This window comes from Ancylomarina salipaludis (assembly GCF_004122035.1).
Taxonomy (GTDB): Bacteria; Bacteroidota; Bacteroidia; order Bacteroidales; family Marinifilaceae; genus Ancylomarina; species Ancylomarina salipaludis.
In genome coordinates this window covers 1-57,671 of sequence record NZ_SAXA01000012.1, presented here as the reverse complement: position 1 = coordinate 57,671, position 57,671 = coordinate 1, and the positions used below count along the sequence as shown (strand labels likewise).

The 57,671-nt window shown below is 35.5% G+C and carries 40 protein-coding genes (1 of these 40 running past the window's edge); 3 read left to right on the top strand and 37 right to left on the bottom strand.

Features of this window, described 5'->3' with window-relative positions; all coding sequences use genetic code 11:
* The 13 genes from EO244_RS12805 to EO244_RS12745 all read right to left on the bottom strand — a co-directional run.
* Positions 1 to 726, bottom strand: partial view of a serine hydrolase gene (locus tag EO244_RS12805; protein ID WP_129255080.1) — the 5' portion only. The gene continues 579 nt to the left of window position 1, outside the view; only the first 726 of its 1,305 coding nucleotides appear in the window; it begins with the start codon at positions 724 to 726; its stop codon lies beyond the left edge, outside the window.
* Positions 723 to 1,166: a MarR family winged helix-turn-helix transcriptional regulator gene (locus EO244_RS12800; RefSeq protein ID WP_164977494.1), complete on the bottom strand. Its 444-nt coding sequence runs from the start codon at positions 1,164 to 1,166 to the stop codon at positions 723 to 725. The genes EO244_RS12805 and EO244_RS12800 overlap by 4 nt, the downstream gene beginning before the upstream one ends.
* Before the next feature lie 303 nt (positions 1,167 to 1,469).
* Positions 1,470 to 2,831 (bottom strand): redoxin family protein, encoded by a 1,362-nt coding sequence (locus EO244_RS12795; RefSeq protein WP_129255078.1) that lies wholly within the window; start codon positions 2,829 to 2,831, stop codon positions 1,470 to 1,472.
* A gap of 3 nt (positions 2,832 to 2,834) precedes the next feature.
* A complete protein-coding gene (locus tag EO244_RS12790) occupies positions 2,835 to 3,968 on the bottom strand; it encodes a TlpA disulfide reductase family protein (RefSeq protein WP_129255077.1) in 1,134 nt (377 codons plus the stop codon).
* A 281-nt stretch (positions 3,969 to 4,249) separates the two neighbouring features.
* Positions 4,250 to 5,740 carry a RagB/SusD family nutrient uptake outer membrane protein gene (locus EO244_RS12785; RefSeq protein WP_129255076.1) on the bottom strand — a complete coding sequence of 497 codons (1,491 nt, stop codon included), beginning with the start codon at positions 5,738 to 5,740 and terminating at the stop codon, positions 4,250 to 4,252.
* 19 nt (positions 5,741 to 5,759) lie between these two features.
* The gene (locus EO244_RS12780) at positions 5,760 to 9,275 is read right to left on the bottom strand and encodes a SusC/RagA family TonB-linked outer membrane protein (RefSeq protein ID WP_164977493.1); all 3,516 of its coding nucleotides are present in this window, start codon (positions 9,273 to 9,275) and stop codon (positions 5,760 to 5,762) included.
* 166 nt (positions 9,276 to 9,441) lie between these two features.
* Positions 9,442 to 10,641: a FecR family protein gene (locus EO244_RS12775; protein WP_129255074.1), complete on the bottom strand. Its 1,200-nt coding sequence runs from the start codon at positions 10,639 to 10,641 to the stop codon at positions 9,442 to 9,444.
* A 225-nt stretch (positions 10,642 to 10,866) separates the two neighbouring features.
* Positions 10,867 to 11,433, bottom strand: a complete 567-nt coding sequence (locus EO244_RS12770) for an RNA polymerase sigma-70 factor (RefSeq protein ID WP_164977492.1) — start codon at positions 11,431 to 11,433, stop codon at positions 10,867 to 10,869.
* A gap of 804 nt (positions 11,434 to 12,237) precedes the next feature.
* Positions 12,238 to 14,646, bottom strand: coding sequence for a TonB family protein (locus EO244_RS12765; protein WP_129255072.1), 2,409 nt, complete (start codon positions 14,644 to 14,646; stop codon positions 12,238 to 12,240).
* Between the two features lie 314 nt (positions 14,647 to 14,960).
* Positions 14,961 to 16,544, bottom strand: coding sequence for a reverse transcriptase domain-containing protein (locus EO244_RS12760; RefSeq protein ID WP_129255071.1), 1,584 nt, complete (start codon positions 16,542 to 16,544; stop codon positions 14,961 to 14,963).
* Positions 16,545 to 17,160: 616 nt separating this feature from the next.
* Complete coding sequence (locus tag EO244_RS12755; RefSeq protein ID WP_206734561.1) at positions 17,161 to 17,760, bottom strand: 7-cyano-7-deazaguanine synthase; 600 nt, start codon at positions 17,758 to 17,760, stop codon at positions 17,161 to 17,163.
* Entirely contained in the window at positions 17,748 to 18,959 is a 1,212-nt protein-coding gene (locus tag EO244_RS12750; RefSeq protein ID WP_129255070.1) for a nucleoside 2-deoxyribosyltransferase, read from the bottom strand. Before EO244_RS12750 ends, EO244_RS12755 begins: the two co-directional genes overlap by 13 nt.
* Positions 18,960 to 18,965: 6 nt before the next feature.
* Positions 18,966 to 19,280: a hypothetical protein gene (locus EO244_RS12745; protein ID WP_129255069.1), complete on the bottom strand. Its 315-nt coding sequence runs from the start codon at positions 19,278 to 19,280 to the stop codon at positions 18,966 to 18,968.
* Between the two features lie 500 nt (positions 19,281 to 19,780).
* Between EO244_RS12745 and EO244_RS12740 the strand changes: the two genes are divergently transcribed.
* Positions 19,781 to 20,146, top strand: coding sequence for a lipocalin family protein (locus EO244_RS12740; protein WP_164977491.1), 366 nt, complete (start codon positions 19,781 to 19,783; stop codon positions 20,144 to 20,146).
* A 5-nt stretch (positions 20,147 to 20,151) separates the two neighbouring features.
* Positions 20,152 to 23,259 carry an AsmA-like C-terminal region-containing protein gene (locus tag EO244_RS12735; RefSeq protein ID WP_129255067.1) on the top strand — a complete coding sequence of 1,036 codons (3,108 nt, stop codon included), beginning with the start codon at positions 20,152 to 20,154 and terminating at the stop codon, positions 23,257 to 23,259.
* Positions 23,260 to 23,586: 327 nt separating this feature from the next.
* On the opposite strand, the gene EO244_RS12730 is transcribed toward EO244_RS12735, so the two are convergent.
* From EO244_RS12730 to EO244_RS12645, 19 genes are all read right to left on the bottom strand, one after another.
* A complete protein-coding gene (locus EO244_RS12730; protein ID WP_129255066.1) occupies positions 23,587 to 24,042 on the bottom strand; it encodes a DUF4625 domain-containing protein in 456 nt (151 codons plus the stop codon).
* A 261-nt stretch (positions 24,043 to 24,303) separates the two neighbouring features.
* Positions 24,304 to 25,419, bottom strand: coding sequence for a PLP-dependent cysteine synthase family protein (locus EO244_RS12725; protein ID WP_129255065.1), 1,116 nt, complete (start codon positions 25,417 to 25,419; stop codon positions 24,304 to 24,306).
* Positions 25,420 to 25,637: 218 nt separating this feature from the next.
* Complete coding sequence (locus EO244_RS17150; RefSeq protein WP_262707920.1) at positions 25,638 to 25,769, bottom strand: hypothetical protein; 132 nt, start codon at positions 25,767 to 25,769, stop codon at positions 25,638 to 25,640.
* A complete protein-coding gene (locus EO244_RS12720; protein ID WP_129255064.1) occupies positions 25,770 to 27,098 on the bottom strand; it encodes a TlpA family protein disulfide reductase in 1,329 nt (442 codons plus the stop codon).
* A gap of 99 nt (positions 27,099 to 27,197) precedes the next feature.
* A complete protein-coding gene (locus EO244_RS12715) occupies positions 27,198 to 28,088 on the bottom strand; it encodes a S1 family peptidase (protein ID WP_129255063.1) in 891 nt (296 codons plus the stop codon).
* Between the two features lie 85 nt (positions 28,089 to 28,173).
* A complete protein-coding gene (locus tag EO244_RS12710; RefSeq protein ID WP_129255062.1) occupies positions 28,174 to 29,268 on the bottom strand; it encodes a TlpA disulfide reductase family protein in 1,095 nt (364 codons plus the stop codon).
* Between the two features lie 131 nt (positions 29,269 to 29,399).
* Complete coding sequence (locus tag EO244_RS12705) at positions 29,400 to 30,365, bottom strand: hypothetical protein (protein WP_129255061.1); 966 nt, start codon at positions 30,363 to 30,365, stop codon at positions 29,400 to 29,402.
* Positions 30,366 to 31,874: a RagB/SusD family nutrient uptake outer membrane protein gene (locus EO244_RS12700; protein WP_129255060.1), complete on the bottom strand. Its 1,509-nt coding sequence runs from the start codon at positions 31,872 to 31,874 to the stop codon at positions 30,366 to 30,368. It abuts the gene before it with no gap.
* Between the two features lie 23 nt (positions 31,875 to 31,897).
* On the bottom strand, positions 31,898 to 35,437 hold the full coding sequence (locus tag EO244_RS12695; protein ID WP_164977490.1) for a SusC/RagA family TonB-linked outer membrane protein: 3,540 nt from the start codon (positions 35,435 to 35,437) through the stop codon (positions 31,898 to 31,900).
* A gap of 216 nt (positions 35,438 to 35,653) precedes the next feature.
* The gene (locus tag EO244_RS12690) at positions 35,654 to 36,850 is read right to left on the bottom strand and encodes a FecR family protein (protein WP_129255058.1); all 1,197 of its coding nucleotides are present in this window, start codon (positions 36,848 to 36,850) and stop codon (positions 35,654 to 35,656) included.
* Between the two features lie 337 nt (positions 36,851 to 37,187).
* Complete coding sequence (locus EO244_RS12685) at positions 37,188 to 37,766, bottom strand: RNA polymerase sigma factor (protein WP_129255057.1); 579 nt, start codon at positions 37,764 to 37,766, stop codon at positions 37,188 to 37,190.
* 530 nt (positions 37,767 to 38,296) lie between these two features.
* Entirely contained in the window at positions 38,297 to 38,770 is a 474-nt protein-coding gene (locus EO244_RS12680; protein WP_164977489.1) for a protein-disulfide reductase DsbD domain-containing protein, read from the bottom strand.
* 291 nt (positions 38,771 to 39,061) lie between these two features.
* Positions 39,062 to 41,032, bottom strand: a complete 1,971-nt coding sequence (locus EO244_RS12675) for a fibrobacter succinogenes major paralogous domain-containing protein (RefSeq protein ID WP_129255055.1) — start codon at positions 41,030 to 41,032, stop codon at positions 39,062 to 39,064.
* Between the two features lie 126 nt (positions 41,033 to 41,158).
* Positions 41,159 to 42,559, bottom strand: a complete 1,401-nt coding sequence (locus EO244_RS12670; RefSeq protein WP_164977488.1) for a DUF4302 domain-containing protein — start codon at positions 42,557 to 42,559, stop codon at positions 41,159 to 41,161.
* A 30-nt stretch (positions 42,560 to 42,589) separates the two neighbouring features.
* Positions 42,590 to 43,594: a substrate import-associated zinc metallohydrolase lipoprotein gene (locus tag EO244_RS12665; RefSeq protein WP_129255053.1), complete on the bottom strand. Its 1,005-nt coding sequence runs from the start codon at positions 43,592 to 43,594 to the stop codon at positions 42,590 to 42,592.
* 10 nt (positions 43,595 to 43,604) lie between these two features.
* On the bottom strand, positions 43,605 to 45,101 hold the full coding sequence (locus tag EO244_RS12660; protein ID WP_129255052.1) for a RagB/SusD family nutrient uptake outer membrane protein: 1,497 nt from the start codon (positions 45,099 to 45,101) through the stop codon (positions 43,605 to 43,607).
* Between the two features lie 13 nt (positions 45,102 to 45,114).
* On the bottom strand, positions 45,115 to 48,777 hold the full coding sequence (locus EO244_RS12655; protein WP_206734560.1) for a SusC/RagA family TonB-linked outer membrane protein: 3,663 nt from the start codon (positions 48,775 to 48,777) through the stop codon (positions 45,115 to 45,117).
* 93 nt (positions 48,778 to 48,870) lie between these two features.
* The gene (locus EO244_RS12650; protein WP_129255051.1) at positions 48,871 to 50,067 is read right to left on the bottom strand and encodes a FecR family protein; all 1,197 of its coding nucleotides are present in this window, start codon (positions 50,065 to 50,067) and stop codon (positions 48,871 to 48,873) included.
* A 348-nt stretch (positions 50,068 to 50,415) separates the two neighbouring features.
* A complete protein-coding gene (locus tag EO244_RS12645) occupies positions 50,416 to 50,991 on the bottom strand; it encodes an RNA polymerase sigma-70 factor (RefSeq protein WP_129255050.1) in 576 nt (191 codons plus the stop codon).
* Positions 50,992 to 51,959: 968 nt separating this feature from the next.
* Between EO244_RS12645 and EO244_RS12640 the strand changes: the two genes are divergently transcribed.
* Positions 51,960 to 52,538 carry a hypothetical protein gene (locus EO244_RS12640; protein ID WP_129255049.1) on the top strand — a complete coding sequence of 193 codons (579 nt, stop codon included), beginning with the start codon at positions 51,960 to 51,962 and terminating at the stop codon, positions 52,536 to 52,538.
* Positions 52,539 to 52,990: 452 nt separating this feature from the next.
* Here the strand turns inward: EO244_RS12640 and EO244_RS12635 are convergent, their stop codons facing one another.
* From EO244_RS12635 to EO244_RS12615, 5 genes are all read right to left on the bottom strand, one after another.
* Positions 52,991 to 53,953: a hypothetical protein gene (locus tag EO244_RS12635; protein ID WP_129255048.1), complete on the bottom strand. Its 963-nt coding sequence runs from the start codon at positions 53,951 to 53,953 to the stop codon at positions 52,991 to 52,993.
* A gap of 221 nt (positions 53,954 to 54,174) precedes the next feature.
* Positions 54,175 to 54,669 (bottom strand): hypothetical protein, encoded by a 495-nt coding sequence (locus EO244_RS12630; protein WP_129255047.1) that lies wholly within the window; start codon positions 54,667 to 54,669, stop codon positions 54,175 to 54,177.
* 238 nt (positions 54,670 to 54,907) lie between these two features.
* On the bottom strand, positions 54,908 to 55,582 hold the full coding sequence (locus tag EO244_RS12625; protein WP_129255046.1) for a hypothetical protein: 675 nt from the start codon (positions 55,580 to 55,582) through the stop codon (positions 54,908 to 54,910).
* A gap of 210 nt (positions 55,583 to 55,792) precedes the next feature.
* Complete coding sequence (locus tag EO244_RS12620) at positions 55,793 to 56,422, bottom strand: porin family protein (RefSeq protein WP_129255045.1); 630 nt, start codon at positions 56,420 to 56,422, stop codon at positions 55,793 to 55,795.
* A 639-nt stretch (positions 56,423 to 57,061) separates the two neighbouring features.
* Positions 57,062 to 57,475 carry a hypothetical protein gene (locus EO244_RS12615; protein WP_129255044.1) on the bottom strand — a complete coding sequence of 138 codons (414 nt, stop codon included), beginning with the start codon at positions 57,473 to 57,475 and terminating at the stop codon, positions 57,062 to 57,064.
* Between the last annotated feature and the right edge of the window lie 196 nt (positions 57,476 to 57,671).

Here is a 57,671-nt window from a genome sequence, read left to right as displayed (position 1 = left end):
ACTATACACACCATCGTGACCAATATTAAAATTCCAGTTTATATATGGATTCTTTATCAATTTATTGTCTTTTAAATAATACGTTTTGGCCAATTTAGATACGATTGAATCGTTTGTACTAATGCCTGTATTGTGCATCATCGACTTATTAAATAAGTTGGTTTTTAGATAAGCCGCATAAGTCTGATTCGAAACGTTTTCGATGATGCGAGCAAGTAAATAATAGCCAATATTACTATAGGCTGTCTTGGTGCCTGGTTGAAACAAAAGCGGTTTTTGCATGATATAATTAGCAACAGAATCTTTATCTAATGATGTTTTTGCCAAATACAACTCATCATAGTCCATTTGAAATCCGGCATTATGAGTCAGCATCATTTTGATTGTAATCCTGTCTCCATTCGGAAAACTGGGGTAATACTTCGTCAGCTTATCTTCAAGAGAAATTTTGCCTTGTTCAATGAGTTGTAAAATAGCTACAGCGGTAAATTGTTTTGAAACAGAGGCTAAACTAAATTTGGTATCTATTGTATTGGGTATTTGCCATTCATAATCAGCCAAGCCATAGGCTTTTTTGAGTAAAACCGAATCGTTTTTTGTGATTAATACAGTTCCGGAAAAATGATTAACGCTCGCCTGAGCATCCATATAACATTCCAGCTTTGACTTATTTTGAGAATGGGCCAGGCTTGTTATAAACAAAATTACAAGTGTAAAATATTTCATTTCTTGGGGATTTGACAATTTTGAGTGATTTTACTTAGGATTTTATGCAATTGCTCTAACTCCTTATCTGTTAAAGCATTTAATGCAGTTTCTCTGTTCAGTTCAATCATGGGGTTTAATTTTTCTATGATTGCTTTTCCAAGTTCAGTGATTTTTAACTTTGTTTTTCGCTTGTCATGATCATCAAGTGCTTTGCTTAAATAATTTTTATCAATCATCAGCTTAACAATTCGAGTCATTGAGGCGTAATCTTTAAATACCAGATCTGCAATTTCAGATTGACTCATATTATTACGGTCAATAACAATTAGAATTAAAGCCTGGTCTACCGTAATATTAGGTACCACTTTAGAAATATTCTGTTGGCATAATTTACGGTAAGCTTTTACTGTTTCCTCAATTGAGTAAAGTACTGTGGTGGTTGGTGTGTTGAATTTCATATTATTTGACATATCAAACAAATATACAGCATTTATTTGATATATCAAATAATAATTTAAAATCAGATGTTAGTTCTAAACCGGAGCAATTTTAAAGAGGATAACTTATAACATGTATTTTTGATCTGACTAAAAACTAAAAGACCAGCCCTATTGCATACATTAGCCTTACCTTAATAAGGCTTTAAAATCGTAATCAATTTTCTAAACTTAGGTGAACAAAAAAACCACCCCCAAGCTGGAGGTGGTAACAAACAAAATTCATTATATGAACTCTAAAATTCTAATAATCAAAACGATTTCTTACAAAGATCTTTGTATCAATTGCTTAAACTTTTCATCCGAGGGACGGGGTGCAAAGGCATCAATAATTTTCCCATCCTTGTCGAATACCATAAAACGAGGAATACCATTAATCAGATAGTTTTGAAACTCTGATCTATCGGCCATGTATTGCAAAGACGTTTTTTCATGTTTTTCAAGATATTTCCTCCAAACTGACTCTTTGCTATCTATACAAACTGATATAAACGTAACCTTATCATAGGCAAACTCTTTAGCCAATGCTTCGAAATAAGGCGATTCGGCCTTACAAGGTCCACACCATGTTGCCCAAAGGTCAACGACTAATATTTTACCTTTGAAATCTGTTTTATTTATCGATTTCCCCATTAAATCAGTTATCTGGAAATCAGGGCCGTCTTTACCTGGAAGCAAGGTATTGTACTTTTCAAATGCTTTATCCAATACTGATTTATAAGAATCAGTTTTTAACTCCTGAACAAGCTTTACTTTTTCATTCAACACTTCCTGTACAGGTCCACGAAAACCTAATTGATTAATGATTTGATAAGCTTTAATAAAATCGTCTATTTCCGCTGTAAACTCTAGGTCTTTTTCATTCCATAACCGTTTAAATACAACATCACGAAACTCTTCCAACTGCAAATATTCAGGATGTGCTCCTGCCAAATCCACATACTTTTTAAAATCGTCCTTAACACTTGCTGCCGCAAACTCATAAGCAGTCTGACTTTCCTCCTTATTTTTAAATTTACCTGCAAAACGCAAATACCCTGGGTAAGCATTAAAAGAGATGGCTGCACTTAGGTAATTTCGTGTCTTCTCTAATTCTACAAAACTTTTAGGCAAATTCTGATAAACATTTAACGAATCCATAAATTCAGTCATCTTTTTCTCAATTTCTGTCTTTATAAATTCATACGAACGATTTGATTTTATCAGATGACCAGCTCGTAAAAAAGAGCCTGCTTTTGGAAAAGGTTTGTAAATAAGATACCTGTTAGGTTCAGCTCCAACCCCCTTAAATTTGGCATGAGTAGGATAATCTTTATCAATGTAAACCTCCAGGTTATAGCCCGGCTGCAAGTACAATGTATTCCTGCCTAACTTAAAATAAGTCGGTTTTTTTAGATTTAGTTCAATTTCAAAACGGTTGGAATCACTCAAATGAATCTCCACTCCTTCCTTTAATAGAATTGCCTGTGGATCTTGACTCCCCATCTTAATCGTTTTGTCAAAATTTACCAATTGCCCTTTTAGTTTTACTGTTTGCTTTTGTGACTGTACACAGCCAACCCATCCAAAAATAACGAAAAACAGAGCAATATACTTTAAATAATATTTCATATTTTGTGTGTTCATATCTTAATTTTCTATGTGTTTTTGTACTGCATTAATAATTTCTTCTCCTCTGAGTTCTCTAGCCAATATCTTTCCTTGAGGATCAAGCAAAATAATATGAGGAATCCCACTAAAAGCATAAGCATTCTTAATTTGGCTCATCTCCTCTTGTGAAACCAATAATTGATTCCAATGACTGCCATCTTCTTCAATGGCTTGTTTCCAACTATTTTCTTTACTATCAAATGAAACCCCCACTACAGCCAATTGATCTTTGTCAAACAAATCGATGGCCTTTTTAAAATAAGGAGTTTCCAATCTGCACCAATAACACCAGCTAGCCCAAAAATCAACCAAAACGTATTTCCCCTTGAAGTCACTCAATCTTTTGGTTATCCCTAATGTATCGGTTCCTGAAAAATCGGGAGCCATTCTCCCAACAACGCTGTTTTCGAATCGTGTTAAGGTTTGTTCAATTTTTTCAGACCATAGTGACACTAATGCTTTTGCTCCTAAACTTTTATAATTATGACGAATTTCATCAATTTTTTCCTGAGTATAGAAGTTTTTAAAATAGACGAACCGTTTATAAAACAGGTATAAACCAAAAGGAGAATTCTGATTTTTTTCAATCAATTGCTCGGTTTTACGATTAACCATTTGCCAATATTTGTCACTGAGGCTCCGACATTCTTTATTTAGTTGGTCTCTCAATGAATCATTGCTGTTTTGTTTTGCTTTCTTTATTTTTTCCTCACAAAACTTCAAATCTTTCAGCTCTTTTGATTCTCTCAAACCCTTATTAAACTCTTCAAACATGACATGCTCAGGAGATCCGGACACTTCCATTGAAATCTTTCCGTTGGTAATATCTAATGATGCTTTAATGGGAGCAGGAACAATAAATAATGGTACGGTATTCCTATCCCTTCCGATATAACAGATTTGGCTTTTCAGATTTTTCGTATCTATTTTAAACCGATCATCTCTAACAACAGCTGAATCTAATGGTTCCTTACGACTTTCAGAATATAAATAAATTTTCTCCCAGTTCTCACCAGAGATGGTTCCTTCTATACAAGGACTTTTTTTGTTACAAGAATAAAAACAAATGAAAACAAATGGTAGCACTAATTGTCTAAGATACTTTCGTTGCATAATTAATAAATTCAATGATTATATACCTGATCAATTACAAACGATAGTCAAAGCCTGCATGATCGATTTGAAGAATACCATAGTCGTTTTAATTAACGTCCCGTTAAGGAAGACGACCAGGTAAATTTGGATTCTAAAATGTCCTTACCAGACAATAGTTTAGCAGCCTATTAAAAAAAGCAGAACAATCCCATTTGCTGCCATATCATTAATGATACAGTAGCATGAGTTCGGTAGAACTCCATTGGTAGAAAAACCGAGAACTACCGAACTTTTTCTTTCTAATAAGTGTTTTGTTTGATTTCGCCTAAACTTGACTCTACTTCAGTATTTGGAATTGGTCTGGCCCATTTTCTGTCCCCTTTTTTTAGTTCATAGGTTACAAGAGGTTCTCCATTCAACACCGTTGAACTGTTATAAGGATAAAACTCTCTTGACAGATTCACATCATCGTAATCTACTTCGTTCGTATTGTAACGTCTGTAATCGTACCATGTGAAAACAAATGGTCTTTCTATTCTTCTTTCCTTCATAATAAGTTTAACCGCTTCTTCTTGTGAATTGGCAGTCAACTCAACATACTTGTTCGAATCGATTCTCTTTATACGTAATTGCTCCAACACATTCATGGCATCCTGCCAATTGCCGGTTCTGGCCATGGCTTCGGCTTTTATCAAAATCATTTCAGAAGTGGTTGGTCCGGAAGGGATATTATACATTCCCATAGCAACGTATCCGGGATAACTGATTCCAGTTCGATCACGAGTATAGGAATAATTTTCCACAAAATTATACTTGTATCTTAAATCTGTATCCTTATCGTACAAGCCCATTAATGTTTGACTTGGGACATACCATGCGTAGCCGTGATAAGACACTCTGGCGTAATAGAATTCTTTGTATGAAAGAATATCCGAAGTGGTAAAATTATATGTATCAGGGTAATTTACCTCGACCTCTTCATTGTTCACAGTTACGGTTGACTCATAAAATGCCATTTCGCTATTGTAATCGAATAGTTCGGAATATTCACCTAAAGCGGCATTGGCATATTGCAAGGCTTTCGTATAGTTATTCACACTTAAATAATAGCGTGCAGCAAATGCTTTCGCCGCTGATGAATTTCCTCGCCAAGGTCTGAAAGTTCCTCCTTTTACAATTGTACTTTTCAACTTAAGGGCTTCCTCAAGGCAATTTTCAATCTCAATGTAAGTCTCTTCAAGAGTACTGCGTGCTATCGATTCCTCAAAAGAAACTGAATTCTTTAAGGATATTCCCAATTCATTCTTTGTTGATTCATCGTATGGCAAGCAAAAATTATTAACCAACAACCAATAACTGTATGCCTTAATTAAGTATGCTTCAGCTTTAAGTTCTGCCTTTTGCTCTTCCGATCCGGTTACAGCATCCAAATAATATAAAACCATATTGGCATAAAAGATTTTAGTATACTCACCACTCCAAAGGTATTCTCTTCCATCATAGGCTGTATTTTCCACATCCCATGTTGAAACCTGAGCGATTTCCATAGATCGGTATGCAGATCCATTGTATCCGTCATACAAAGATTTGGACACTTCCCAATCATCAGTACACAAAACAGCGTTTCGACTTCCATCTTGATAGAAATAAGAGTAATTCCCAAGTAAAGCATCCAGCTGTTCTATGGTCTCAAGTGGCAAGTTTGTTGACTTTGAAGGCGCCTCCTCCAAATATGAATCGCATCCCCAAAGGACGTTCATAACAAACAATATATATATGTATTTTTTCATTTGTTTATCATTTTATCAGTTAAAACCCAACATTAATTCCAAAAGTAAATTGAGCTTTGGGTTTATATGAACCCAAAGGATACTCCGGATCTTCGTTATACTTATTAGCATATATTGAAAACACATTATTAACCTGCGAATAAATTTTCACACTTTCCAAACCTGTTTTCTTTAAAAACTTAGAAGGAAGATTATAGGTTAAATTCACTTCCTGCATCCTCACATGATTAGCACTTTCTGTCAGGTAGGAAAAGGATTTCCAAAAACGATCCCAAAAATAGTAGCGGCTTTCATTATCGTTCTGAGGCAGTGGCATCATTTCATCCGAATCAGCATTTAACACCTCTGAGAATCTTGAATTTGGAATCAATTCGTTATAGTTGTATGAGGTTCTTCTAAACACATGCCCAAATTTACCTGTCATAATACAAGACAGATCAAAATCGTGAATTTTAAATCCAAATGAAAAGCCCATCACCCATGGAGCCACTGTTGTTCCCTGAGCATAAGCATAATTCATCACATCATCGGCAGGCCAGGTTCCAAACCCATACAATGTGCCATCTTTACCAATTATTTGTGGTTGCATATTTGGGTTTGTTTCTGTCCCCATATTATGCATGCCGGCATAATGACTGCCATAAATCGTATTGGCATTTTTACCTTCTACATAAGATGTGCTTGCAGTTGACCCATTCCAAGGCAACAAATCGGAGTGACCAAATTTGGCATTATAAAGTTTCGTTACTTTATTCTGGTTATACGATACATTTAAGTTGCCATAAAAAGCCAGCTTGTTTCCTGAGATTGGCAATCTGGTTCCAACTTCAATCTCAATTCCTTTATTGATCATGTCGGCCACATTCATCTTTTGCGATGCAACACCATTAACTGCAGGAATGGAAACACTTGCTACAAGATCTTTTGCTGATTTATGGTAGACATCCACTTTACCAAAGAACTTCCCTTTAAATAACGAATAATCAATCCCTAAGTCCAGAGTACCGGTTTTTTCCCATCGTAAAGTTGGATTTCCATAACTTGATATACGAGCATATGGCTCATTTGTGTAGATATTATTAGTCGGATACATACTTATTAAAGGCAAGAAAGAAGTAGAACGGTCAACATTTCCATTGTAACCATAGGTAGCACGCAATGCCAATCGATCTACCCACATCACATCCTTCAAAAAGTTCTCTTTTGAGATTTGCCAACCTCCCCCAATTGACCAAAAAGGTGAATAGCGATAAGCGGGATCATCAGTTATTAAATTTGAAGCATCCGTTCGAGCACTTCCCGAAATTGTATATTTGTCGTCATACGTATAAGCTGCATTAAAATAAGCAGACACGTATTTATCGGTCATATACCCAAATTGATGAATCTTATTTTTGTATATGCTTGTTTTGTATCCATACCAACTATAAATCGCCAAATTATTATTGGTATAACTGCCTAAACCATTAGGCAAAACGCCCACTGATAATTTATCATCATCATAGCCGTAAACTCTTGGTTCAGTAAATGTTTTGGTGACTTTTTTATTAAATTCCATACCTGCGATGGCATTGATCGCATGTTTTCCAAATGATCGATCAAAATTCAATTGATTTCGAAATGTTAAACTTCCGGTTTCATGCCTATTCTGATCCAGGAAATCACCATTGGGAATATTCTGGGTGAATGTATTATCTGCCCGGTTCCAATGAGTATAATAATCAATTTCATTTCTGACAGCATAAGTACCATCTCCTAAAATGTTTTTATTTGAATTATTAAAACTCTCATATTGAATTTGAGAATTAAATTTCAACCCCTCAAAAGGCTTAAAAATCAAAGCTCCCTGAAACCTTGTTTGAACTTCCTTATTTGTATAATCTGTATTTTCCAATTCTGTAATCGGATTATAAGTCAAATCAGAATAAGGAAAGCTTTCTTTCGGCCAATAACGATTAAAATTTGGCATATATATTCCTTTGTAAACAGGAAGACGATTACCCGATTCGTCCAATAGCATATCATAGGGAGCAATCTTCTTAATGTCTGCCAAAGAAGCATTGTTAGAAGATTGTCTATACCCATACATGGCTCCAAAATTAAAATCGAGCCATTCAAAAACGCGAGCACTATTTCGATAATTAATCAGAACTCTCTTTTTATCCCTACCTTTTAAATAAGACTGATTGCCCTCATACATGATGGACAGACTATTATTAAACTTCTCAGATGCAGAGGAAATTTCCAAGTTATGCTGATGAATAAAAGGATTTTTCATCAGATGGTCTTCTATCTGTTTTTGATTATTTTGTGAGGCATATTTATTAAGAATAGCATCAAGCTCTTCATCTGATAAATAGCCTAAATTATGCTCATTTAAAGCAACTTTCCCTGCTGTTAAATTAGCCGTAACCGACATTTCCTGGTCAATCACTTTCCCTGCCCCCCATTTACCAAAAGACATTTTGTCATAAGCAACAACATCTTCAGAAGAAGCTCTATTCAACAGATAATCGAGGTCAGGCTTAGGCGAAAATTTGACAAAAGAATTTATTGACACTTTTAATTCGCCTTTTTTCAGGTTCTTCCCACTTTTTGTAGTCACTACAATGACTCCATTTGCAGAACGAGCTCCCCAAATTGAAGCCGCCGAAGCATCTTTCAGAACAGTTACACTTTCTACATCATTGGGGTTAATAGATGAGAAATCCCCTTCAATGGCGAAACCATCTACCACAATCAGAGGTCTTGCGTTTGCAAACAAACTACTTTTACCACGAATCTCAAAAGTTGGATTTCCTTCTTCATCTACTGTGCCCTGAATTCCGGACACATTACCAATCAAACGAGTTCCTATATTCGTGCTAGGTTTGTCTATTTGTTCTTTAGACACCAAATTAAAACTACCTGTTGCCCTTTCTTTCGATATGGTCTGATACCCCGTAACAACGACCTCTCCCAAAGTCTCCGCATCTTCAAACAACACAATATTCAAAACCTTTTGTCCTTTATATTCGACTTCTTGGGATATCATCCCCACAAATGAAAAGACCAATACTGCATGATCATCTTCAAATTGTATGGTATAATTCCCATCAATATCAGTAGCCACCCCACTTGTTGTTCCTTTTACCACAACCGAAACACCTGGCAAAGTATTCCCATCGGCATCGGTTACGGTTCCTTTAAGCCCTCTCTTTTCCTGTTTACGATCTGTTACTTTAGGCTGATTACTTTTCTCAGCTTTAAATATCACAATCACTTCATCCTGCACTTTATAATCCAGATCCGTTCCTTCCAGCACATCGCCCAAAATTTCCTGCACACTTGTGTTTTCCACATTCATATTCACTCTGATATCAGGATTAATATCCTGTATCTTGTAAAGAATTCCGTAACCCGTTTGTACTTTGATATCTTCAAACACCTCAATTAAGGTCGCTTGCTTATATCGGGCTAAAGAAACCTCCTGTGAAAGTCCGTTAGCCAAAGCACTTAGGTTGAGTGCAAAAAACAGAATAATAAAATTCCTCATAAGCCAGTAGCTTTTCAGCCATTTCCCCCTCGTCGGAAGGAAGTGACAATTCCAGTTTTTTTTCATAAATTTGTAATGATTAAGGTTAAATTAAGAATACCGCATGTATTCTTTTAACTGCCCGAAAAGTGTTGTCGCATTTTTCGGGTTTTCTTTTTAGGTTCTATTATATTTTTTGGTTAACAGTTAATACATCTCCTTTTATTTCAAACTCAACATTAGATCCCAGTTCCAACAAGTTGAGAATGGTTGAAAAATCCTCAAAACGTTTCATTTCACCTGTAAAGCGTATATTTTGAATTGAAGGATTCTGGAAGAAAACCTTCACATTATACCAACGCGAAAGCTTTCGCATGATACTTCCCAGATCTTCGTCATTAAATTGGAATCGTCCATCTTTCCATCCGGTATACAAACTGGTCTTAACTGTTCGGAGCTCACCTTTCAGAGTACCCTTATTGTAAGCAACCTGCATATTAGGTTCCAGCATCATCTTTTCAACAATTCCACTTTCATTTTTCAGATGAACACCAACACTTCCCTCAACAAGCGTTGTTTGTGTTAATTCTTCATCGTCATAAGCCATCACATTAAACTCGGTACCATAAACCTTAACATCCATCCTATTGGTTTGTACAATAAAGGCATGTTCCTTATCCTTTGCCACATCGAAATAGGCCTCTCCTTTGAGATACACAATTCGATCTTTCCCAATAAATCTATCGGTGTATTTTAATTCGGAATCAGAGTTTAGCCAAACTTGCGTTCCATCGGACAACTGAAGTTGATACTCTCCGCCTTTAGGTACAAGCAAACGATGCCATTTTATTTTCATCTCGGCCAAGTGTTCACTGTCATAAGAGAGTTTATGGTCGCTGTTTTTTAACTGATCACCCTCTGTGGTTGTTATCAACCGATTCTGCTGATCTTCAAGATCTATTGTCTCGCCATTGGACAAAATCAAAGTTGCTTTCTGTGTGCCCGGAGTGATATTGTCTACCAAAACTTCTTCGTAAGTCTCCACCGAATCAATAGCATTATAAACCAAATAACCGCCTATGGCCAAAGGTAAAATCAGTACAGCTGCATAGCGTACAAACTCTTTAAACAGGGTTCTAACCTTTGTTTCCGATTTTAATTGTGGTTCCAATTTTTTCCAGGCTTGTTCCGAATCAATTTGATTGTATTCCTTTTTTTTGGAATCGAGATCCAAATCCTCACTTAGTCTTTCGTAGATAGACCTGTTTTGTTCGGATTCATTTTTCCAGGCGTTTAGAAAATCGGTTTCCGAAATACTCAAGAGATTGCTTTTCTCCTTGTAAATCAGTTTTGATATTTTGATATGTGCTTTGGTCGTGCTCATCATTTTAATTGGCTTTTGTACTTATAATACACCCGAGCCAAAGAAAAGGACAGTGAGGAATCATTTTTTTTCCTGAAAAAATCCGGAATTAAACCTTTAACATTCAGCTACTCTCTGAAAGTTAGGATTTTTAAGAGGATAAAACAAAGAAGAAACGAGGGGCATTACTGAAATAGAAAGTCAATAATTAACCTTCTTCTGAGGATGAAACTCTTTATGATGGGTATTTTATAAATCGAGAAGATAAGCCAATAAAGGCAACAGGAATAGTTGATTCTTTAGGCGTTCTCGCAAAATGCTTAAAGCCTGATTTTTGTGGTATTTTACGGTACTGGTTGATAAGTCGAGTTCTTCCGCAATTTGTGCATTCTTAGCCCCATTCATACTCAAAGCACAAACCTTTCGGGTTTGCTCGGGCAAACTTTCAATAGCCTGTATCAGCAAACGGTAGGTTTCCTCCTCAATCAAGTGATTCTTAAAAAAAAGCTCATTCGATTTATCTTGCAATATTTCTTTCTGATGAGCATTAATAACTTTTTGATGACGTAAATGATTCAGGGCTTTATTCTTCACACTCATGTACAAGAACGCTTTTATAGTTGAAGCATCCTCTATCGTACGTCTCTTTTCCCATAGTTTCACCAAAACCTCTTGCACCAAATCTTCAGCCAAATCATTGTCCTGCACATATTTTTTTGCAAAAATCAACAAGGCTTTATAAAACGTATCAAAAATACATTTGAAAGCTTGTCTGTCGCCTTTGCGAAATAAGTCAAAGTCTTGTGAGGTAAACATATTTGGGTTTAAGGGTCGATTAGAATGGCTTAAAGATATTTTTTTCGGACGATAATACAAAAGATTGGTGAATTCCATCAAAAATACTTCACTCTGTTTAGATGTATTGAATGAGGTGTTTTAATTATCGCAAGTCTGCTAATAAAGGTAAGAATACCAAAGGATGGCTTTTGCAAAAAAGAAAAAGGGCAGAATCCAAAAAGACGTTTTACATTTCATAAAACCTGATCCGACCAAAGAAGATGATACAAAAATAATAAACCTAACCATCAAACGCCTCTATACAGGACTCTGCCCTATCACCTACTAACTAAAAATTCTAATCCTAAAACAAGTCAAAATTGAAAGGGGGTGAGTCCATAGTTCGTTTTTTTTGAAAAAGGGCAAATTAAAAGGCCAGCCGTTTTAGCCCTTGCGTAATCAAATTGATGCCTTTTCAGAAAAGTGAACGTCAGATTTCACATCACTCATCATAAAAACAAGTCATTTTATCAGGAAAAAAAAAACACCCTCATCCGCTAACACACGAAACAAAGTTCGATAAAATCAATCCTTTCCTCTGGCTTTTATCTTTTTATTAAGGAACGCGATACAACCGAAACGAAGTGGAGCTCGCGAAGCTAATCAAGCGATAACGGAGGCAACCCAACTTATGCAAATCAATCCACTCTTTAGCTCAGAAACAAAAAATTAAAGAACGAATACTCAAAACTAGAATCCACTTCACTAACTAAAAAGAAAAGCTGCCCTTTCAAATAAAAGGACAGCTTTTATATGTTACAATCAGAGTAACTGATCGGACAGCTAGCTATTAAGATAAAAATTAATAGGTATGGTATAGTTCACACGAACAGGCTTGCCTCTTTGCTGACCCGGTTTCCACTTTGGCATGGCTTTAATAACACGAAGCGCTTCAGCATCGAGCAGAGAATGTACACCTCTTTGAATTCTAACATCAATAATATCCCCATTGATATCAACAACAAATCCAACATAAACCCGTCCTTGAATCTTCATTTTTCTTGCCTCTTCAGGATATTTCACATTCTGTGCCAGATATTTCAAAAGGGCATCAGTCCCCCCAGGGAATTCGGGCATGACCTCAACAACAAAAATAATTTGTTCTTCGTCCTCTTCTTCCTCTTCTTCAACAACCACAACTTCTCCATATTCAACCATATCAGCCTCGGAATCCATAATTTCCAATTCTTCATCTATAGACTCATCATTATCAATGATGTTCATAACATTGGCAACTTTAAGTGCTGGTGGTGGTGGATATACTCCCGGTTGGCTACTGAGGGGTGCTCCGCCTCCCCCAACGGCCATATTGCTAACACCCTTAGGAAGTGGTGTAGCTTGCTTTATGGACATTTGCTCACCTCCCTTATTAGACACAACAGAATCGATGGCAATAAAGGAGGTAAATTCAGTTAAAAGATTGTATTGCTTACTCAGACCAATAATTTCCTGTTTCGCCTCGTCGTTTCTATCCAAGTCGTGATAATCTGCCAACAAGCGAATTTTCTCCCGAGCCCATAAATACCTTAGGGCTTTCTCTTTGGATGAAGGCGTCTTGTTAATGCTTAGCTCACTTGCAAAAGCGGTATTCCCAAACAGCCCCTTAATACTTAGGCTTCCCTTCGCCTTTCCCTTATACTTACCTGTAATAATCAGCGGTCTTTCGGCAAAAAGATCAGGGATATGCTTGGGCAAAACATCATAAGCTTCAATACCCTTAAAATCGTAGGTGATATTGGTGAGCACAGGATTGGAAACATACTTGATAAACTTATCAGCCAGTTCACTACCTTCGGCCTTATTGACAGCAATAAAGGGCTCGCCATAACCAACATGTGCCATACCCTCGATAATCCCCCGGTTGACACTACTGCCAATCCCAAAAGAAAAGAAGTTGGCATTGCCCAGATGCTTGCGAATATAATCGTAGGTTTCTTTTTCAACTGACACATAACCATCCGTCAGGATCACAAAGGAACGGGAATAGTTCTCACTACCATTAAGGCTCATAGCCGTATTAAGTGCTTGAAGCAACTCCGTTCCACCCCAACCATGCTGATGATCTATAAAAGTAAGAGCCTTAAATATATTTTCTTCATTTACAGGCATCGATTTTTCAGCAAAAGTTTCAGAGCCACCTGCAAAAAGGACGATATTAAACAGATCTTTCTCATCAAGCTGTCCCAATAGCTTTCTCATAATCTGCTTTGATATATCCAAAGGAAATCCATTCATAGAACCTGAAATATCGATGATAAAAACGTATTCTCGTGCAGGAATTTCCTTTGCCAAAGGTCTTTGAGGCGGCTGCATCATAGCAAGAAAATAATTATCTCCATTGGGCTCGCTATAAGTAAGGATACCCGACTCAATGGCATGGCCTGCCAAGCGGTATTGCATAATGAAATCACGATTGCCCCCCTCAGGTTCATTAAGTTTTAAATTGGCTTGCGACTTACTTAAATAACTTAGCTTGTTTTTATGTGTTTCGCATCGTATTTCCTTAATGGGAACACCCGTTGAAAGCCCAACATTAATGTCAAGTGTGGACGTGGCTTTCACCCCTTCTTCCAGGAAAGGATTGTTGGTCCATTCTTCAGCAGCCTTGTTGCCTCTTTCGTCCCGGTTCACATAACGGGGACCAACCACGGTAGGGTAAACAAACTCGTAAACCTTGTCGGTAGGCACAAGCAATTCGGTATACGACATATCGACCTCCACGGTAGCACCAGGCAGAATATTAGCGACCTTCATCTTAAAAACGTTGGTTCGCTCCTGCTCAAGCAAGGACGAAGTTCTGCCCTCACGCTTGGCTTGATCATACATCTTACGAGCTTTCTTCTTCTCCTCAATCTTGGCGCGTATTTGCCTGTCATCCACCTGCATCAGCATATCATAAACCGCCGCACGAGTCGATGCAGGAAACACATAGATAGCCTCAATGGTAGTCTTTCCGGTATTGGTATACACCTGTTTCACATTTACATCGGCTATCACACCCGATATATCCACATCAACCTGGGTCGATTTCAAAGGCAGACTTGCCACTTCCCCTTCGTTAGTGAGGATCATAAAATAGGGTGATAAACTTTTGTCTTTTGATCTAATTTTCTGGTCTGCATAGGATGAAAACGCAACCAACAATCCAAATAAAATAGTACAAATTCTGATGTAAATGTTTCCTTTTGTCATAAATTCGGTGTTCGTTTGTATTGATTTTAATAGTATCTAAAATCAATATAGGCATATTAAACTTAAGTTAAATTTCAATTAAGATTATTTAACATAGACTACCTAGATACTAACCAGAACTTCTTTTGTTTAATGTTTTGTAGAACAGTGGAACACGATGAAACCGCCCGAAGGGAGCTCAGCGAAGCTAATCGTGCACCGGCGGTGGTGCTTATTAAAACAATGAGGTAAAATCTCTACTGCTTCCAATATGTAGAGATTAATTAAAGCTGATACATTTTCTGCTTTTGCTGAGCACGAGCTACAAGTTTGTGCTAGTGAGCATTTTTTTTCAAAACATTTATTTCGTTGTAAGTTTGTCTCTTTATCTCATGAAATCTGTTCCAAACTTTACTGTATTGTTTTAGAATGGTATCATCTTTATTAATTTCTTTCATAACCATATTGGCCTTATTTAAATAACTAATAAAGTTTCCCCAATCATATTGAGATGAACGACTATATCCTGTAGGACTTCCAGGATCAGGCAACCATTTTAAACGTCGTTTAGATCCTACATGAGTAAACCTCTTATATAAACGAGTTTCAAATAAAGAATCTGATGGAGTATATGCCTTTTTAGCAAAATGGGCACCTCTCCTAAAAGACCTTTTCATTGTTCTGTAGAATTTGGAAAAACCTGCAGTTTTAACGCGAACTTTCTGCCCGTCATACATAAAACCTAAATATTCTAGTTGCCTGTTATAATCAACGATATCATTTAACACAATACCTCCTTCAAATTTAGAATTTTGATTGAGTTCATAACGATAAATATTAGTTTTTTCCTTCTGTATATTAAGATTAGCTTTAACTTCTATTTCGTCTTTAATTAATTGATAAAAGTAATTTTCATCTTCACGATCACATACAATAATTAAATCATCACTATAACGCTGATAATAGGCATTTTTTGAGGGTTCACTTACGGCCTCATATACTCTCTCGTCAAAATCTAACATATAGATGTTTGCGAGTGTCGCACTAATAGGTGTACCTTGTGGAATCCCTTTTATTTCATCCTTACTGAGTGATTTTCTTATCAAACTTTTAAATGGTTTTTCAACTCTAATAAGATCTGTTGCTTCATCAAAAAACTCATCATTATTACAAAAAGCTACAACATTCTCATGTCGCATATTGTAAATTTTACTTACATGTTTTCGCTTAAGTTCTTTTTGAGATGTATCATGAGGTTTATAGCGTTCAATTATAAGTTTATCCTGAAAACGCTTGAACAATTCATTTTCATTAACATACTTCTTAGACACTAGATTCTTATAAACAGCATAATGATCATCTGGCAGACTATTGGTTTCTAGAATGTATTTCCATTGTTTATGTAATAAACGATGATCAAGATTATCAAAAAAAGAAGTAACGTCAGCAACAATTATCGAAAGCTTTCGATTTTTGTTCTTTTCTACGAAATCAATAGCTTCAAATGCAAATTCAATATTAGATTTGTTTCCACTCTTTCCATTATCTAATGGTATTTTCCTATACGCAACAGCTACTGAACCATATGGTTTATCTTCTAAATATTTTTCATATTCTTTTGTAAGTAAATGACTGTAGTAGCCATATATTATCGAATCTAAATGTGAGGGGAAATATATATGTCTTTGCTTTTTATCACCTATAGACCGTTGACGCTTTCCATTTCTATTTTTAGGTGCGTTTTTTGCTGGTCGGTACTTTCTTTGACTTAGAGTTCTATGAAGTAATGGCACGAATTTATGATTCGTTATTTTCTCAGGATTAGTCACATAACTCTTTATCCAAGCAAAATCTTTATGTCTAGTTAAAGGTCTGCCAATATGTGGGTACTTTTTAAATTTTAACCATTCATCTTCCATAATAATAAAAAATTAAAGCCGGTCGTGGCTTACCTATTGGCAGATACAATCCTGAAGTTGCTTCTTGCTTTCGCAATACACAACGCCACTCATTGATAGAATAAAGTTTGTAACTTTGCTAACACCAATAAATATAATAGTATCAACAATGACAGAACTTAAGATCCTTCCGATCACTCTTCTGCTCATGCAACTGATAGTCACAGGGGCTCAGATTTGTGAAATTGGAATTTCTCTTCACACGTCAGCCAAAGTCTGCGCGTGGAACACTAATGTGTACTTTTCATAAAACGTATCTGCCGGTTTTGTCCCGGCTATAATTTATAACAATCTTATCATAAATTATACCAAGACATTGTTACTAGCCAAAATTTCTTTAATTGAACTAACAACTGTCAGCTTGACATATATTAATTTATTTAGATCAAATCATCTCTGACATATAGTCTATTCCCTTTAAACTAACCAAACTATAATTATAGTTCAACCCTTAATTTTCAATTGCTACTGTTTATTAAAGTGGATCGAATTATACAAAAATTATTCACAAAGACTATGATATTCCATTATTAATAATGTCTCGAATAAAAAAACTATACTATATCACACTAACTAATCAACTTATATTTAATTCTTGTTTAACTTTAAGTTGCTTCAAACACCCTGGACAAAACCCACAAGCTATATTGGAAATATGACAAGAATGAGCCATTAATAACAAATCTATCGGCACCTTATATTTTTCTACTAATTCATGTGTATAGTATTCTAATGTTTCGCACTTAACAGCAATATTTCCCTCTTGATACGAAGACAATTCATTTATTATTTTATAAAACTTATCTGTCCCATCCTTATGAAATTTATCACTTTTCACAGATGCGAGGTGGATTTCTTTTATATCATCTTTAATGGCTCTCATTAAGGATAAGGTTACTAGTAATTGATTCCTATAAGGCCACCATTCATCAGATGGCGAATTATCAATTGACTTTCTATTTGCTAATATTCCACTCCCGAGTGAATTACAATCAACTCGTATAATTTTATGCTCTATCTCTAAAATCCTACATATTTTTTGAGAAATAAGTATCTCTCGATCAGAACATACTTGCCCATAATCAATTGTGTAGGCAATATCAGGCTTCAAAAAATATGCTAAACAAATAGAATCCATTCCACCAGATAATAATATAGCTTTCTTTATATGTTCCATATGGTATGATAAATTGCTGACGTTAAATCTCTATGAAAGACACAATTTGCTGGACTTAACATTAATAATGAATCCACATTCTCATTCTTATTATACCCTACTATCTTTTTTCCTTTTGACATTGCATATCCTAATTCAATCATTGTTCCAGAATCTAGTCCATCAATTATTGCAAAAACAATATCTGAAGTATCAATGCCAACTATATCGCTCTTTGCTATTTCTGTACTATCACCAATTCCAACATCATGATAAGGAGAAAAGACACGTATTCCCATGTCAATAAAGCAATCGCGAACTTTATCAATTAATATCAAGTTTGATAAAGAAAATATTGGACCTGCCAAATAAACTTGTTTATCTATAATCTCACTATGTTCTATTTTTAAATTCTTAAGCTGTTTCATGACATCACAACCTTTGAAGAGATTAGAATATGCTCCATATTCACAATAGATAGCCGTAATTTTCGAAGCTTTCTCAGCACATTTTTTAAGCTCATTTATTTGCCCCGATAACCAGTAGTATCCAAATACTGTGGTAAAAATATCACCCGATCCAATCTTAAATACATTTGATGATTTAAAAACTGGTATTTCATATTTTGTTGATTTACTTTCAAATAAAGTCGCCCCATATGGTCCATTTTTTATTATCAGAGCAAATACTTTTTCAGTGCAAAAAAAATGTTCTAAAATATCATCTAACTGTTCTTTTTTAGATAAAACCTTGGCCTCATTTAAGTTAACAATATAAACCAATTCTTTTGCATTACTTGAGTCATTAAACGAAATAGGAGCACAAGATGATTGAGGATCAAAAACTACTTTCTCTGCATCTATTTGGAAGTTGGAATCCAACATACCAAAACAAATAACATTCTTATCCTTAACTCTTACTAAATTTTTAGATTCATTAGAGTTAACTGAGGGGTAAATATTTGGATTATCTAAGAAAAAACTATATTTAAAAGTAAAAAGTACATCATTATCAATTACATTCGTTGATAGTTTATTATACACCTTACAATAATTACTTAAATGAGATTTAATAAAACTATTCCCTGAAGTATAAAAATTTATAGCATCATCTGTATTTTCAAGCAATAATTTAACTGCTCTTAAACCTGACCCATAAATTTCATTATGATTTGGTTCTATGCATAATTCTCTGTAAGTGCCTCCTACAACTGTTATCATTGAAAATTAGTTTTTATATGAAATCTTAACCTTATAGTTATAATTTGAGATACTTGTAATTTTAGCAGAATATTCATTCCCTTCAAGTATACAATCAATTAATTCCTGTAAATTTTCATGAATGATACTTCCAAGCACCTCACCATCATTATTTTCAATAACAACCTTCCCATTAAGAAGTCCTACATTAAAAATATGTCCAACAGAATATAGTTTTAATACTTCAAAATTCGCAGATGCAATTTCTGTAAATATTGAACCTGAGATACAATTAAATGTTTGTCTTTTAATTGGCATATAAGATCCTGATGAACCACTCATAACTTTTATATTTTTATTAATAATGTTCTAAATCAATCGAATCATATTTAAACACACATAACATGTCTTCCAAATTTATCAAATTTAAAAAGCAAACAATAAATTAAGTTAAGGTAAAGTGTGCTGTTAATATAAAATAGAATAAGTCCATATAATTATGGCTAACTAAAGAAGTTTATTTTGTGAATCTGAATAAGAATGCACCACCCCGTCGAACATCCCTAAGCTTAGGGACGAGAATCAAAGGAAAACTTGTTTATAGCAGTCCGAATTCTATGAATCAACCTATTGAGGAAAACAGCATTCAATATTTCATAATTATCGAATCATGTTTCATCCATTTACTACAATAAAGTCGTATTTTTGGGGTTTATATTAAGCCAGAAACAAATTAAACCAGATGAAACGCCCACCCGTCAAGCATTCTAAACTCATATACGAGAATGATTAGTTGCGAAGGGGCTGTTCCATCTAAAACAAATAGAAAAAATTATAAACCAATGAAACGATTCAGATTAATCCTTTTAAGCCTTAGTTTAACAGCGCTTTTCACCACCTCGTGTACTAAAGACGAAACGCAACCCAGTTTTGATGAGTCATTGATTATTGGGAAATGGAAGAGTGGCACCTTATTCGAAAGATACGACGCCGACCAATCGGGGGCTACCTGGGATACGGCCGATGATGTCACAGAGCCCGAAGCTCAGGAGTTTACCTGGACAATTACAAAAGATCAGTTGGAGCAAATTCACATCATTGTGAATGGCGGTCTAGTTCCTAAAAGATACACCATTACAGATTTAACGGAAACGACAATGAAATATGAAGACGATTTCGGAGTAACAAAATCATTCAGCAAACAATAGTCAAAATGCGGATATTAAAAAAAGTTGGAATCGCTTTACTGGGATTGTTTGTTCTATTGATAATAACAGCAGCCATAGGTATGTGGTATCTTTTTACGCCCGAAAAATTAAGCCCAATCGTCAATAAACAGGCAAAAACCTATTTGACCTGCCACACGACAATCGAAAAAATTGAACCCACTTTTTTTAGTAGCTATCCGTTTTTTGGGATTGAGCTTACGAATCTCTGTTTGACAGAGAAAACAAATGCTTCGAAAACGGATACGCTTCTTTACACCCCCAGGTGTTTTGCCTCGATAAATGTGATGTCCTACTTATGGAACGGCAACATCAAGCTGGATCCCTTTTTTGTTGAAAATGCCTATTTGAATTTCAAAATAGACTCTCATGGGCACTCCAATTTCGATATTTTAAAAAGCGATTCCGATTCTACTGAAGCTGATTCTGAGGCTTCGTCCTTGGGTGATATGGATATGAGTCATGTGGAATTTAAGAACTGTAATGCCAGGTATACCGATGCGTCAACATTCAGAAAGGCTGAAATTAGCAACCTGAATGCCAAGCTCGGTTTGCAATACAACAAGGCGAATCAGTCTTTGGCTTTGGATATGCAATTGAATCGCTTGCTGTTTACAACATCCGACTCAATGGCTCTTTATGTTCATGCCCGCAACTGTGATCTGAAGATGAAATCAAAGGCAAATGACCAAAACCTGTTCCATTCCGATGTAAAACTGCTTTGTCAGGGCATGACGATTTCTATGGCTGGTGATCCCCTTATATCAGAGATGAAACTGGATACCCATTTGCCTTTTAATGCCAAACTATCCGAAAACAGCTATAATTTTAAAGAGGGGAAACTCATTGTCAACAATGAGCATGAAGTCTTATTTAGTGGTTTGGTCAAGCTCCTTAAAAATTATGACTTGTCAACTGACATCAAATACTCGAGTAATACACTGAATCTTGAGAAACTCATCGCTCTGGTTCCTAAAGCCTATTCCGCCCCTCTAAACGATCTGACAGCTAAAGGCGATGCACAGGTTTCAGGATCAGTCAAAGGGCTTTTGTCTGACACGAGTCTGCCCCTTATCAATGCCAATATAAAATATGATAAGGGCGAAATTAAATACGCCGGCTATCCTACTGTGACGGACATTCAATTATCCATGTCGACCAAAGTGGATCTGAATAAAAATCAGAATTCGTCTCTGACCATAAACAGCAGTTCTGCCCAAATAGCGCAGAGCCGTGTTTCTGTAAAAGGGGAAATTTCAAACATGTTGGAAAGCCCGGTCTACGATATCTATTCGAAGGGTGATTTTAAATTAGCCGATTTCAAAGCATTTATCCCTAAAGATCAAAACATCAATGTTCGGGGTTTGCTTAATGGTAATCTGCATGCCCGATTCTCTCAGTCGGATTTGGATCAGGAGGCCTATCACCGTATTTTTTTAACAGGCGATTTCGATACCCGGGATTTTTATGCCAGTTATGCGGATAGTATCAAAGTGAAGCTGCCTTCTGCAAACATTAAGCTGAACCTACCCAGCCAAAACAGAGCTGACAAGAAACTTAAGTTTGCCAATATCAAACTTGATGCCCCCATATTTGATATCAGCATGTCGCCAACAATGGGTGCGGTAACGGAGAATCTCGAGCTTACTCTCGACATCAACCAACCGACAAAAGGCCTTTCTGCTCCCCTATCGTCCTGTCAGTTTAAATTTGGCAGCCTTTGTGCTACCCTCGACACCTTATCGCTTAGAGCCAGTCATGCCCAGGGACAATTGGACTATGCGCCGGAACTTAAAGCCAAACACGAGATTGCTCAGATTCGTTCTACACTGAATAGTCAGGAGATGATTATCGCCAGCAAAGACTCGACTCTGTTCGATGCCAAAGAGCTGTATGCCAAAACCAATTTGAAATACGACGACTCGCAAAATAATGTTATGCTGAAATGGCAGCCCGAGGTGGCCATCCGTTTCTCTGATGCCATTTACGACTTGGGAAAACAGCTGAAGGGGCAAATTCCAAACATAGCGTTTACGCTTAATCCCGACAGCATGCTGATTGAGAAAGCCGATTTGATTTTGGGGGATTCCGACTTTAGCCTTAGCGGCCAGCTAACCGACATTTCGAACTACCTTAAGGAGCAAGCCTTGCTTAAAGGGGAATTTAATTTGGTTTCTAAACACACCAATGTTTATGAACTGATGGATATTTTTAACGGTATGGGAAGTCAGGATACGAGCCTGGTGAGCAATGAGGCCCCTGCAGCCGAAGATGATCCTTTTATGGTTCCCAAAGGGGTTGAAATTCGATTAAATACCAGTATTGATCAGACCATCGTCAATGATAATATCATCGAAAACATTAAAGGAGGGCTAAGTGTTAAGGATGGGACCCTTGTTCTGGACCAAATGGGTTTTACAAGCAAGGCTGCCAATATGCAGTTGACGGCCATCTACCGTTCCGACAGAAAAAACCACCTTTTTAGCGGCATCGACTTTCATCTTTTAGATATTGATGTTGCTGAGCTTATTGAACTGATTCCTTCGGTTGACACCATCGTTCCCATGCTGAAATCATTCAAGGGGAAAGGCGAGTTCCATTTGGCCGGAGAAACCTATCTGAAGAGCGATTATTCTCTTAAACAATCTACCATTCGGGGGGCGGCGGCTTTTCAGGGACAGGAACTCACCCTGATGGATACCGAAACATTCGACATGATTGCCAATAAACTGATGTTTAAGAAAAAAACAGAGAATGTAATCGATAGCCTGAGTGTTGAGATGACGCTCTTTAAGGATGAAATTGATTTATACCCTTTCCTGATTGTGATGGACAATTATAAAGCTGTTATTTCAGGACGTCATACCATGGATAATCGCTTTAACTACCACATATCGGTCACCGATACGCCACTGCCCGTGAGATTAGGACTCAATATCAGCGGCAGCGTGGACGATTTGAAATATAAGCTTGTTCCTTGTCAGTATAAACATCTGTACAATCCGAAAAAACAAGGTGCACTGGAGGCGCAAACCTTACGTTTGAAGAAACTGATTTCAGAATCGCTTAAGGAGAATGTCAAACCAATTGAATAGATTATCACTCTTTTAAACTGAATCATAAAGTCTGCAAAACTCACAGAGGCTTGCAGACTTTTTTTTTCATATTCTGATATTAACATGTAGAGTTTAATCTTAAGTTTTTGCTTCGACTGAGCTTAGTATGATGAGCTATCTCACAAATTAAAAGGCCAGCTCTTTCGAAAAAAAGCCGGCCGATAACCTGTATTGGTTTGATCTATACTGATTTCAACTCCAAATTCTATTTCTAAACTTAGGTGAACAAAAAAAACACCTCTGTATTGCACTGCCCCCCAGAAAGTTATACACTAAGGAAACTTGGCGTTTTACAACTTCTTTTTTTTAATAACAACAAACATTAAAGAATCGTTCAACTTTTTGTTCATTTCCCGCCTTATCTTTCAGAAATAAAGTCAGACAATAATCCCCAACAATAGCATTCGCATCAACTTTAATGTAAAAGTCTAAAAGCTGAGTTTTCGAACCACTAATTATAGGTAAGGCATTACCATGAGCATCCTTTTGATGGTAGCTCGAGAATGCGTCAGCAAATTGATACGAATCAATGCCGCCTTTGGTAATCATCAAGCGGTACGAATCAAGCTCCTGATCATCTTGCAAAAAAGCTTTAATTTGCATATGCCCACCTCGTACAACTTCTAAACGTTCACCAGGACTATTCAATTCAATTTTGGGCGAAAGCTTATCGATATTCTGCTTAGGGATATTTACAAAACCAAATATCGGAAGCAAAACTAAAAGAAAAGCACTTTTTTTTAATGGGGTTAAGTGTTTCATAAATTAAAATTAGTGACTAACTATTTTATAAAAATCTAAAAATAAACAATCCCTTGCCTCACAAAAATGAAAACCTGGCATCTCTTTGTCCCGCTCCACGAAATGTTTGCTTTCCCTATATTAAAGGCTTGTAAAATTTGATAAAGAAAAAAAAACAATTAAAGATTTTAATCTCTAATAAAACCTGCAATATCAAAAATACAAACTTCCTTTTTTAACATACTTACCAAACGTTTAAATTCAAGTTAAATCATCTTTAAATTAATTTCGTCTTGGACAATTGGGCAATTTAACCATTTCGTAACTTGTTTCAAATGTGGATTCAACACAATCCAAAGGATCACAGCAAGTGTGGCAAACGCGCTTAAATGCTCTGAACTTTTTCAAGTCAACCTCCGGTGCCATAAACGCCTCTTTTACGGGTTCATCTCTCATCAAGTCAGTACTTAAGTATTTTTTATTGTCATCTGCAAACACGGTCACCACAACAGAATCAGGACCTAATTCGTCCTGAATTTTCAGAGCTCCTAAAAAGTTTGCTCCGGATGAGATGCCCACACCAAGCCCCAACATTGATGATAACTTTTGAGCCATAATAATCGCATCGCCATCATCAACACTCACAATATCGTCCAGTTGATCCAACTTTACAATTGAGGGAATAAACTCGTCTGAAATTCCCTGAATTCTATGCTTACCCACTTTATGTCCGGTTGACATAGTCGGTGAATTCGAAGGCTCTAAGGGGTGAACTTTAATTTGCGGATTTTGTTCCTTTAAATATTGCCCTACTCCCATAACAGTTCCACCTGTACCAACACCTGCAACAAAAGCATCAGGAGTCAGATTTCGGTATTGTAGTTGCCACCATAATTCAGGAGCTGTTGTGTTGTAATGTGCTTCACAATTATCGCCATTAGAGAACTGCAAGGGTAAAAATGTTTTTTCATCTTCAGCAGCCAAATTATTAGCCATCTCGATACTGCCCAGGAAACCGCCTTCTTCTTTGCTAACCAAACGAATATCGGCCCCATAACTTTTCATTAGATTAATTCTTTCCTGGCTCATCCAATCCGGCATAAATATCGTTACAGGATGTCCCATTGCCCGACCAATACCCGAAAATGCAATTCCTGTATTTCCACTAGTGGCTTCAATAATTCGATCCCCCTCTTTAAGTTTGCCCAGAGTGTAAGCTTTTTGAATAATATGAAAGGCCATGCGGTCTTTAATACTACCCGTCATATTCAAATACTCTGCTTTAGCATAAATGGTTCTGATGCTGTTTTTATATTCAAATTCAATAGCCAACAATGGCGTATTGCCTACTAATGAAGACAATCCATTGATTCTTTTACAAGAGATTTCATTTTTCATATTCTAATTCGGGTTTAGGTTTCATAATACAAATTATATTGAAGATAAAGATATCTTAATATACTTATAAGACCCCTAAAATATCAAAATGGGTGAATGAAAAATTAAAAAATACACATTTCCTCCTCATAAAAATTCTCGGAACCCAACAATTCTAAACCATAGACCTAAAAAAAAGGCCACCCCGAAGGATGGCTTATATCTTAAAGGAATTTGATTTATTTGCCTGGGTAAGTCAAATCAAACTCGTCGTTCCCCATCACACACTGACCACTTTCATCCGAGCACGACTGAAAAACAAATGTTCCAACAATCTTTACCGACAGGCTCAATCCTTTTATTTCAATCACTTACAGTTTGCTTCGAATCAACTCATCCAATTCCATACTGGATGGACGAGCTGCAAATGCATCTACAATTAGTCCTTTACTATCGAATACCATAAAACGTGGAATTCCATGAATTAAATAAGGTGCAAATGCAGTTCTATTGGTGATGAATTGCTTGGTCGTCTTAGGATGCTTTTCCAAATATCTCTCCCATACTTTTTTATTGGAATCAATACTAATGGCAAGAAACTCTATGTTATAATCTTTGTGTCTTTCGGCCAATTTCTCAAAATAAGGAGATTCTTTAACACAAGGACCACACCAAGTGGCCCAAATATCAATCACGACCATTTTACCTTTATAATCAGACAATTTAACAACTTTTCCTTCTTTGGTTTGAAATGTTAATTCTGGCGCCTTTTGTCCGGGTAACAACGAATCATATTTCTGAAAAGCTTTTTCTATAACCGCTTTGTATCTGTCATTTTTTATTTTATCAATGGTTTTTAATTTCTGATCTACAAGCTCAGCTACTGGTCCGCTACTTAACAACTGACCAAGCAAACTCTTGGTTTCCAAATAATCCACAACATCCTGATCGACATTCTCAACACCTAATATCTTAACACAAGAAGAACATATGTCGCGATATACATCTAATTGCAGAAAATCAACATCTCCACCTCCTATCAGATAATCCTTAATGGCATTTTGGAAAAAATCATCTGCATTCTTCTGCAATACTTTCGCATCTTCTTCCGAAAGTTTCTTTATCCATGAAGCATATCCTGCATAAGAAAACAAAGTATTAGCCGCATCAAACATCACTCTTCCCCGCTCCAACTTTTTGAACAAATCACTAAGATTCGGGGTCTTGTCTAATTCCAACAACCTTTTTTTCACCTTATCATCCAATCGTTTTAAAACTTCCGCTAAATCCGGATCACCCACAATCATCTTTCCAGCCTCTAAAAACGACCCTCCTTTAGGAAAAGGTTTTGCACAAAGATAATAGCAGGCATCCGATCCACTTCCTGTAAATTTTGCAGCCTTAGGATCATGATAATCACAGTAAACTTCCAGATTATCACCCGGCGATAGATAAAGAGTATTGCGTCCTAACCTGTAGTAGCTTGGTTTGTCTAACTCAAAACTTATTTCAAACCTATTTTGGGCATTGGGTTTAAGAATAATCCCTTCTTTTAAGAAAATCCCATCCGGAGTTTCTTTTGACATGAAAACCTCATCCCCGAAATTTTCCAATTTCCCCTTTAAATACACTGTCTTATCCTCAGAATCACAAGATAGAATCGTTAGAGAAAGACAAATGACAACTATAATTTTATACATGTTTTTTTTAAAATTATCACTTCCAATAATCACCAGAAGTGCGCATAAAACAACTCCTATAACATTGTTCAGATTTTCATACTTTATACCACTGTATTTCTATTCTGAGATTAAATCAAGAACACATTGAATCGGAATAATATCTTTCATTACCATTTGTATGTGATTATCACTAGAATATAAAGATAAAGTAGACTCAATTACCCCTATCACATTTCCATTTTTATCAAATACAGGTCCACCACTAGAGCCTTGAGCATAATCTGCAGATATGGTATAACGAGGCGAATTTGTCTCAGAGGGAATATGTTTTCTCGTAACAATTCCTTCTGAATAAGCATAAAATTTTCGCTTAGGGTGTGAAATAACCTTAACCTTATCGCCTATGGATGCCAATTGATTTAAAGGTAGTGGTGTTAACTTCCGTCCCTCGGTATCAATCTTAAAAATCAATACATCATTAATTTTATTTGCAGCCAGAACTTCTGTAATTTTGAATACTTTTCCCTCAAAATTAATTGCTCCCAAGCCCATTACACTTGCCTTCTGTTCTGACAAGACATCAAAAACATGGTAGTTGGAGACACAAAGACCATCTTCTGAAATAACAAAAGCTGTAGCTGAAGATATATGTCCTGCGGGACAGTTTTTACACTTATACAATTCTCCTATTGCCAATACACTTTGCTTCATCTTATCGTAGTTGAAGGGTGTTTTTGATTTCTCTGTACTCAATTTAATTTTACACTGCTTCCGCTCGAGTTGACTTATGAGTTCATTAATCGAAGTTGTACTACTATCAGCAGAAAATTCAGCAATCTTAATCTTTAAGCTATTGATATAATAGTTATCCTTTATGTAATTCTCTCGATTCAACTTCGTATTCTTGGACGTACCAGTTAAATTATCATTCGTATTTTCACCTTTACAAACAAAAGCAAAAACACAAATGGTGAATATTATTAAAGTTTGTTTTATTGTATAAGTCATATTAATATTTTATTGCAGCCTACATAGGCTACCGTATTTAAATTCCATTAAAGAAAATGATCCGGAATAAACAAATTCGCTAACACTATCTTAAGCACTCAATAATCTTATCTTCCAACTCTTTACCATGTCGGTTTTTTGCTACTATAATCCCATCCCTATTGATTAGAACAGTCGTTGGCACACCTTTTACCGCATAATCTGTTTTCGCTTGAGTATTCCACCCCTTTAGGTCTGAAACATGAATCCAGGAAAGCTCATGGTTTTTAATTGCTTTTAGCCAATTCTCCTTTTTGTCGTCAATGGAAACAGCATAAATTTCAAAGCCTTTATCTTTATATTCCTTATATAACTTTTTAAATTCGGGCATAGAAGCAATACAAGGACTACACCATGAAGCCCAGAAATCGATCAACACACATTTGTTATTAGCTACAATATCTTTCAAGCTAATCAGATTTCCATCGGGAGATTTCTGTTCAATATTGATAAAAACTTGGCCTTCGGAAGATCGTTTTGTTGCTTCAATTTCCGATATCAGTTGTTTTGCCATTTTGTTGTTTAAGGACGAAGCAGGCATTTTCTTGATAATAGAATCCAATTGTATTGGGGTGTAGGAATTCTTCATGTATTGAGCCAAGATAGCTACAGCATAAGTTTTCTCAATATTATTTTCAAAAGTAGACTTAACTAAATCTTTTTGCCTTGTACCATATCCTTGTAAGATCTTCAATAAGGAATCCTGCTTTGACTTATTCTGTTCATTATAGTATTTACGTCTTTCTGCTGATTGCTTTTCCATTAAGTCATTCATCTCAGTTGTAAAAACTTGATACTCCATGTTCATAGGCGACTTTGTAACCTTACTGAAGTAAGGGTGCTTCTCAGAAATTGTAAGATCAATCTCCTCATTGGAAAGAAAGAAACCAAAAGCTCCTTTTTGATTTTCAAAAGTTAAAAAACAGTGTTCGCAAGTTTCTGTTTTACCTGTAAAAACAAATTCTCCATTCATGATCTCCACAGAATCTATTGGAATCATTTGATACCCTTGAGTATCGTTCAAATAAACTTTACCAGAATAGGTTGTTTTTCCGGTAATTTTATAGCCTTTATTTTCCGACAAAGAGCAGGAAAATAATAATATGCAGCATGCTACTGTAAAAATTTTAATATAGTTCATAATTTTATATTTTGATGATCTACTTCTAGTAAATATTTAGGACCTAAATCCCTCACCAGCAATTTTACCGGTGTAGAAAAAAAGGAGTCTGCCTTATAAAGGCAGACTCAATAGTAACTCTTTAAAAGTTACTAATTATTACCATGTAAGTTATTCAATTCCTCATACTTGTTACCAGTAGCCTGAATATCCCAACCCAAATCGTTGAAATACTTTATAACCGCTTTGTACTTTTTAGTCTTAGCTTCAGATTTATCTAAATGCTGACTCTTAATAGTATCATATGAATTAAGTATGATTAATTTCATCCACCCAGCTATATCAGTCTCAAAAGACAAACTTCCTGACCAAGAAATAAAGCCCCCCTCATCTTCGATTTTTTTACGTAAAGGCCCTCTTTCACTCCAAGGTAATTTAAAATACTCTTCTCTATATGTTTTAGAATAAGGCCAACCAGCATTTTCTATATCCATAGAGTGATCAAGCAACTGTCCGCTAATATCTACAAGTTTACTCCAAACATCAGAAGCAAGATCTTTATCTTTATAATAATGATCGTCATAATCCTCCAAATCAATTTCCTCTCTTGATATCCACGGCACTCTTGGACTCGAGTTAGGCCACATAGATACAAACCGACTTCGTCCAATATTTACATTAAGTTGTACACCATAATACCCTGAAGCTTCTTTCACTAAAAATATTTCAGAGGGTAAATACAATTTACAGAAAGAAGGAGGTAAATTTTCTAATAAAGTCGAATAATATTTATAAGCACTCTCAATATACTCATCATCAACTGCTACAATAGTCTTTAGTCCAATATCCTTATAAAGAGGTGAATTAGTAACATCTGTTTCTTTTTCGAAAGTAGTACGTACCCAAACATTATACTTATCGTATAGTGCGACTTCCATTGGATGTGCATCTACAGACGGTTTAAAAAGTTGTTCTATAGCTATATCTTCAGTTGGAAGTATATCATCTTCCTTTTCGCAAGAAATGAGACATAAGCTAAAAAACACTATTATCAATAAATAACTAAATTTTTGTTTCATAATTTTATATTTTTCTAAAACAAGTAATTTCTCAAACAATTATCTTGGATTCAACTCCATATTTGGGCTAAATTTCTGCTCTGAACGTGGAATCTGCAACACATAACGAGGGTCGTCAACTTTCAGTACATATTTATTCTGCTCTTTGTCAGTATGAACTAACTCTGTTCTCCTATCCACTAACCTTCTAATATCCAACCATCTTAAACCTCCATCAAAAGCAGTTTCCTTTCTTCTTTCCAACAATACTCTCCCAAGCACATCTTCCTCTGCATTTATAAGATCTTCATATACAGGAAAATCAGCATCTAGAATTCGATTTTTCATTAGTAATTTCACATCATCAAGCGCTTCAGTTTTTAGACCTTTTCGAGCATAAGCTTCCGCTCTATTCAATATTACTTCTCCTAATTTTAAACCAATATAAGCTGTTACATTGTCACCTTGACTTGCATACATTTTATACGTTTTAGTCCCCTTTTCTTTCCATTTAGGATCTGTTTTATCCACATTAACGAGGTAAATATACTTCCTATAGTCTAAAATCGTATCACTCTCTGGATTAGATGCATCTTTCAACATATAATATGAATCGATCAATTCATCAGAAGGTTTCTGGATAGCTTCAGAATAATAAAATATATTAGCTCTAGCTCCTGCACTCCCGCCATTTGAACACCAATAAAACAAAATTTCTTTATTGTAATCAGTGTTAATAAAACCATTTTTATAATTAATCAAAGATCCTATCGTTTCTTCTTTATTCTCGGCATACTCAGGCATTTTATTCATATCCCAAAGTTTATATTTGTCTATTACGGCATCAGCAGAGCTTATCGCTTTATCGTATTCTCCCATAAACAAATGCACTCTAGACTTTAAAGCCTCTACTGAATAATAATTAAAACGGAATTTAGATTCAAAAGGTTTTCCAAACAGTAAGTTAGAAGATAATTCTAAATCGGAAACAATTAGCTTCCATATTACGCCAATACTTTCACGCGTATTGTTCTGAATCCTTGTGGTAAGATTATTAGCAGTTGTTATCAAAGGGACACAAACCATGCTTTCTTTCTCCTTAGAATAGGGCTCAGCATAAAAGTTTGCCAAATAAAAGTATGCTAGTGCACGAACGGCATGCGCTTCTCCTTTTACAATTTCAAGCAGTTCTTCTTCCTCAGGTAAAACCTCCAGTAAGTCAAGCTCGTCAATTACTGAATTTGCATTATATATTGATCTATACAACTCTCCCCAAATCCTATCTTCTATCTCGCCATCTGCCTGATGAGACTCAGCCCATGTGAACCATAAACTATAGTCATCACTTAGTTCGGATGATGAATTAAAATTCAACTCAACATTATCAGTTGACAATTCTGTCCTCATAAAGAATTCGCTGTCAATATAACCACTCAAAAGTACCTGCTCAAAATCGCTAACCGTTGTAGGCACCATGCTATTTACAGGATCTATATCCAGCAAATGTTCGCATGAAGTAAGTGACAAATACAGTACACTTACAAATAATATCTTTTTTATGTATTTCATATTAAATGATTTATGTGTTCGAATTAAAAACTAACATTAACTGAGAAAGAATAGCTTCTTGGAACAGGTAAATAAGTATTCCCAAAAGAAAGTTTCCCACGTTGAGGTCTTGAGTAATTAGATAATCCCTCGTTAGCTTCAGGATCTTGCCCTTTGAGTTTCGAGTTTTTCCAAACGTGAAGATTATTGCCAATCAGACTGAATTGTATATTTTGAATTCCCATTTCCCTTAGCTTATCCGTAAACAGGTTATACGAAACAGACAAGCTTTGCAAGCGAACAAAATCCCCTTTAACAGTTCTTAAATCAGAATTATTGTACATATATGTATTAGATGGTTTACCATTTAAATCGTCATTTGATCTTAAATGTTGAAATTTAGGAATGTTGGTAAATTCTTCGTCACCAGGCTTTCTCCAACGATTCACCCATTCTCTAGGTAAATTTCTTTCAGGGTTAGGGAAGGTGAATCCATCAGCATAACTGCTTTGAATTTCCCTCATTCTGATTACATTGCCAAAACTACCTATTAACAAACAAGATAAGCTAAGGTTCTTATAAGAAACAGTCGTATTAAAGCCTCCTTGAATTGTGGGAGCCATTGGTCCTTCATATTTTAATGCATCAGTATCAACAATACTTTTTAAAGCTGTTAATTCATTTCCTTCAGCATCAAACTTCCCTGTATAAAAGGTAGGATTACCTTCGTTATTTAAACCCGCAAAACGAAACGAGTAAAGGCCAGAAATAGGCTTCCCAATTACTGCCGAATTACCATACGAATCTCTTACTGGATTTGTGATATTTCTATAGTCAGGGTTTGCATAAACATCTAAGACTTTATTTTTATTCCAGCCTGCATTAATATTTATCGACCAATCAAAATCTTTTTTATCTATTAGTTTCACATATAAACTTCCTTCCAAACCAGAATTTTCCATTGAAGCCCAGTTCACAGTCATACTAGGGAACCCGATTATTTGAGATACTTGTTTATTTCCTAACAAATCTTCTCCTTTCTTATAATAATATTCGAAAGTTCCTCTTATTCTTCTATCGAATAAACCAAACTCTAGAGCCAAATTACTAGAGTAATTCTGCTCCCACTTTAAATTCTGATTCTTGGGAGCCCTAATTCGTAATTGGGTTTGCTCTTTCAGCTTGTTGTATGGAGAAATACTTGTAATTATTTTAGAATAAGCTTGTGCTGAAACATTCCCCTGAACTCCATACGACCCTCTCAATGTTAGATAGGATAACCATTGTACATCTTCAAGAAAGTGTTCCTTTTTCATTTGATAATTAAAACCAGCAGACCATAAAGGTTTAAATATATCGTTGCTATTAACTCCAAACCTATTAGATCCATCTCTCCTTGCATTGAAGTTTAAAGTATACTTTTCCTTGTAAGTATATCCTAATACTCCATAATAAGAAATACTTGCAGTCTTGTTAGCAGATTTGTACCAGTAAGGCATTCCATTATCCTTAATAAAATCCCATTGTGGAGTCAATTGTTGTCCTCGATCGTGTGTGTAACCATGTACAGTATTAGTATTACCAAGATAATCGGTCGTGTTAACCTCAGTTCCCAACATAACATTAACTTCATGCACATCATCAATAACTGGGTTATAAGAAATTTGATTCCTTATTGTCTTTGAATGTCTGTTTGTATTCTTTCCTTGTAAAAAGCCACCATCAATCCACAAGAGTTCAAATTCAGGATTATAAAAATTTTTCTTTCTAGTTCTAACATAAATACTGTTTTCTTTGGCAACATCCTCTTCGGTAGTACTTTCCTTAGAAAAACTAAATGTTGATGTCCAACGGAAATCTTTAAACATTTCCCATTCGGTACTTACTAAACCTTTCAAATTAAAAGAATTTGAATTTCTCCAAGACTCTTTTCTATTCTCTAAATAATTGAATTTAAGATCATCAATATACATATAGTTATAATCACCATTTTCATCGTATAGCCTCTGCGTTCTAGTCGTATTTACAGCGGCTGAATATGGGTTTTCTCTAGAATCTGCTGAGAAGAAACTTGTATTGTCCCTTGAACTAAAATCCAACTGGGCATTTAGTCTTATATTCTTTCTAACCTTAGTTCTTACTTTAACTTTTCCTGTATATGTCTTTAATCCAACTCCTTTTGCTGTGGCTTGCTGATCACTATAACTACCTGACACATAGAATGTTGTCTTTTCATTACCTCCTGATATACTCAAGCTATGGTTTTGAGACACTGAATTTCTAAACAAATGCTTGAACCAATCTGTATTAGCTGTTTCCAAAGTCTTCATCTTTAAGGCAAACTCTTCATTAGTAATCGTTTTATCCTGAAGATCAATCACATATTTCTCGAAATCAGATGCATCACCATATTCACCTTTACCGTTTGAGTCAATATAAGAATATCCAGCATCGGTCATTGCTTGATTAACTTCCATACGTTGCTGAGAGTTCATCATATAAGCATCTTCAATTCGCGGTCGCTCTGACAATGTAGTACTCCCGGTGTATCTAATTTGTGTTTTTCCGGCCTTACCACTTTTGGATGTAATAACAATAACACCATTAGCGGCGCGAGTACCGTATAAAGCTGTAGCAGATGCATCTTTCAAAACATTGATTGATTGAATATCTGAAACATTGATACCACCAATACCCGAAGCAATCAAATTTCTATTACCGAGAATGTCACTAACATCAACATTAATAGGATCATCTAAAATTATCCCATCAACAACCCACAGAGGCTGAGTGTTACCCGAAATTGTAGATGTACCACGAATTTTAACTTGAGGTACTGCACCAGGAGCTCCAGAAGAATTCATTATAGTCATACCAGCAACTTGTCCTTGTAGTAGTTGATCTACAGATGGCTCAACTCGTCTATTAATACCAGCCATATCTACAGTAGCAATAGAAGCAGTTTTCTTTCTCCCATCTAAGTTTTGATAACCAGTAATAACAACTTCACTAAGTTTACTTTGATCCTCCTGAAGAATTACATTAAGTTCTTTTTTATTATTTATGTTTACTTCCTGCGGTTTCATTCCCACAAAAGAAAAAACTAAAGTAGCTTTGGAGTTATCCACTTTTATAGAATACTTACCGTCAATATCAGTCGAAACACCTACAGTTGTTCCCTTAATCACCACAGATACTCCAGGTAAAGGAAGTCCTTTTTCATCGGTTACTTTTCCGTTCACTTTCTTCTCCTGTACCATAGGAGCAGAACAAAGAGTAATAAGTTCTCGCTCGGAGATGATTATTACATCATCATCGAGCTGATAATCTAAATTACGCTCATGAAGTACATCCTGCAAAAGCCCTTTCAAATCTTGTTCTTTTACCTCTATACTTACATTTTCTTTGCTCAAAACTAAATCATGATTGTAAAGGAATTCATAATCAGTCTGATTTTTTATTTCTGAGAAAAACTCAACAAGATTAGCATTATTCATGTTAATGTCTACCTCAGCACTCTGACCTTTCACTCTTGCAGATAGCTGTAAAATGCCTACCAGCATCAACATTGCGAGCAATTTCATACGCATAAACGTTTTCACCCACCTACTTTTCAGAGAAAAGTAAGTGATTCCATAGTTAATTTTCATAAATTTGTTAGGATTATAGTTACACATTGTATTCATCTAACTGATTCCACTCTTCAGATGACTACAGTAATTATCTTAAATCGGGTTTGTTATCACAAACCCGATTTTTTTTTCGAAATTGGGGTTGAACTCTATTAATTCATCTCGATCTCATTTTGAATATATTTTCTCAACGGTAATTGTTTTTTCTCCAACAACAAAGTGGACTTCTTTTGTTTTTTCAAGCATTCTCAATAAGCGATCCAAATGATCGTAGCGTTTTAAACTTCCCGTAAACCGAAGCTTTTCCACATCATTACTTTGATAAAATACTTTAACATCATACCAACGCGAAACACGGTTCATGATATCTGACAAACTTGATTCCTGAAATATAAATTTTCCATCTTTCCAAGATGTAAACAGATCAACGTTTACCTTTTTACCTTCCAAACCTTTCATCCCTTTAGAATAAACAGCCTGATAGCCTGGACTCAATAATACGTTTTTAGAGTGATTCTGACTGTCCATTACAACGACACTCCCTTCCACTAAGGTTGTACGAATATCCTCCTCGTCAGAGTAGGAAGAAACATTAAAAGAGGTTCCCAGAACGCGAATATCGGCCCCTTGTGTTTTAACAACAAAGGGTCTGTTTTTATCTTTACTCACCTCGAAGTAGGCTTCTCCTTCCAACAAAACAGTTCTTCTGTCCTTCGGAAATTGTGTTGGATATCGCAATCGGCTTTCCGAATTTATCCACACTTTAGTTCCATCCTCCAGCTCTAGCTGATATTCGCCTCCACGCGGAACAACCAAACTATTATAGCTTAATTCTTTTGGTTTCGTATTTACATTGGCTTTGTAAACCAAAGATGATCCTGTATTGCTAATTACAGTCCCATCTTTTTCTTTAATTTCATCTTCCTTATCCTCTTCGTCTAGGCTCAGAATATTGCCATCAGCAAGTATCAATTCTGCTTTTTGGGCACCAGGCTTTATCTCGGCTAACCATTCTTCCTTTTGAGAAACTGTTGCTCCCTCCCGACCCAAATATATCGCCACAGAAGACAATCCGAACATTAATAAAATAGCTGCGGCATAAGGAATGGACTTTTTAAAGAATTGCATTCTTCTTGTCGCATGTAATTGCTTCATCTTTCCCAGATGTTTTTTGAATGCTTGATCAACATTAGCTTGCGAACTTCTTATAGCATCAGCCGAAGTCTTACAAAACATCTCCAACCTAGTATAAAAGCGTTTATTACTTTCCTTATCTAACCACAAATCCAGCTGCCTTTTCTCCTCATTGGTTGTTTGTTGTCCACCCAAAGTTTTGGAAATAATCTCAATAACCTTTTCTTCCATTTGTAATAAAAATTCAATCTATAGATTAAGTGTATACATCCTAAAGACAAAGCTATTTTGACTTGATGTGACAAAAAACTATTTTTTTTTTTTGCACATCACAAAAATTATTGCAAATAAAACACAACACTCCTCCACTACAACAGACACTCTGAATTACAGTGATATAAAAAGAAAGAAAGATTGATTGATGATTTATGGTGAGATCGAAGGTCTCAAATAGAACCTGAATCCGGTTTAGAAGTTCGTAAAAACAAACACCTACGCAAACGACATCGAAAGTCGTATTTTATTGAAAATAGGTTTAAAAATAAACTTTGAAGACTTAAAATCTACCTTAGAGGATACACTGATCAGCAGATTTTGTGCAGAATAACAAATAGAAAAGGTAAGGTGATTTCAATTTTTCTCTGAGAAATTTAAAGGCTCTCACCATATGAGTACGCACTGTATTTATCGTTATATTTAATTCCTCTGCCGCCTCAATATATGTATAACCATTAACACAGCAAAGTATAAAAACCTCGCGACATTTTTCCGGAAGCTCATTAATTGCTGAATAAATCTGCTGAGAATTCTCAATTGTTTCGAAATTAGCTTGAGGAGCAGTTTCCTTTTCTTTTAAATGCTCAATATCGTAAATTAGCTTTTGTTTCCTCTTAATGTAGTTCAAACAAGAATTTCGTATTGATCGAAAAATATAGGACTGCAAATTAGTCGTTATAGATTTGAACCGCTTTTGCTCCCAAAAATCGATAAAAAAATCCTGAACGATGTCCTCTGCTGCTTCAGTATCCTTTAGAATACTGTTTGCCCATAAATACAAATCTTGATAGTATTTTTTAAAGAATGCCTCATAAGATTTTCGACTACCGCTTTTTTGCAAATCCTCCAGCATTTTTTTTGAATCAGACATGGTTGTATAGATAGGGGTTAGATGCCGCAAAAATAGAAGATTTTCCTATATCTGAAAGTGGAATACATCTATAAACAACTGGAACTCTTTTTTACTCCAAAAAGAGAATCGATAAATAATTATCAATATATCCAATAAAAAATCAAATTATAGTACAATCATATATTGTAGAATGTGCAAATAAAGTGCAACAATATCAAAAGATTTTTCAAAGAAAAAGACCCCTTAGTATTAATCTTCACTACATCTATCTAGATTCATAAATACATATTTATTAATGAATAAAAAAAAGTATTTTTTATTTAATTTAAATAAACGGATATAGGTTCTTAAAATATAAATAAAAACACATTATACGATCTCCTTTAAAAAAATCAACTCTTCGAAGATCAAACTAAAAAGAGAGAATATTCAAATTTGAATATTCTCTCTTTTTGTATACTACGTCTACTTCACAAATCACTTCAATATCGATACAGTTGAATTGCAGAATAAAACACTGAAATAGACTAAAACACAAGCATAACTAACTAGTTTTTGGGGTAAGTCAAATCAAATTCGTCGTCACCCATCACACACTGACCACTTTCATCCGAGCATGACTGAAAATCAAATGTTCCAACAATTTTTAATGGCAGACTCAACACCTTAATTTGCTGACGAAGTTCAGCTGTGTTCTCAAAATAACTGACTTCACCTTCCCAAATCTTATCGTAGTGCTTTTTTGCGTTCATTGGCTTCACATTACCAATACGTTCGTAACTTGCATCGGCTTCAAAATCAAAAGAAATCAAGATAGGACCCAAATCAGGATCAAAATCATTGGAATACAAATGCCAGGATTTATCGATCTTGGCCTTAAACACAACATCAATCACATCGCCTACCTTAATCTCCTTTTTCGACAATTCGACCTTCCACTTTGTCGGGTTCAATATTTGTCCAAAGGACAAACTACTCAGCATCAACATTAAACTGACTAGTACTGTAATTTTTCTGTTCATATCATTTGTTTTTATTTGTGCTTTTCCTCTATAAAAAGGCTTTACGATCAACATTCATTATTTAAGAGACTCCAATAAAAGCTTAAAGGGTGACAAATACAAAATTAAAAAATGTTAATTCAATCTCCTTAGTACGCAACAAAAAAGAGGGGTTCCAATAAATTGGCCCCCTCTCTACAACTAAACAGACTTAAAATAGTTCTCCTGATTGTGATTTGAGATAATCAAAAGGACAACATCTTATTGACGCAATAAAAACTACATTATTTTATCAAAAGGAGAACAACAGTCTTACTCACTATCTTTTACCAGACGCACGTACATTCTTTCAACAGATTGTTTGTTACTATTTCTTTCAATATAATTACTCGTTCCATTAAAAGCTCTATAGAAATAAGATACATTATCTATATTAGTAGAATTGGTCCAAAAGTAAGTATACATCGTACTTCCTTTATATGAAAAGGGTGGCATCCAAGAATATTTCCCTTTACTATAATATCCGCCTGGGACAGCACTAAACAAAAAGTCATTGGTGGCTTCTGTTCCGGTAAACCAATCTGAATTAGGATCAAGGAATTTTGATCCATAATCATACTGTTTGCCAATTTCGTCTGCTTGAGCTTGCGACATACCTGCAAAAACGCTTATTTCTTTCCAGTCTGCATCTGTAGATACATGCCATCCTTCAGGTGCAAGATCTTCTAAAGTATATGCACTATACATTACCCCATATTTTGCGAAATTATCACTGGCTTTTAAATCTTCTGCTGTTGTCGTTTCTGTAACATCTACGCCATAAACGGAACAAACTTTATTAGCGTCATCAGATTTTTGTACATAAGGGATATAAGCCAGGTTTTGAGCTAACCAAGTTTTTCCAGCGACTGTAATTGTTTTGTATTCTTTACCATCACGAACATCAGTCCATGTTCCTTCTATTACATTAGGCTTCTCTTTAGTCGTAAATTCAACAATTTCACTCTCTGCTTTAGCACTTTGTGGGTCACGGGTTACAATTTTTGCAAAATATTTAGTTGCAAACTCTAAACCTTCAAGAGTAAAAGAAAGTTCAGATACATCTTTTTGCTTTAAATCAGACTCATCAATAGTTTCATCAAGGCTTAGGTAAATATCATATACCAATGGCTCAGGAATTAAATTACCCTCACTATCCCGAGACTTATCCGGATCAATAGAAGCAGACCAGTTAATTACTACATTTAATTTTTCATCAACTATTAATTCATCAATTTCTGAACTCAAAACCGGAGCTGTTGGAATGGTATTAATTGTACTAAACGAGAATACATCACTTGATGTTTTTCCGCCTTCGCTATCAATGGCAATAACTTTCCAATAGTAAGTCGTGTTACCTCTAAGGTTAGAAAGAGTCAATTCTGTTTCAGTAAAATCTTTCTTGTAAGGATAATTCTCGTTGATTTCTTCATTTGTACCATAAAAAACAGTGTATGAAACAGCATCCTGGTCAGCATCAGTTGCTGCCGACCACACTAGTTTAGTTGAAAGCGACACCTGATCAAAACCATTAACTGGAGAAGTTAATTCAGCTTTAGACGGTAATGTATTGCTTGTTGTAAAACTAGCTACATCAGATTCAATTGTTGCGCCTTCAGTATCTGTAGCAACGATTTTCCAGAAATACTGAGTGTGTCCATCTAAATCAACAGCAAATTCAGATTCCAAAATATCAGAAGCAACTATATCGGCTTCAGCAAATGAATTTTCTTTAGAAAGGTAAACCGTGTATTTCAAAACATCGCCATCAGCATCAGCAGCTGTCCACTTAAGGCTTATGCTTTTTTCTACATCAGTCGCCTCATTAGCAGGAAATTCAAGTCCTGAAATAGCAGGCGCTGAATTCTTTGTTGTAAAATAACGAACTTCTGATTCTGCACTGGCCCCATCTTCATCAGAAGCAACGACCTTCCAAAAATACTTAGTATGTGATTTAAGTGCTGTTTTTAATGTAAATGTATTCTTATCAATATTATCACCTTTTAAATCTTCAGCAACAAATTCTTCAGTTTCTGAAACATAAACATCATAAGTAACAATATCATTATCCGGATCGATACTTTTTACCCAAGTTAGAGTTGGTTTTGTTTCCTGATCAATGGCTGCATTCTCCGGAGCAGATAATGTCGCTGCCTCTGGTATTCTATTTTCCTTTTCGTCTTCGCAGGAAAACATACATAATAGTCCCAGGCTTATAAAAGCCAATTTAAAATAATTTTTCATATAAATATATTATTTAGGGTTAGGAACAAGGTGTACAATGCCTTAATACAAAGTCTTTGTACACCTTGCAGGATATTTTTCTTTCGTATAAAATGAGTTTGCTTATGGTTTAAATAAGCATTTGAATTAATAGAGTCGGGTATAGAAATAATCATTAGGATTATCCTGAGAAATAAAATCCCAATCAATTAGACCTCCCTCAACAGTTCGTCTGATGTACCATCCTCCTTCATTACATAAATAATCAACAAGGTCATTAAATTCTTTATTGCCTTTAATCGATTCAGCAATAGGATTTAAATCTTCTCCCTTTTTAACGACGCAAAACTCACCTGGCAATCGTTTCATAGCGACACGATCTTCTTGTAATTTTTTTATCTCTAAGGGAACAAAGTAGAAATAGAACTGGGTTTTATCTTCGAATGAGAACAATAAGCCTTCTCCAAGACTTTTGCCCAATGTATAATCTTCATTAAACACTTCGTCAAAAACCGGATTGCCATCCTTATCAAATTTTGGTATACGTTGCTTGTAATCAGTTACAATAACCATATTTTTTATAAGTGTATTAGCTCGTTTCATGGCTATATATTTATCCCATACCTGACCAAAACTGGCACGCAGCTTTAAACTGTAATGATCCATTATTTCGTCATATACACCAGGAACATAATAGGTTGGAAGTTTTGTACAGTACAAATAACCTTTTAAATCGGACTTTGCTAATTCATATCGATGCTTATTCTCATTGTAGGTGAAGTACTGAATTTCAGAATCTTCAAGCTTAATTGGTGTACTTAAACCCATTCCATCGTGATCGAAATAAAGCATTTTTCGACCACTATAAAATTGACCTTTGAAGTCAAAATTATAATCAGCAGCTGAAGCCATCGAACTTAAATCCATTCCCAAAACAATTGGTTCATCTTCAGTGGCACCTAATCCGGATGTTATGGCCAGGTTCATGTAACTGTCAGTTCTTTGCGCACTCAAATAGTTAACGTACTTTTGAATGGAAGAAAAGTCAGATAAGTCTCGATCTGCCTTTTGCAATTTCAAGATGCCATTGTTGACTTTCCCTTTCAATACAATTTCGGTCTTGTCTTCAGAAATCGATACAAAATTAAATTCTACATCGCCACCATAACCATTAGGAGCTTTAGCATTAGGATAACTAAACGAGGTCAAATTTTCATTAAATGTATTGAAAACCAACTCAACATCAGCTTCCGAAAAAATCTTATACTCACTCACAATGGCATTATCAACCATTTTTGATTTGATACTTACGGTATTATCCGCATTGAAATGGACAATATTGTAGGCCATATATTCGATTCCGCTTCCTAAAGAATAATTCATTTTCCAACCAAACTCAGGCTCGGTTAATATTTCTTTATATTCTTTAATTGTTGACTGTATCCTCTGATCAGGCAATTCGTCAAACTTATTGTCAAAATCATTTTTACCACATGATGATATTCCAAAACTGATTAAGACAAACAATATGATATATCTAATTTTCATAATGAATTTCATTTTAATATGATCAATAATCTATTCTTCTGAATTTTCAAGAATCAACTCATTTGTTGCAATTTCAATTTTACCTTGCAGTTCAAATAAATCAATCCCCCATTCAGTTTTGTAATATTCTGTTATAATATCAATTTTTTCCAGTAGAATTGATAAACCTCTTGGACCAGACTGATCCTGTTTCAATGTAAGCGAGCCATCTTTGTTTTGAACCAATCCAATACCACACATATACAATTTCAGCTGAAAGTCTGTAAGAATCATATTAACCAAATTACCTGTCACAATACCGTATTCATTCTTCTCTGGCACTGTCCTCTCTATTGGAGTATTACTGTTTTGAACAGTTGTTAGAATTGTAGCAACGATCTCAACAAAATCCTCACTATGTTTTGACATACTATAAGGAGATATAAAGCCAAGTGTATTTGCCTCTAATTCACCATAATTGTACCAGGCTCCGGTATAGTTGCCCTTTGATAAATTCATATACTCGGTAGGGTAACTGATTTTTTGATGCAAAATGTGAGCAAATTCATGATGCATTGTATGAAACGATTTAGACATTTTTTCCAAATCTAAATTGTCAAAAGAGTCTACATCAAATACACTCACCTTTCGTCCCCCTTCAGCAAGACCGAGTGTCATGGTACCATCATCGTTAAACTGAGGTGTTCCAACCAAATAGATAAGTTTAGGCACATAGGTTTTTATAAACTCTTCACCACCAACTTCTTCGTAAGGCTTAATCCATATTTTATATAAAGCCTTCATAAATTGCTCAGCTTTCTCCTTTCTTGGTGGAGTCACATGGAAATTATTATCAACTTCACCATCATCCCATTTCCATTTAATTTCCATATTATAAGGAACAGTGAATGTTTCATACAACCATTTGTCGAATTCACTTTCGTGAACCTGATCTACATAAATAATTGATTCTTCGCGTAAGCCATCCTCTTTATCACAAGAGAATAATGCAAAAATTGACAAAATGCAGATCAGTTTTATATAAATATTTTTCATCAGTCTAATTTTATCTAGGGTTAGCTTCTATGCCTTGAGATTGAGCATTCTGAGGAATTTGCAATTGTTTTCTAGGATCTTTATCACTTAAAAGGGCTTCACTTCCATCGGCAAAATAGTGGCGAACCTGAGTATTAAATCTCTTGTGATCGAACCAACGCATACCTGTATAATAGTATTCTTTTCTTCTTAAGTCATATAAACAATTCATATAGACTCTTTGTGTATCATCAAGTGTGTAAAATGGATTCAAACCATACTTGTAGTTTGATTCTTTATACTCATTTTCCATTTTAGTAAAATCTACCTTATGCGTTACAGAATTATAATTTTTAAGTCTTTTACTTAAGTAAGCGTCCATATCGGCAGTGACTGCTTCATAGTTTTTCAACATGGTATTGGCTTCCATACGTAGGAACAAAGCTTCTTCCACATCAACCAAAACATTCATAATCATGTAATAACCGATATCACTATTCAATCCTGTCTTCTCGGTATGATATCCCCATTTTGCAAAGAAAATGTCCGGGTCACCACCATATAAATCCCAAATCCAATCGGCGCCAACAAAACTCTTTCTAAAAACAAATTTTTGAAATTCAATACTCATGGCGTATTGATAACTGCCATGGAAATAAACGAACCAACTACTATACTGAGGTGTTACAAGTAAGTTTGCTTTTTCGCTCGTTCTCCCCCATTGAATAATTGCTTCATTAATGTCCATTCTGCTATACTCACCAGTAAGATCACGTAATGATTCTGCAGGATTAGATGAAAGAACCATATTGGTGTGTTCCAAAACTTTATCGAACTCACCCTTTAGGCTATAGAAACGTGCAGCAAAAGTATGTGCCGCTTTTTTATTCCAGTGTAAAATTTTATTGTCGTAGGCATTGTCATCAATATATTTTAAACCTTCAACAATATCCTTTTCAAGATTTTCATAAACTTGAGCAACTGTACCACGTGTGTAGGTAGTCAAAACATTTGTTTCTGGTTTTGTTACATATGGAATCCCAAGATCGGTTGTAGCCGTTTCAGGATTATATGTAGGCGACCAAAGGTTAACCAACATGAAATGACAATAAGCTCTTGCAATTAAAGCTTCACCATAAAAAGGTTTTGCTTCTTTTGTAATCTCACCATTGACTTTGCTTTTCTCAATAGCATCCAAAGCATGGTTGGCCTGTTTGATAGCAGAATAGCATCCAGTCCAATATGAATCAGGCGTGTCCTGCGTTGTTAATCTAAAATCAAGCCAATTATAAGCGTCACTATTGATTTCATTTTTCTTTCCACTTTTACCCTTATCAGTTGCATTGTCGCTCATAGCATAACAAAACATCTGGTGATTCTGATCCGGGTAAGCATGAGTTAACAACTCTCCTATTTTTTCTGGAGAATCAATAACTGTTCTATCATCTGGCATCTCATCCAAAAAACTATTACATGAAGTAAAAGCTAAAAGGCAAGTTCCTAGTAATATGTTTATATAATTTCTCATAAGGTCTTATTCTTTACAAATTTAACTTCAGGCTCAATGTATACTGGCGTGATACCGGAAGAGCAACACCACCATTTCCAAAGAATTCAGGATCTTGCCCATTTAATGCTTTATCAGAGTATAACAGGAATAGGTTTGTTCCCGCTGCTTTGATACTTGCATTGCCAATACCAACTTTTTTAAGCATTTTTTTAGGTAGGTTATACGAAAGAGATAATTCCTTTAGTCTAATAAAATCGCCTTTAGCAACTCGCTGATCAGAATAGTTGTAAGCATTATAAGTCGATTCCAAGCCTGTCCCAAACTCTTCGTAAATCCGCTTACTAACAATTGTAGGAATGTTGGTTATTTTTTCATCTCCGGCTTTCATCCATCGGTTTTTCATATCCTGAGGCATCGCATCCAAATCGCTGTATGTTGCATGAAAACTAGGGTAAAGACGAATAACATTACCAAATGAATAGGTGCAAAATACATTTAACGATAGGTTCTTGTATTCAAAGCGATTTGAAATACCACCTGTAATTTTAGGATCGATACTTCCCTCGTATTTTAGATGAGCAACATCCGTATCCTGGAAGTAAATATCCTTGGTCACATTCCCATCCTTATCGTAAAATGTGGGTAAACCTCTTTCATCCAAGCCAGCAAACGGAATTGAAAATAAGCCCCTAACTGCACCCCCCAGAGTTGCTGCACCTTCAGCTTTAGTCAGACTTAAAATATTAGGTTGTCCGTAAAGCTTTGTGATCTCATTTTTATTATAAGCAAAAGTTAAGTTTGTGTTCCACGAAAAGTTATTTATTTCAACATTTCTGGTGTTTAAACTAAACTCAAAACCTTTTGATTCCATATCAGCATAATTCGCTAATTTCCATAGTTCACCACCAATACCACTTGTTTTAATAGCAGCAATTAAGTCGAATCCTTTTCTCATGTAGAAATCAGAACTGATACTGATTCTATTATTGAATAAACCCAAATCGAAACCAAGGTTTGTTTCATATTGTTTCTCCCAGGTTAATTCTGAATTCATCAAATTTGCAACACGTAAACCATTTTGAATTTCATTTGGGAAAGGGGCAACAGTAATACCACTTCTAAATACAGCCTTGCTGTTAGTCGCAGGCCCCATACTTGCAGTCAGACCATAAGTTGCTCTAAAGCTCAGGTTCGATAACCATTCTATATCAGTCAGGAAATCTTCCTCTTTAACATTCCATTTACCACTCACATTCCAGGTTGGTAACCAACGTGAAGCTTTAGAATCTCCTAAACGGTTACTTCCATCAACACGAACGGTTGTGTTTAAGGTGTACTTACCGGATAAACTATAGGCCATATTTGCAAAAAATGCCACAAATCGATCATGAGAATTCGAAGTTCCAAAGTATGGGAAACCAGCTTGAGTTAATTTCTTGATCATATTGGGATCGGTAAAGACAGTATTCCCTTTGTCATATTGTATCCCATAACCATCAAAACCGGTCGCTTCCCTATCTGCAGATCTGACTTCTTGTCCGAGCAATACATTTACCAAATGCTTCTCATTAAATGTATTGTTATAGTTGATTACATTTCTAAAATAGAAGTTCTTCAACATGTTATCTTCTCGATTATAGAAACCTCCTTTTTCAAGAGTACCTACAGGTCTTTCGTTTGGATTTTCAGGATCCGTATATAAATATTTATTAGCATCCTCAATAGTTGCATCTCCAAGACCAGCTCGGTAAGCATTCGCAACATTTGAATTACCCGTCATTTTATGCACCGAAGTTGACTTCACATAGCGCATATTCCCAACAAACTTGTAAGACAGATGCTTATTGAATTGATAATCCAGATCGCCCTGAATACTTAAATCCAAAACATTTAAGTCGATATAATTGTTCTTGAATTCATCCAGAATATTAAATTTTGCATAATTCATTCTATTATATCTGTAAGTACCATCTTCGGCATAAGGAACAATGGTTCTACTGGTATTTAAAGCATATGAAAATGGGTTGATATCAAACTCACGACTGTAATCCCCGTTTACAGCGTCAGAAGTCCGACTAAATGTTCCTGGAGCCTTTTGTTCACGAAAGCTACCTTTGGTTGACATGCCAACTGAAAGTTTATCATTCAATTTGAAGTTACCCTTCATATTGATTGTATATCGATCAACCTGATCTGCAATGGTCCATCCATCATCGTGTAAAAAACTTGATGACACATAAAAATTAGCTGTTTCAGACCCCCCACCTAAACTCACAGAGTGGTTCTGCATTAGGCTATTTTTAAAAAGAAGATCGAACCAATCGGTATTTGCTTTTTCATATTTTTTAAGGTATTCTGCACGGGCATCAGGCGTATTCATTAAACCATATGAACCATTGTTATAAGAATTGATTGCATCGTACATTTGAAAGTAGACACCACCATCTTTACTTCTCATCATTTCAGCATGTCCCAACCATTGCTTGCGTTCCATCTCACGAAAAACAGACATTTGATCCTGAGAGTTTAAGATGTCATATTGCCCATAATTAGGTTTGCTTTTAATCGTGTATTCTGATGTTACATTAACTTTAGCTTTACCTACAATACCTTTTTTGGTTGTAATATTAATCACACCATTCATCGCTCTGGCTCCATAAAGAGCTGTCGCCGAAGCATCTTTCAAGATCTGAAAATCAGCAATATCTTCGGCATTTAAACCCGCAACAGAACTACTAATCAGAGTTGAAACATCACCTGATGATAATTGATCAGGGCTGACATCAATCACATCTTCGAGCACGACACCATCCACAACCCAAAGCGGTTTTGTATCACCATAAATTGAAGAAGCTCCACGTACACGAATTTTTGGTGCTGCACCAAAAGTACCTGAAACGTTTTGTACACTGACACCAGCAACTTTCCCTTCCATCATTCTACCAACATCACTTAATCCGGATACTTTAGCATCTTCAGCATCAAGTTTGGTTGCAGAACCTGCAAATAATTTTCGATCAATTTTCTGGTAACCAGTACTGACAACTACAGTAACCTCTTTCAATTGCTCTGAAGAACTTTTCATCACAATATCCAATCGTTCCTGATTGGTCACCACAATCTCCTGCGATTGCATTCCAATAAAAGAGATCAGGAGGGTTACGCTCTGCCCCTCAGGAATATCCAAAGAGAAGTTCCCGTCAAAATCGGTAGATACCCCATTGCTGGTTCCTTTCACCACCACAGAAACGCCGGGTAGGGTCTCCTTTGTATCGTCGGTAACGGTTCCTAGCAGGGTGCGTTTCCCTTCCTGCTGAGCAGGCACAGGCATCGGATTGGGCTTGATCACAATCACATTGCGATCCAATTCATAAGTCAAACCCGTATTTTCCAATACCCGGTCGAGAACGTCTTTTACCGTTTCGCCATTGGCTTCAACCGAAATATGATGAACGTCTTTGATTTCATTCAGGTTATATAAGAAACCCAATTCAGTCTGAGATTCAATCTCATAAATCAGGGTTTTAATGTTCACATCGCTTAGGTTCAGGCTAACGCGAGCCTGCGACATAATACTCGCATTCAGGTTTAAACTGAAGACAAAAAACAGGAGAATAAAGTTTTTCATAGCAAAGAGCCATTTCCTCCGAACTCCCCCTAAAATGGGAATTCGCAAAAGAAGCATTTTTTTCATAGATTTGTAAGGTTTAGGATTCACATATCATCCTTTATGGATGCTTATTTCTAAATAGCCGGGATATACTGGTACTATATCCCGGTATTTTTTTTATTTCTTATTGACAATCACCACACGATTTTCTTTCATTGTAAACTGCACATCCGTCGTTTTCTCTATCATATCCAACAACTCATTGCAATTTTTAAAGCGAGGTAATTTTCCTGAAAACTGATACGAGCGAACCTCATCAGATTGGAAAAACACATTGATGTTGTACCAACGAGAGAGTTTTCTTAAGATATCGTCAAGATTTTCCTCATTGAATACAAAAACACCCTCGCGCCAACAGGCATATAGTGCGGCATTCACCTCTATAATTTCAAATTGATTATCCGATTTTGAAAACACGGCTTGTTCATTTGGTTTTAACACCTGCTCTACTGACTGCCCGTAATTCGATGAAACTTTCACCTTACCCTCAACCAGGGTGGTTTGAATATTAGCCTCATCCTTATAAGCCGACACATTGAAAGAGGTTCCCAAGACTTCGATATCCATAGGACCGGTTTTCACAATAAAAGGCGCCCTGGCATTTTTAGTCACTTCGAAAAAGGCTTCCCCTTCCAAAATCACCTCGCGTCGGTTATTGGCAAAACGAACCGGAAACTTCAAGCGGGTTTCTGAATTCAACCACACACGGGTGCCATCGGATAAAACCAACTGGTACTCCTCCCCTTTTCCGATCAATAATTCGTTATAGGCTGCGGACGGGGTTTTGTTTTCCTTATCAACAGTTGTATAATTCAGGGTTCGCTCTTTATTTTCGATAATCACCTCATCATTTGCCTCCTTCATGCTCAGTGTCATCTCGTCCAAAGCAATCTTTTTCCCATTACTCAGCACCAAATGTGCTGTTTGCGTACCGGGCTGAATGACCGATTGCGTTTGGGCAAACTGATTGGCCGTATAATTTTGCAGAAGTAAGTAGCCCGCAATCAGCATGGGCAGTGCAATTACTGCAGCATAGCGAGCGACATTCAACCAGGTGCTTTTTAAAGAAATAGTCTTAGGTGCCCTCTTCTTTTGAAAACGCGTCCACTCATCCTCCAGATTAATCCGATTGATGAATTCAAGACGTTTTTCCCGCGCCTGGGCATTCAGCAAATCGTCAAACATGTTTTGATGTGCCTCATCTTCATTCAACCACTCATCCAGTTGAATTTGTTCGTTGGCATCAAGACCTGTCCCTAAAAAACGGGAAAGCAAATTGCTAATATCTATCTTTTCAGATATGTTCTTTTTCATGCGAAATATGAATTTCAAGTAAGATTTTCTTTACTTGTATACTACAGACGACAACATTGACTTGCCGGGTGAGTTCTTTTTTTACTTTTTTTCAAAATTGATTCACAAATACTCCTAAGCCCCTCATTGTTTAAATGATAGAAACCTTTATTTTTTTTCATCCGACAGCAAACTATCCGGACATTTCTCACAAGCTTAGGGCAAAACCCCAAACTCAAAAGGAAATAAAGGATGTAAGAAGGGAAAGCACAAGCTGCAACAAAGACTGTCAGTTGCACGCAAAATGTATAAAATGGTTGGATGACTATTGAGAGCGTCTGCCGATCAAAAAAAAAGACCAAATGACTCCTATTCGAAGAATTGATAGAAATCAATCAGCAAAAAGACAACAAACTGGTGACCGAGAATTTCACGGAGCTTTTTAAAAGCAGTCAGCTTATGTGTTTTAACGGTATTAATCGAGATATTCAACTCATCAGCAATTTCCTGATTGGATAAGGATTTCAGATTGAGCAACACCACTTCGCGAGCCTTGTCGGGTAAAAGTGTAATGGCATCTTCGAGCTGGCGATAGGTTTCCTCCCGAATAATATCAAGAACGACACTATCATCATTCCAAAGGGCTTCATCGCGTAAGCCATCGGAATTCAAATCGTCCCTTTGTCTTTTACGCTTTTCTTTCTTCAGATAATCGAAACAAGTGTTTTTGGTGGCCAGATACAAATAGACCTTTAAAGACTTTTCGGACTCGAATTCGGTAGCCGAATTCCAGATTTTCAGGAAAACCTCCTGTACCATATCCTTCGATAAGTCTTCGTCGTTTACAAATCGGTTGGCAAAAATACACAAGGAAGGAAAGTACTTATTAAAAATACTTTTGAAATCAGTTTTACGAATATCTATCGTCCCTACTTGCTCAATCATTCAAATTATAATTTATGCAAACAAAAAATGCGTGAGGCAAATGTATAAGAAAAGAATTGAATTGCAAAAAAGCTAAACGCCTTAGCAATATGAAATAAAGCAAACATTATTCAAGCTAATAACAGATAAAAACAGGTGATAAAAATGGAACGGTCTGTCCTCAACTTTCGTTGCAGAGCAATGGTAAAAAAACAAAAGGACAGATGCCGCGAATGTATTGGGGTTTTTCATCTAAACCGATCCGACCAAAGAAGAATAAATGAATATCTGTATAACGCCTCTTCCAATCATCCCTATACGGCTTCTGTCCTTTTACCGACTAACTAAAATTCAATCATAAAACAATTGAGAATGAAAAAGGGGTGAGTCTAAGCTGATTTTTTTTTCACATGACAGGTAAATGACCCGAAACCATCCTCATAACAAACTCTTTAACAACTCAATCCCGCTATGAAAATAATTTACCCCAGTCGGGCTTTTACAAATTTGAGAATACCCTAAACCTGATTGGGGGATGAAAATTGATACCCCGAAGCCATACTCCAAGCGGAAAAACCACTCGAATATGAGCCTTTTTTTTATTTAGAATACAACTAAATAGGCCTATTTAAAGAAAAAAATCCACATTCAAAAAAGCTAACATAAGTTTCACTATTTAAATCAAACATTATGATTCAAAAAGCCGAATATGGCTTACCCGAAGCTTACCCGAAGCTTACCCGAAGCTAACCCGAAGGAAGCCCGAAGCTACAAGCCAGCCAAACTGAATTTATTATTGTTTAATAGACATTGAATTAAGATATCTATTTTCACTCCCTGACACATCGATCTCTTAAATGACAGATATTGACATTCAAATAAAATAGGCAGAACTTAGTCCTGGATTTCAGTCGATTCATAAAAATACGAATGATTCAAAATTTAAAACTAAGCATCGTTTGATTTATTAACACTTAAATTATATTCGGATGGCAGTTGTAAAGAAAAATATCGTAACCGATGGCTTAAGTGGTAAGCTCGGTAGAAATTTAGTTTTTAGACAAAGTAATGGGAAAACTATTGTGGCGAGTAGCCCAACACCATCAGGCACATACAGTGAAAAACAGCTAGATCAAAGAAAGGTATTTACTAAGGCCAGCCATTATGCCAAAATTCAAATGGCCGATCCGGTGTTTGGGAAAAAGTATCGTATGGCAGCAAAAGCCAAAGGCTTACGTACTCCAAGCAATCTAGCGGTGCAAGACTATTTGCGGCCTCCTGTTATTGAAAGCCTTAATGCCAGCAATTATCATGGTGAGCCGGGTGATGAGATTATTGTAGAAGCTTATGATGACCTTGAAGTGGAAAAAGTGACCGTTGAAATCTATCATGCCGATGGTAGCCTGGTGGAAAAAGGTATGGCCAGTACCAACGGAAATGCCTTTGAATGGCACTATTCGGCCAGTGTGGCCAATGCTGACTATGCGGGTGATAAAATCATAGTGAAAGCCTTTGATCATCCCGGCAACGAAACCATTAAAGAACTTGTGTTGATTTCAAATAACTAAAATAAGAATCATCCTACGAAAATTCCACAGAGAAAGAATCTGCTCCTGGAATTTTAAACCTCTCGTAAGCCCTGGCTTATAAAAAACGCTCCCTTCAGGATACAGGCCTGGAGGGAGCGTATTTTTTTACAGTATGATGAGCGAAAACCTCCTAAAAACATCGAACCTCATGATCAATTATTAGGCTAAGTGATTACTATATCCAATTTTTAAATCACACAAATACAAAACACAAAAAAAGCTGCAGATCAATCTACAGCTTGACAATATTTTTAAAATCACGCCAGCAAAAAGGCCTCATATGGCAATATCCCCTTTGCTAAAAGCTTCGCAAAACAATGCATTCCCCATAAAGTAGCAATTCTGTGAACGGTTACGTCAACCTACCGAATGTTAGCTCCGCTGTTCTTCGAAATATGTTGGGCGGTTCCCGCCACACGAAAGCTTAGTTGTTAGGCATAGTAATTCTCCTTTTTCCATTCATCTTGAATGCTTGGCTCAAGTAATCTCTCTTCAGGTTGCCATTCTGGATATTGAACAATACTCCAATAACCATTTAATATTTCCTTAATGATTGACAATTCACCATATTGGGCAATTATAATTATAAAACATGCAGAAATTGAATTTATTAAATCTTGTAATCTTGACTTACTAAATTCATTATCTCTATCATGCTTAATAGAATTATAATTATAATACCATTCTAATGATTTTGTTGGACAGTTTGAATCCCAACCTGAAAATGGTGATATCCCAGTTAATTCAGGATAGTATTTAAAAGCCACCTTATATTGATCCAGTTTTAATATTCCTTTTAATTTTATGAAATCTCCTGTATTATAAAATCCCTTAGTCGGTTTAATATTATTTGCCTTTAGTATGCCTGATATTTGTGCTTCAAATTCTGTACACGCTAAGATGATTAGATTTCTAATGTCAAAACCGTAAACAGAAAAATTATTTTCACATGGATATACTGTCCTAAATACCTTATCAACTAAATCAATTAATGTGCGTAATTGTTCTAATGTGTTTATTATTTGTGTATTATCATTCTTTATACCATTTGTAAATTGTATTTTATCAAAGGATGATTTAGGGAAAGTATCTTGTAGAGAATAGACCGGTGTAAATATTCGAGGATAATATCTTCCGCGTTTCTGCGAAGTTTTAATTGCATTGAGTTCAAAATCAGTATTGTTTAATAATGAATTATAGTAACCATCTCTTGTTAGTGCTGTGCAAATATCTTCTTCATCAAGGAGTTGTATTGTCTTTTCTTCGATATGCACCTCTGTTATTTGATTATTGTCTTTCTCCCAGAAACCAAGTAGCTTACTATCTTCTATACGCTGTGTGATAGTTTCTTTCTTTTTTTTCTGCACTTTAATAATTTCGAATATTTCAGTCATTTTTCTTTTATAATGCCTAACGGATGGCTCTATGTAACGTAGGCGCCTTAGTTGATTTATGTTTCAGATTTTATAAAAAGGCAAGGTAGCTATTTTAGGATTACATTTAACTATAACTATTCTAAAATGGCTACCTTGCCGTTACTCTTAAAAGCACAAAACCTTCGAAAACCCGCTACGTGCCTATGTTATATGAGCGCATGTTAGCCACTGGCTTTTTTTCATTTATTTAAATTTTCGACTATTTCATGATTTCCTCTGATTCTAATTCCAGGCTTTCTTTTTTCTGTTTCAAGATCAATTTCAACGATTGTTAATCCTTTGTAATTATTATTCAGATATTGTGCTTTGGAAACATCAATGACTTCAACATAGATGAAATATGACTCGTCAAATTCAATTCCCTCGATGTCATAAATGTATTTATCGTTTATTTTGAATAAAGTTGATTTGCCTATCCTTTTAATATCAGTATATTCTTTTATTAAAATTTTTAATGGTATTAAAGAAAGGCATTTGTCTTTTGTAAAAATATAAACCTCTCCATTTTTGCTTTCTTTTTCTACACTTATTGAGTCGATGCTCGTTGGATTTAGATAGACTTTTTCAAGACTAAATTCTTTTGAGTTAAGAAAATATTTTGGAGACTTAGATTCTTGTCCATGTACAGAAATATGCATTAGAACAAAAAGCATTAAAGTTATGATAATTCTCATGAGATTTGATTGTTTATTAGTGAGTTTTCAGGCTTGTGGCTAACGGTCTTGCTAAGTTTTCGTGGGCGATTTAAAGAACCAACCCTTTCAAACTGCGCGGAAGCAAGCCGCATATATTTGTTTATATTTTTTGCAAACCAAATCTAGGTGGCTTGCTGGTGTTTATTAATTGAGCTAAACTCTCGAACTACACATCACCGCCCATGAAATTTAGCTTTTGTTATGCCTAGTTTAACTCTCAAATTATTGATCCAACTAATCTCTGTTTTAGCCCACTCTTATCAAACACCCATACAATCTGATAAGCTCCTGCTCCGTCACTATTCCATTGATATACAAAAAATGTCCCATTTGATTCATACACTGAGAAAGAGTTATCACATTCATAAATATCGCTGAAAAACACTTTATGAACCTCTAGATTCAGTCCATTAATTTCAACAGAGATATTATTAACTTCAGTCTTCGGGAAATCTCCATCTGTTCCCCAAACTGGTCTCCCGTCAATTGATGTTATCCAACGATCATCCTGTTTCCCTACAATGCGATTAGTCTGATCAAAAGCTTTTATTTCATAATTGAATTTAAAATTTGTTCCAGTATAGCTTTTTAAACTATCTAGAGGAAGAAGTCTTGACTTATGAATAAAACCCTCAATTTCAGTTGGATCACTATTACCTAAACTAAACTTGTTCTTCGGAATATAAATTGAAATCCAGTCTTGCTCTTTATCTGTTGATTCAGAGTTATACCAAAATACTTCTCCTCCATATATTTTATGAATCACTTTAGCATTTCCATTCGGTTCTTTACGCACATTGGTCCAGCCATCTGAATCTTTTATTAACGCAACTTGACCAAATGTCAGTTGTGTCATCATAGTAAAAAGTGTGATTAATAATATTCGTTTCATCTCCTTTAAATTAGGCATAACGGTCTTGCTAAAATTTGTGGGCGATTAAAACAGTTGTCTTATCAAACCGCTAAAAAAGCAAGCCGATTAAATTTGCTTATATTTTAAACAAACCATTTTTAATTGGCTTGCTGGTATTTCTTAATTGTACTAAACTTTCGAACTGCTTATCAGCGCCCATGAAATTTAGCTTTTGTTACCATTAGTTTTTCAAATTCTGTACTTGATTAAGAATTGAAAATATTTGTTATATTCTTTAACTTGTCCATTATGTGTAGAACCTAATTCTAAAATACTAGTCAAGCCGTGACTATAACGAATTCCAATGTCAACCTTTTTTAAAACTTTATAATTCAGCCCTATAATACTAGATAATTCAAACCGTTTGTCGTAAATGTCTGTTATGTCTATTTTTGAATCATCTGATTTCATTTTTGCACTCAAAAGGTATGAAAATTCAGGACCGATTGAAAAATATAACTTTTCAGTAGCAAATAGCTCAGCTAAGAGAGGAACTTGAATGTAATTAAGTTGTGAATAGTCAAATTCACCTTCTTCTAAAGAATAAAAATTTTCTTTACTTCCTTTTTGTATAAAACCTGGTTCAATTGAAATCCCCCAAAAATTTTTGCTTTTATATTTAATAAATGCATTTAGATTTAATGTTGTTTTTGCGTCGTATATTTCTTTACCCAATTCTTTTTTAGATAATCTTTTGTTAGATGAATTAACACCAAACATAACTCCATAGTTATATTCTTGAGCAATAGAATTCAGTGAGCTAATTAAAAATAAAGTAATTATAAATACAGATTTTTTCAATTTTAATAAAATTTTCATTTACGTGTTTTAATTAATGGTAACATATGTGTAAAGTGTCATGCACTTTATATCTCTTATGTGACTCCAACTGCCGCCCTTCTGTTTAAGGCGAGTATACAGTTAAAGCAATAAAGAGAAAGCTTTATTTTCTCGCAAAAGGCATCTTCGTTTACAAAGCTAATAAATTTATGAAAAGCAGATGAAAAACAAGCCATTCGGATCAAACAAATCCATTGGCAAACATAAAATAGAATAGGTCTGCATAATTATGGCTGCCTCAAGGGAATTTGTTTCCAGCAGGCGGCCTTATTCATCAAGTGGGCAATCTTAATATTCGGGGGGTAAATGTGGGAAAACAGAGATCTTAAAGGAAAGGAACTCCCACTGCGGCCTATAAGCTCAAAAAATTCCTGAAATTCGTTACCAAAAAAGGCAAAACAGTAAGCAATCAAGCCAGAAATCAATTTTCTGTATTTAGGGGTCAACTCGGCTTAATTAACCCGATTTTAAGAAGCTAAAAAATTAAAAACAAGACTTGAACATCTAGAATCAGGGGCCTTTAAACAGCCCCTAAATCAAGCTAATTTTCTAAATAATTCTTTTTTACAGCAATATCAGGGAGTTGTGCAACGGTTACTTTTGTTAGCAAACGTAATTTCAGTTCGTCTTAAAGTTTGTTTCTATATACTGTTTGAGCTCGTGATTAATAATATCAATTTGATTAACTCTTCTTACTTTGTTTCCAACCAACTTAATGTCAAGAAAGTTATTACCAAATCTTTGTTTTAATTCCAAGGATTTTATATCATCCATTCTAATTTCATCTTTAGTACTTCTAAAGAATGTCAAAATTAAAATTGTAAAATGGGCAATGCCTATAAATAAACCGGTCCATAGTAAAAATTGGTCACTGGTTTTCATGAATCTCAAAACTGATGTTATCCCATAAATAGTCCAAAGACTAGAAGAAAAAACTCGGAGTCTATATTGTTTTTTTGCATTGTCTAATATGATTATTTTTTCATCATCAAATGAAATCTCACCATTCTTAAGTTTATATGTTTGTTTCATTGGGGATTGTTTTTTTATGTTTGCTAACGTATGTGTAAAATGCAATGCACTTTATATCTCTTATGTGACTCCAACTGCCGCCCTTCTGTTTAAGGCGAGTATACAGTTAAAGCAATAAAGAGAAAGCTTTATTTTCTCGCAAAAGGCATCTTCGTTTACAAAGCTAATAAATTTATGAAAAGCAGATGAAAAACAA

Excerpts from the sequence above, each read along its gene's own strand:
- EO244_RS12800 (WP_164977494.1), bottom strand. The coding sequence starts at position 1,166 with ATGAAATTCAACACACCAACCACCACAGTACTTTACTCAATTGAGGAA.
- EO244_RS12795 (WP_129255078.1), bottom strand. The coding sequence starts at position 2,831 with ATGAACACACAAAATATGAAATATTATTTAAAGTATATTGCTCTGTTT.
- EO244_RS12790 (WP_129255077.1), bottom strand. The coding sequence starts at position 3,968 with ATGCAACGAAAGTATCTTAGACAATTAGTGCTACCATTTGTTTTCATT.
- EO244_RS12785 (WP_129255076.1), bottom strand. The coding sequence starts at position 5,740 with ATGAAAAAATACATATATATATTGTTTGTTATGAACGTCCTTTGGGGA.
- EO244_RS12780 (WP_164977493.1), bottom strand. The coding sequence starts at position 9,275 with ATGAGGAATTTTATTATTCTGTTTTTTGCACTCAACCTAAGTGCTTTG.
- EO244_RS12775 (WP_129255074.1), bottom strand. The coding sequence starts at position 10,641 with ATGATGAGCACGACCAAAGCACATATCAAAATATCAAAACTGATTTAC.
- EO244_RS12770 (WP_164977492.1), bottom strand. The coding sequence starts at position 11,433 with ATGTTTACCTCACAAGACTTTGACTTATTTCGCAAAGGCGACAGACAA.
- EO244_RS12765 (WP_129255072.1), bottom strand. The coding sequence starts at position 14,646 with ATGACAAAAGGAAACATTTACATCAGAATTTGTACTATTTTATTTGGA.
- EO244_RS12760 (WP_129255071.1), bottom strand. The coding sequence starts at position 16,544 with ATGGAAGATGAATGGTTAAAATTTAAAAAGTACCCACATATTGGCAGA.
- EO244_RS12755 (WP_206734561.1), bottom strand. The coding sequence starts at position 17,760 with ATGGAACATATAAAGAAAGCTATATTATTATCTGGTGGAATGGATTCT.
- EO244_RS12750 (WP_129255070.1), bottom strand. The coding sequence starts at position 18,959 with ATGATAACAGTTGTAGGAGGCACTTACAGAGAATTATGCATAGAACCA.
- EO244_RS12745 (WP_129255069.1), bottom strand. The coding sequence starts at position 19,280 with ATGAGTGGTTCATCAGGATCTTATATGCCAATTAAAAGACAAACATTT.
- EO244_RS12740 (WP_164977491.1), top strand. The coding sequence starts at position 19,781 with ATGAAACGATTCAGATTAATCCTTTTAAGCCTTAGTTTAACAGCGCTT.
- EO244_RS12735 (WP_129255067.1), top strand. The coding sequence starts at position 20,152 with ATGCGGATATTAAAAAAAGTTGGAATCGCTTTACTGGGATTGTTTGTT.
- EO244_RS12730 (WP_129255066.1), bottom strand. The coding sequence starts at position 24,042 with ATGAAACACTTAACCCCATTAAAAAAAAGTGCTTTTCTTTTAGTTTTG.
- EO244_RS12725 (WP_129255065.1), bottom strand. The coding sequence starts at position 25,419 with ATGAAAAATGAAATCTCTTGTAAAAGAATCAATGGATTGTCTTCATTA.
- EO244_RS12720 (WP_129255064.1), bottom strand. The coding sequence starts at position 27,098 with ATGTATAAAATTATAGTTGTCATTTGTCTTTCTCTAACGATTCTATCT.
- EO244_RS12715 (WP_129255063.1), bottom strand. The coding sequence starts at position 28,088 with ATGACTTATACAATAAAACAAACTTTAATAATATTCACCATTTGTGTT.
- EO244_RS12710 (WP_129255062.1), bottom strand. The coding sequence starts at position 29,268 with ATGAACTATATTAAAATTTTTACAGTAGCATGCTGCATATTATTATTT.
- EO244_RS12700 (WP_129255060.1), bottom strand. The coding sequence starts at position 31,874 with ATGAAATACATAAAAAAGATATTATTTGTAAGTGTACTGTATTTGTCA.
- EO244_RS12695 (WP_164977490.1), bottom strand. The coding sequence starts at position 35,437 with ATGAAATTGCTCGCAATGTTGATGCTGGTAGGCATTTTACAGCTATCT.
- EO244_RS12690 (WP_129255058.1), bottom strand. The coding sequence starts at position 36,850 with ATGGAAGAAAAGGTTATTGAGATTATTTCCAAAACTTTGGGTGGACAA.
- EO244_RS12685 (WP_129255057.1), bottom strand. The coding sequence starts at position 37,766 with ATGTCTGATTCAAAAAAAATGCTGGAGGATTTGCAAAAAAGCGGTAGT.
- EO244_RS12680 (WP_164977489.1), bottom strand. The coding sequence starts at position 38,770 with ATGAACAGAAAAATTACAGTACTAGTCAGTTTAATGTTGATGCTGAGT.
- EO244_RS12675 (WP_129255055.1), bottom strand. The coding sequence starts at position 41,032 with ATGAAAAATTATTTTAAATTGGCTTTTATAAGCCTGGGACTATTATGT.
- EO244_RS12670 (WP_164977488.1), bottom strand. The coding sequence starts at position 42,559 with ATGAAAATTAGATATATCATATTGTTTGTCTTAATCAGTTTTGGAATA.
- EO244_RS12665 (WP_129255053.1), bottom strand. The coding sequence starts at position 43,594 with ATGAAAAATATTTATATAAAACTGATCTGCATTTTGTCAATTTTTGCA.
- EO244_RS12660 (WP_129255052.1), bottom strand. The coding sequence starts at position 45,101 with ATGAGAAATTATATAAACATATTACTAGGAACTTGCCTTTTAGCTTTT.
- EO244_RS12655 (WP_206734560.1), bottom strand. The coding sequence starts at position 48,777 with ATGAAAAAAATGCTTCTTTTGCGAATTCCCATTTTAGGGGGAGTTCGG.
- EO244_RS12650 (WP_129255051.1), bottom strand. The coding sequence starts at position 50,067 with ATGAAAAAGAACATATCTGAAAAGATAGATATTAGCAATTTGCTTTCC.
- EO244_RS12645 (WP_129255050.1), bottom strand. The coding sequence starts at position 50,991 with ATGATTGAGCAAGTAGGGACGATAGATATTCGTAAAACTGATTTCAAA.
- EO244_RS12640 (WP_129255049.1), top strand. The coding sequence starts at position 51,960 with ATGGCAGTTGTAAAGAAAAATATCGTAACCGATGGCTTAAGTGGTAAG.
- EO244_RS12635 (WP_129255048.1), bottom strand. The coding sequence starts at position 53,953 with ATGACTGAAATATTCGAAATTATTAAAGTGCAGAAAAAAAAGAAAGAA.
- EO244_RS12630 (WP_129255047.1), bottom strand. The coding sequence starts at position 54,669 with ATGAGAATTATCATAACTTTAATGCTTTTTGTTCTAATGCATATTTCT.
- EO244_RS12625 (WP_129255046.1), bottom strand. The coding sequence starts at position 55,582 with ATGAAACGAATATTATTAATCACACTTTTTACTATGATGACACAACTG.
- EO244_RS12620 (WP_129255045.1), bottom strand. The coding sequence starts at position 56,422 with ATGAAAATTTTATTAAAATTGAAAAAATCTGTATTTATAATTACTTTA.
- EO244_RS12615 (WP_129255044.1), bottom strand. The coding sequence starts at position 57,475 with ATGAAACAAACATATAAACTTAAGAATGGTGAGATTTCATTTGATGAT.